This window comes from Tsukamurella ocularis, assembly GCF_024807615.1.
In the GTDB taxonomy this organism is placed as follows: domain Bacteria; phylum Actinomycetota; class Actinomycetes; order Mycobacteriales; family Mycobacteriaceae; genus Tsukamurella; species Tsukamurella ocularis.
Genome location: NZ_JANUCJ010000004.1, coordinates 1 through 57,394, shown reverse-complemented (window position 1 = coordinate 57,394; position 57,394 = coordinate 1). Strand labels below are relative to the sequence as shown.

Here is a 57,394-nt window from a genome sequence, read left to right as displayed (position 1 = left end):
GTCCTTGAGCTGCTGCGTCGCTCCGGTGGCGTAGTCGCGCACCTGCCGCAGCGCCGTGAAGAACCAGTTGACTGCGCCCGGGAGTCGCTCCGGCCCCAGGATCACCAGACCCACGACGACCAGCATGAGGATCTCCCCCATACCGAGATTCGAGAACACCCCGCCATGCTACGGGAAGCTCAGGAGCCGATGCACCTCGCGGCGGCCCGCTCAGCCGCTCAGCTCAGCGGCTCGGGCGTGACCTTGATCGGCACCTGCCGGCCATCGCGGACGACGGTCACCGTCGTCTCCTTGCCGACGCCGACCGCGCGGATGTAGACCACCAGCGACGCGTAGTCGACGATCTCCTTATCGCCGACCTTGGTGACCACGTCACCTTCGCGGATGCCGGCCTTCTCGGCTGCGCTTCCCCGCTTGACGTTCTCCACTCCGACTCCGGACGCCGAATCGTTGCTCACCTCGCGACCGTTGATCCCGAGATCCGCGTGCGTGATCTTCTCCCCACGGATGATGGCCTCAACGATCGGCCTGGCGACGTTGGAGGCGATCGCGAAATTCAGTCCGATGGAGCCGCCGCCGGGTGCGATCCCGAGTGTGTTGACACCGATCTGGCGTCCCTTGAGATCGATGAGGGGGCCGCCGGAATTGCCGTGATTGATCGCGGCGTCAGTCTGTACCGAGTCGAATGCCGACGGCGCAGTCGCCGCTTCGGACGGGCCCTGTACGGGCCGGTGAATGGCGGACACCACACCCGTGGTCACCGTCTGGCGGAGCCCCTCGGGCGACCCTATTGCGACGACCTGCTGCCCCGGAACCAACTGGTCCGAATCCCCGAGCGTGATCTGCTGAAGTCCGTCGACCGCGACCTGGACCACCGCGAGATCGGTACCGGGATCCGATCCAACGAGCTTCGCCGGGACCCTTTGACCACTCGAGAAGATCACCTCGACCTTTGCGTCCTTATTCTGCTTGGCGGTATCGATCACGTGATTGTTCGTCATGATGTAGCCGCCCTTGGCATCCACGACGGAACCCGACCCCAGAGAGCCCGACGTCTTGGTGGTCACCTCGATCGTGACGACGCTCGCCGCGACCTTGGCGGCGAGTTCGGCGTACGCGCCCTCGTCAGGCACCTTCGCGTCATCGACCTGCAGGCTGACCCTCGAGTCGGTGAGCTGCTGCACGGTGGTGCCGGTGATCCGCCCGATGGCGCCGCCGAGCAGGCCGATGACCAGGGCGAGCACCCCGAGGACCGCGAGTGCGCGGAAGGAGACGCGCCGCCCGAAGAGGACGTCGCGGACGCCGAGCCGCTCCGGATCGGGCTGTGCGACCGCCTGCGGCGGCGCCGGGACGCCGGGCTCACCGATCCCGGCGAGCGAGTCGGTATCACGCCACGGATCCTCGGGCTCGGGCTCCGGATCGGGCACAAGAGGGCCCGCATAGGGGTCACGCTGCAACGCTTCCGTGGCGCCCGGAGGCCGGGAGAAGGCCTCCGTGAGCACCGGATCGGGGGCGGCGGCCCGCGGCTGCGGCCCGCGAGCGCTGGTGGCGCTGCGGACGGACTCGGGCGCGAAGGCACCGTCGACCCCGTCCGGCCTGCCGAAGACGACCTGTTCTCCCTCGGACACCGAGGGACGGTACGTGGGGCGCGGCTCCAGGCGCGGACGCCGAGTGTCGGGTTCGGAGGTCACGGAGTCGAATCTACCGAGCGTTCCGCCGCCGGCCGCGCTTGTCGCGTTCGTCGCGTCGCGAGGTCTCGGGCGTGAACGTCGGGAAGCCGTCGAACGGCGGACGGCCCGTGTGGCAATCGGTGGGGATCTGGGACAGCTGGCCCAGGAGGCGGTGCGGCACGGTGATCTCCCCGGATTCGCGTAACGCGGTGCGGACCTGCCGCTGCGCGTCGACCTCCGCTGCGCACACGGCGCACCGGGAGATGTGGGTGCCGGCGCGCAGGTGCGCGTTCATTCGCAGCTCGCCGTCGACGAACGCGACGACCGCCTCGTAGGCGAGGTGCTCGGTGGACGAGAACTCACCCGGGCGGCGCGAGAAGGCGCGTTTGATACTGCCACTGAGGTGCTCCACGCGCTCCCCTCCTCTGCTCGGTCCGATGGCGTACTGCGGATCTACCGCCACAGTACCTGCACTCCTTCACACAACGAGCCGAGTCGCTCGGGAGTTCCCGACGGTGCCGGGCGGGCGCTCAGTAGGCGAGCGCAGCGCTGCTGGTCAGCCCCTGATTCGCCAGGGCCTCGCGGATCGACTTGCGACCGCGGTGGATGCGCGAACGGACGGTGCCGAGCTTCACGCCCAGAGTGGCCGCGACCTCCTCGTACGAGAGGCCTTCGATGTCGGCGAGGACGACGGCGGCGCGGAACTCCGGCGCCAGCGCGTCCAGCGCGTTCTGCAGCTGTGGACCGAGGTTGGCGTCGGCGTAGATCTGGCCGGGGTCCGGGTCGGACGACGGTACGCGCTCGTAGTCCTCCGGCAGCGCCTCCATGCGGATGCGGTTGCGGCGGCGGACCATGTCGAGGAACAGGTTCGTGGTGATGCGGTGCAGCCAGCCCTCGAAGGTGCCGGGCTCGTAACTCTGCAGGCTGCGGAAGACGCGGATGAAGGTCTCCTGCGTGAGGTCCTCGGCGTCCTGCGCATTGCCGGAGAGACGGTAGGCCAGGCGGTACACGCGGTCGGCGTGCTCACGGACGAGTTCGTCCCAGGTGGGCATGTCAGCACGGTCGCCCGACGCATCGAATGCGGCGGTCCCCGCGGGTTCGGCGGCGCGTCCGTCGTCGAACGTCGCGTACGCAGCCTGGGGCTGCGGATCCTGCCGGGGTCCGGCCTTGCGGGCCAGGGCCATGCGCTCCTCCTCGTGCCTCCGCCGGACGGCGGGGCGCTCCTACTACTGCAGAACTCCCGGGGTGACCGTTTTGTTCCCACGATCGGCAAGGCCAGCTCGGGCGTTCTTCACTGTCCGATACCTTTCCCTGCCGCGGTGTGGGAGCGCTGATTCCTCCCTGAGTGTTGCCTGTGCATACATCGCCTTTGCTAACGATCGCGTCACGGCGGGGTGACCGGTGGGCGACGGGCTACCATTGCGGCGTGTCCAACTCCGCCGCATCCGCCCTCGTCACGTACGCCGAGAACGCCATCGTCGAGGACGAGGCGATGTCGTCCGCCCGCGAGCGCGCCGCCGACCTGGGCGTCGACGCCGTCTCCCCGTCCGTGGGGGCCCTGCTCTCGGTGCTGGCCGCAGCGGGCGGCGCGAAGTCCGTGGTCGAGGTGGGGACAGGCGCCGGCATCAGCGGCCTGTGGCTGCTCTCGGGCATGCGTCCCGATTCGGTGCTGACCACGATCGACTCGGAGCAGGAGTTCCAGGCCGCCGCGAAGATCGGCTTCCAGCAGGCCGGCATCGCCGCGAACCGGACGCGACTCATCAACGGCCACGCCCTCGACGTGCTCCCTCGGCTCGCCGACGCGGCCTACGACCTCATCTTCCTCGACGGCGAGCCCGTCGACCATCCGCGCTACGTCGTCGACGCAGTGCGCCTGCTGCGTCCCGGCGGGGTCGTGGTGGTCAACCTCGGTGACGCCGGCTACCGCATCCCCGATCCGGAGGCCTACGACGATGAGGCCTTCGCCGCCCGCGAGGCCACCCGCATCATCGCCGCCGACGAGAACCTGCTCCCGGTCATTCTCCCTCTCGGCGGCGGCCTGGTCGCCGCCGCGAAGGCCTTCGTCCCCCCGGAGCAGTAGTCCGCTACCGCTGCACCGCCTTGGCGACGCTGACGCAGCGCGTGACCCGGTCCCGCTCGCGGGCGCCGAGCGCGCGGCCCGCCGGCCGCGCGTCCGCGACCACCCGGTGCGCGCGGAGGATCGCCCGTACGATCACCCAGTCGCGGGCGCGGTCCTCGTCGAACCCCGCCGTCTCGACCACGGTGTAGAACCGGCGCTGAATCGATTCGCGCAGATAGCCGGACATCTCGTCCCACCGGTGCCACAGCAGCGGCGCGACCTCGTAGTGCGGATCGCCCGACATCGGGCGCGGGGCGACGGCCAGCCAGGGCTCACGATCCGCGGCGAGCACCTTCCCGTAGTGCAGGTCGCCGTGGACGATCCGCCCCACCGATTCCGGATCGTCGACGAACGCCCGCCCGCGGGCCAGCGCCAGGTCGACCAGCCGCGGCGGGACCGGCACGTCCCGACGGTCCGCCTCGAGAGCGTCGAGCCCCGCGCGCACGTCGCCGGTGAGCGGGCGCAGCCGCCCCGGAGCCGGCCGGTGCAGCCGCCCGTACAGGCCCGCGACGATCTCGCACGCATGGAGGTCCCACTCCTCGGTGAGATCCCGCTCCGCGAGCCGCTCCAGCAGGAGCGCGCGCCGGGCGGGGTCCGCCCGGAACATGCGGACGGCACCGTCGCCGCCCCAGTACTGCAGGGCCAGGTGCTCGTGCGCGGTGTCCTCGGCACCGTCGAAGGAGACCTTGAGGACGGCCTCGCCGTCCGGCCCGCGGACCGGGACGATCAGCGAAGCACACCCGGCACGCACCTCGCCCGACGGTGCCAGCCGCCATTCTGCGAGCACACCGTCCGCGAGACGCGGCAACCGATCGAGCCATCCGGCCCAGTCCGGCCCGCGCCGCCGCTGCGCGTCGAGCTCGGCCGGGATGTCCACGCCGCCAGGCTAGCGGGCACCTCGACTAGGGCGCGGAACGCTCCTGTTCCACCCCGACCGGCCGTAGCAGCGTCGGGTACTTCGGCGGCAGGCCGTCGCCGGTGGAGATGCCGCGCACCCGGCGCGAGATCCACGGATACGCGAACTCGCGGCGCCAGCGCTTCTTGATCTCGCGGTCCTCGGCGGGGGTGATCACGGGCTCGGGCCCCAGGTCCGGAACCTCCAGCGCGTGCGGCACGCCCAGAACGTCGAGCACCTCGATCGCCATCCGCAGGTGGCCTGGCTGCGACATGTGGATGCGGTCGAACTCCCACATCCGCAGGTCGCGGTACTCCTTCATCCGCCAGTAGTCGAGCAGCAGCAGCCCCCGGTCGGCGGCGATCTCGCGGACCAGTTCGTTGTAGATGGCGAAGCGGCCGCGGAGCGCGCCGAAGATCCCGCTGCCGTGCGTGTCCGCGGCGGTCCACACCACCACCGTCGCGCCGGAGTCCACGAGCCGCGACAGCAGCGCATCGTAGGCGGCGACGACCGCGTCGACGTCCACCGACGGGCGGATCAGGTCGTTCGCCCCGGCGTACACGGTCACCAGATCCGGCGCCAACTCCAGGCACGGCTCCAGCTGTTCGGCGATGATCTGGTCCATCTTCTTGCCGCGGATCGCCAGATTCGCGTACCCGAAATCGGCGGAGCGCGAGGCCAGCACCTCGGCGACGCGGTCCGACCAGCCCCGGTACTCGTGGGTCCCCGTCGGATCGGGGTCGCCGACGCCCTCGGTGAACGAGTCCCCGATCGCCACGTACCGCAGGAAGTCAGCCACCTTCAAGCCCCTATACGTCCGTCGAGAACCGCACGCCACCGTCGGGCAGCTCGACACCCGGCCAGACGCGGGCGCCGTGCAGCAGCTCGCATCGGGCGCCGACGGAGGCACCGTCGCCGATCACGGCCTCGCGGATCCGGGCCCGCGGCCCGATGTGCGCGCCGAAGCCTATGATCGACCGCTCGACGATCGCACCGGCTTCGATCCGCACCCCATCGAAGACGACGGCACCGTCGAGCCGGGCGCCCGCGCCGATCTCCGCACCGCGCCCCACGACGGACCCGCCGATCACCAGCGCGCCGGGCGCCACGGAGGCGCCGGGGTGGATGAGGCACTCGCCGCGCCCGCCGTCGAGGGCGGCCGACGGGGCGATGCCGCGCACCAGGTCGGAGCTGCCGGCGACGAAGTCCTCGGGCGTGCCCATGTCGCGCCAGTAGCCGTAGTCGACGTGGCCGTAGAGGCGGCTGCCGCCGTTGAGTAGGGCCGGGAAGACCTCGCGCTCGACCGACACCGGCCGGCCCGCGGGGATCTCCTCGATCACGGAGCGCTTGAAGACGTAGCAGCCCGCGTTGATCTGGTCGGTCGGCGGATCCTGCGTCTTCTCCAGGAACGCGGTCACCCGGCCGGTGCCGTCGGTCGGCACGCAGCCGAAGGCGCGGGGGTCGGGCACGCGCACGAGGTGCATCGTGACGTCGGCGTCCTTCTCGCGGTGCGTCTGCACGACGGCGCGGATGTCGGAGCCGCCGAGCACGTCGCCGTTGAAGACCAGGACGGTGTCGGCCTTGAGGGCGGGCAGCACGTTGCGGATGCCGCCGCCGGTGCCCAGGGGCTCGGTCTCCACCACGTACGAGAGTTCGAGACCCAGCTCGGTGCCGTCGCCGAAGTATTCCTCGAAGACCTCCGCCTTGAACGAGGTGCCCAGCACCACGCGGCGGATGCCCGCGTCACGGATGCGGGAGAGGAGGTGGGTGAGGAAGGGCTTGCCCGCCGTGGGCAGCATCGGCTTCGGCGCCGACAGGGTGAGCGGGCGCAGGCGCGTGCCCTTACCGCCCACCAGGATCACGGCCTCCACGTCGCTGAGGTCCACACCGGCGTCCTGATCCACCGAGGTCATCATTCCCCTTTTCGTCTCCGCGTCGCCGCGAGAACACTGATCCGCGAGCGCGCGGCCAGCCCCACCTTCATCGCCGCGCGCAGGGGCGCGGCCGCCGGACCGGGGTGCCGGTCGGCGAAGAACCGGTACGCGGAGGCGTGGTGCGCGGGGAGCATGAGCTCGGGCACCTTCCCCGCCGCGTGGCCCTTGGCGTGCACGATCTCCGCCGTCGGGGCGTAGACGTTGGTCCAGCCGGCGCGGGCGAGCCGATCGCCGAAGTCCACGTCCTCCATGTACATGAAGTAGCGGTCGTCGAAGCCGCGGATCTCCGCGAAGGCCTCGGGCCGCACGAGCAGACAGGAGCCCGAGAGCCAGCCGACCTCCCGCTCGGCGACCTCGGCCTGCGACTGCTGGTAGGCCCGCGTCCACGGGTTCGACTTCCAGACGGCGCCGAGCAGCGCGTGCCCGATCCCGAACCGCATGCTGGGCACGTTCCGCGCCGAGGGGTAGACGGTGCCGTCGGGATCGCGAATCAGGGGGCCGAACGATCCGCCGCGGGGATGCCGGGCGGCCGCTGCGACGAGCTCGTCGATCGAGCCGGGACCGAAGACCACGTCCGGGTTGCTGATGAGCAGGAAGTCGATCGCGTCCAGGTCGAGTCGCGCCACGGCGTAGTTGATCGCGCCGCCGTAGCCCAGGTTCGCGCCGGTGCGCAGCAGCTCCGCCTCGGGATGGGCGGCTTCGGCGGCCTCGGGGGAACCGTCGACGGAGCCGTTGTCGGCCATCAGCACCCGCGGGGCGATGCCGGAGAAGGCGCCGTCGATGCTGGTCAGGAAGTTCTCGAGGTGTTCACCCGGCGAATAGGTGACGGTGACCACGGCGAGCGTGGGCAGCGCAATGTCGGTTCCGGGCACGCGGCCAGGTTACCGGGCGGGGTGTGCGAGTGCGGCCAGCGCCCGGTCCAGTGCGTCGCACCAGTCCGGCAGCGGTGTCAGCCCCCATGCGGCCCAGGAGGCGGGAGAGAGCACCGAGTACGCGGGGCGCGGAGCGGGGCGAGGGAACTCCGCCGTGCCGCACGGCGACACCCGCGAGGGATCGGCCCCGACCCGTTCGAAGACGCCGCGGGCCACGTCGAACCACGTGGCGGTCCCACCGCCGGCGGCGTGCAGCACGGCCCCGGGCCGCTCCGGCTCTCCGTCCAGCAGGACGGCGAGGTCGAGCAGCCCCGCGGCCAGGTCGGGGGCGTAGGTGGGCGAGCCCGTCTGGTCGTCGACGACCTTCGGGTCGACGCCGTCGTCGGCGAGCCGCCCCATCGTCCCGACGAAGTCCCGTGCCCAGTCAGCCCGACCCTGCTGGCCGGCACCGCGCCCCGTGTACACCCACGCGGTCCGCACCACGACGGTTCGCGGGTCGGCGGCGCGGGCGGCCACTTCGCCGGACAGCTTGGTGCGCCCGTAGACGCTCGCAGGCCCCGTCGGATCGCCCGGCTCCCACGGCCGCGGCGGCACGGGGGCGGGGCCGAAGACGTAGTCGGTCGAGACGTGCACGAGTCGCGCGCCGGTGGCGGCGCACCGCGCCGCGAGCAGCCCGGGGGCGGCGGCGTTGAGGGCCGCGGCGGCGTCCGGCTCGATCTCCGCGGCGTCCACTGCGGTGTGCGCCGCGCAGTTGATCAGCACCGTCGAGGGGCCCAGCTCGAGCTCGGCGACCGAGTGTGGCGAAGTCACATCGAGGTCATCGCGCCCCAGGGCGCGGGTCGCGATTCCCCGGGAGGCGGCACCCGCGACCAGCGCCGAACCCACCTGTCCGGCCGCGCCGGTGATCACCAGTTCCACACCGCGAACGGTACGGGACGGCCGCGTCTGCGGAGTCTTCACACGTCGAGTCGGTACCGTTATGTGGATGTGACCATGCGGGCCGACACAGCCGGCCCGCTTTCCGACGTTGAGGAGTGGTGGGTGTCCGACAGCCCCAGTCGACGCGGCGCGCGCCATTCCCGGAGCGCCGACGCCAAGCGCGCGCCCGCCGAGCGGGCGACCGCGCAGGGTGACGACGCGCGGGGACGCGGCCGGCGCAGGAGCGTCCGCGCCGAGAACGAGGGCGACGGTCCGCAGCCCCTGCGGGCCCGGCCGGTGCCCCGCGCCGGCGACCTCTCGGTCGACACCCGCGAGCGGCTGCAGCGCAGCGGCAAGGCCCTCATCGCGCTCATCACGGCCATCGTGCTCGTGGTGACGGGCGTCGCGTGGTTCTGGTGGTCCCAGTTCGCGGGCGACATCTCCCGGGGCCCCAGCATCGCGGCCAAGCCCGACGGCGCGACGGACATCCTGCTGGTCGGCACGGACTCGCGGACCGACGCCAAGGGGAACCCGCTCACCAAGCAGGAGCTGGCGCGGCTCAACGCGGGCGTCGACGACGGCACCCTGAACACCGACACGATCATCCTCATCCGCATCCCGAACGACGGGAAGTCGGCCACCGCGATCTCGATCCCCCGCGACGCCTACGTCGCGATCCCCGACCAGGGCAAGGGCAAGATCAACTCCGCCTTCGCGGGCGCGGCCAACGTGACCCGCGACAAGGCGATCGCCAACGGCGATGACGAGAAGACCGCCGTGCAGAAGGGCAACGAGGACGGTCGCAAGGCGCTCATCGAGACCGTCGCCAACCTCACCGGCGTCTCCGTCGACCGGTACGCGGAGATCGGCCTCGTCGGCTTCTCCCGCCTCACCAACGCGGTCGGCGGCGTCGACGTGTGCCTGAAGAAGCCGGTCAACGACCAGTACTCCGGCGCCCGCTTCAAGGCGGGCAAGCAGACTCTCAAGGGCCCGCAGGCGCTGAGCTTCGTGCGCCAGCGCCACGGCCTGCCCCGAGGCGATCTCGACCGGGTCACCCGCCAGCAGGTCTTCATGGCCTCGCTGGCCAGCAAGATCCTCTCGACGGGCACCCTGACCAGCCCGAGTAAGCTCAGCCAGCTGCAGGACGCGTTGACCACCTCGGTCACCCTCGACCAGGACTGGGACGTCATGGGCTTCGCGAAGGAGCTGGCGAACCTCTCCGCGGGCAACATCAAGTTCTCGACGGTGCCGGTGGTCCGCGACGACGGCTGGAGCGACGACGGCCAGCAGTCCGTCGTGGTCGTCGACCCCAAGCAGGTGCAGGCGTACGTAGCCGGCCTGCTCGGCGGCTCGAAGCCGGACAAGCCGAAGGCGACGACCGCGAGCTCCTCCCCAGCGGTGCCATCGGTGAACCGGTCCTCCTACACGGTGGACGTGGTGAACGCCGGGACGACGTCGGGACTCGCGAGCGGAGTCTCGTCCTTCCTCGGCGGCAAGGGCTTCGCGCAGGGCTCGACGGGCAACGCCTCGTCCACCGAATCCTCCTCGAGCTCGAAGAGCGCAGTGCTTGCGAGCTCGGCGAACGACCAGGGCGCGAAGGCCGTGGCCGCGCTGCTCGGCGGCCTGCCCGTGGTGGCGAGCACGTCGGTGCAGTCCGGGCACGTCAAGGTGCTGATCCAAGACGGCTACAGCGGCCCGGGCTCGTCGAGCGACTCCGGCTCGGACTCCGCGGCCACGACCACGTCGATCCCGCCGGGCATGACCGAGGCGCTCGACCCCAGCGAGGCGGCGCGGATCAGCTCGCTGCTCAATCGACCGGGCTTCACCGCCCAGCAGGACGGGGGCGTGCCGTGCGTGGACTGACCGTGACCGACCGGCTGCTCGTGCCGATCGTCCAGGCCGACGGGGCCGCGCCCCGGTTCACCTGGTACGACGATGCCGCCGGCGCCCGCATGGGCCTCTCGGCGATCACCCTGGGCAACTGGGCCGCCAAGTGCGGCAACCTGTTGCGCGACCAGTACGGCCTCGGCCCGGGCGACCCCGTCGGGGTGCTGATGCCGGCGCACTGGCAGACCGCGGGGATCCTGTTCGGCGCCTGGTGGGCCGGGTGCGAGGTCCGCTTCGGCGAGTCCGGCGACGTGACCTTCGCCGCTCCCGACCGCCTGGACGAGGCGGACGGCGACGAGATCCTCGCCGTGGGCCTAGATGCCTTCGGCCTGGCCGTGCCCGACCTGCCGCCGGGCATCGACGACTACACCACCGAGGTGCGCGTGCACCCCGATGCCTTCACGCCGGGCGGCGCCGGCACCGCCCTGGCCGGCGACGACGCGGAGATCGTGCTGGCCCGCTCGACGGCCCTCGCGGCCTCCGCCGGGTACGCCGCGGGCGACCGGGTGCTCTCCACGCGGGAGTGGCGCACCGTCGACGACCTCTACGACGGCCTGCTCGCACCCTTCGCGGCCCCGGCCTCCGTCATCCACGTCGCGCACCCGGACGCGGCGAAGCTCGCGGACAAGTTCGCGACCGAGAAGGCCACCGCCCGCGTCGCCTGACCCGAGCCACTGCTGCACGTCGACGACGATGCGCCCCGCCAGGGTGGAGTGCGCGTACTGCCGATATCAGCGCAGCAGCTGGCGCGACATGACCATGCGCTGCACCTGGTTGGTGCCCTCGTAGATCTGGGTGATCTTGGCGTCGCGCATCATGCGCTCGACCGGGAAGTCGCGGGTGTAGCCGGCGCCGCCGAGCAGCTGCACGGCATCGGTGGTGACGTCCATCGCGACGTCGGAGGCGAAGCACTTCGACGCGGAGCTGATGAAGCCGAGGTTCTTCTCGCCGCGCTCGGCGCGGGCGGCCGCGGTGTAGACCATGAGGCGGGCGGCCTCGAGGCGCATCGCCATGTCGGCGACCATGAACTGGACGCCCTGGAACTCGGAGACGGACTTGCCGAACTGCTTGCGGTCCTTGATGTATTCGATCGCGACATCGAGCGCGCCCTGGGCGATGCCGACGGCCTGCGCACCGATGGTCGGGCGGGTGTGGTCCAGGGTCTGCAGCGCGGTCTTGAAGCCGGTGCCCTCGTCGCCGATCATGCGCATCGCGGGGATGCGGCACTCCTCGAAGGCCAGCTCGGCGGTGGGGCTGCCCTTGATGCCCAGCTTGTGCTCGTAGCCGGTGACGGAGAAGCCGGGATCGTCCTTGTGGACGATGAAGGAGCTGATGCCGTTGGCGCCCTTCTCGGGGTCGGTGACGGCCATGACCGTGTACCAGGTGGACTTGCCGCCGTTGGTGATCCAGCACTTGGAGCCGTTGAGCACCCACTCGTCGCCGTCCTTGCGGGCGCGGGTGCGCATCGACGCGGCGTCGGAGCCGGCTTCGCGCTCGGAGAGGGCGTAGGAGGCCATGGCCTCACCGTTGGCGAGCGACGGGAGCACATGCTGCTTGAGCTCCTCGGAGCCGTTGAGGATCAGGCCCATGGTGCCGAGCTTGTTCACGGCGGGGATCAGCGAGGAGCTGCCGCAGACGCGGGCGACCTCCTCGATGACGATGCAGGTGGCGACGGAGTCCGCCCCCTGGCCCTCGTACTCCTCGGGCACGTGGATGGCGTTGAAACCGCTGGCGACCAGCGCGTCGAGCGCCTCCTGCGGGAACCGCTCCTTCTCGTCGACGTCCTTGGCGTGCGGCGCGATGTCGCGCTCGGCGAGCGCCCGGATGGCGGCGCGCAGTTCCTCGTGCTCCTCGGGGAGCTGGAACAGGTCGAAGTCGGGGTTGCCAGCCATGAGGCCTCCATCAGCGTCTACGTGTTAGGTCCGCCGTGATTGTATCCATGCCGGTCCCACGGTCAGTTAGTCGCACGTAACCAACATTCGATCGCCCGCTTGTTCCGGGAACAATCGCTCAGCGCGGCAGGCGGGTGAAAACGCGGTGTACGACGCCGGCGACGGGGCTCACCGTCGACTCGATCGCGAACCGTGACTGCACGCCCTCCAGCCCGTCTCACAGCCGCTCGCCCCGGCCGAGCACGATCGGCGTCTCCACCAGGTGCAGGTGATCGATCAGGTCGGCGGCGAGGAACTCGCGCACCGTCGCCACGCCGCCGCCGATGCGGATGTCCTTCTCGCCCGCGATCTCCCGGGCGGCCGCGACGGCCTCGGCGGGCGAGGCGTCGAGGAACCGGAACTCCACGCCGTCCTCCGTGGAGAACGTCGGCCGCGGGTTGCTCGTGAGCACGATGATCGGGGTGGTGAACGGCGTCTGCTCGCCCCACCAGCCGCGCCAGGACTCGTCGGCGAGCACCTCGGGCGTGGGCGCGAACTTGCCGCGCCCCATGATCTCCACGCCGATGCCCTCGTCCCAAGCCTCGGCGAAGGCGTCGTCGACGCCGCGGGCCGCGCTGCTCAGGCCGTGGATCGCGGCGCCCCGTCGAGTGCCGAAGAACCACTCCATGAGGGAGCCGCCGGCGTGCCCGAAGGGCGCGTCCACGCTCTGGTCCGCGCCCGTGCCGAAGCCGTCCAGCGAGATCGCGAAGTTGTGCACCCGCACCTGACCAGTCATGGGCCCAGGCTAGCCGCGATCAGCCCTCGAGGAGCTTCTTCCGCAGCGCCTCGTCCTTGCGCAGCACCATCTGCTCCAGATCCGCCTGGAACGCCGCCATCTTCGCGCGCAGCGCGGGATCGGCGGCGCCGAGGATGCGCACGGCCAGGAGCCCGGCGTTGCGGGCGCCGCCCACGGACACCGTCGCCACCGGGATGCCGGCGGGCATCTGCACGATCGACAGCAGCGAGTCCATGCCGTCGAGGTGCTTGAGCGGCACCGGCACGCCGATCACCGGCAGCGGCGTCGCGGAGGCGACCATGCCCGGCAGGTGCGCGGCGCCGCCGGCGCCCGCGATGATCACCTCGACGCCGCGGTCCGCGGCGCCCTGCGCGTAGTCGAGCATCCGCTGCGGCGTGCGGTGCGCCGAGACCACACCCACCTCGAACCGGATCCCGAACTCGGCGAGCGCCTCGGCGGCGGCCTCCATCGTCGGCCAGTCCGAGTCGCTGCCCATGATCAATCCGACCCGGGGGCCGGAGGCCCCCCGATCGACGCCCGGTCCGGTGCCGTTACCCATGCACGCTCCATCCATCGGTCCACTCCGCGGTCGCCATCCAGTGCGCCGCGCGTTCCGCCCGCTCCCGCAGCTCCGCCACGTAGTCGGGATCGTTCCGGTCGCCGTCGAGGCCGCCGACCAGGTTCACATGCCCCACCTTGCGGTCGGGCCGGCCCTCCTTGCCGTACATGTGCACGTGCGCCTCGGGCATCCGGGCCATGAGGTGGTGCAGCCGCTCGTCGACGCCCATCTCGGGCTCCGACGGTGCGCCGAGCACGTTCGCCATCACCGTGAGCGGCGCGGTCGCGGCGGTGTCGCCCAGCGGGTAGTCGAGCACGGCCCGGACGTGCTGCTCGAACTGGCTGGTCACGCAGCCGTTCATCGACCAGTGGCCGGAGTTGTGGGGGCGCATCGCGAGCTCGTTGACCAGCATCTCGCCCGACGGGGTCTGGAACAGCTCGACGGCCATCACGCCGACGACGCCCAGCTCGTTCGCGAGCCGCAGCGCGAGGGACTCGGCGAAAGAGGCCTCCTCGTCGGAGAGGTTCGGCGCGGGCGCCAGCACCACTGCGCACTGCCCGTTCCGCTGCACCGTCTCCACCACGGGCCAGGTCGCGCCCTGCCCGAAGGGCGACCGCGCGACCATCGCCGACAGCTCCCGGGCCAGCTCGACCCGCTGCTCGGCGAGCAGCTGCACCCCGGCCGCGAGCTGCTCCTCGGCCACTGCGAGCGCCTCGGCCGACGTGTCCGGCAGCCACACGCCGCGCCCGTCGTAGCCGCCCCGGACGGCCTTGAGCACGACGGCACCGTCGAACCGCTCCCAGAAGGCCTCGACGTCGGCGACGGCGGTGATCTCCGCGAAGCCGGGCACGGGGGCGCCGAGCTCGGCCAGACGGTGCCGCATCGCCAGCTTGTCCTGCGCGTACAGCAGGGCCTGCGGCGGCGGGTTGACCGTGACGCCCTCTGCCTGCAGCTGCAGCAGGTGCTCGGTCGGCACACCCTCATGGTCGAAGGTCAGCGCGTGCGCCCCGGTCGCGACGCGGCGCAGGTCCTCGATCCGGTCGTGGTCGCCGAGCACCACGTCGGCGCACACCTGGGGCGCGGGCTCGTCGGGGGCGGCGGCCAGGACGCGCAGGGACTGCCCCAGCGCGATCGCGGCCTGATGGGTCATGCGGGCCAGCTGACCTCCACCGACCATGGCCACCACGGGCCGCGACCGGCGCGGTTGAACATCACTCACCGCTCCATAATCGCAGGTCCACGACGCCGCGGGGGCGCCCGGCACGCCCCACGCCCCCGGTACCGACCGCGTCACACTCTCCGCGGTACTATTCACGGTTCCGTTAGAGTGGCGCACGTGGCTTTCATCGAGGCGATTCTGGATCGCACCCCGGCACCGCTCCGCGGGCTCGTCATGCAGCATCACGAGCTGATCAAGTTCGCGATCGTGGGCAGCACGACGGCGGTCTTCGACCTCGCCATCTTCTACGGCCTCGTACTCACGGTCCTCGACGACAAGCCGACCGTGGCCAAGATCTTCTCCGGCGTCTGCGCCGTGATCCTCTCCTACATCCTCAACAGCGAGTGGAGCTTCAAGCATCGCGGCGGCCGGGAGAAGCACCACGAGGCGCTGCTGTTCTTCGCCATCTCGGGCATCGGCGTGCTCATCATGGCCGCGCCCATCTTCGTCGCGAACAACTTCTTCGACCTGCGCAACGTCGATTCCAAGACCACGCTGATCATCGTCGACTTCGTGCTCAACTACATAGTCGGCAACCTGCTGCAGATGGCCTTCCGCTTCTGGGCCCTGCGCCGCTGGGCCTTCCCCGAGGACATGCGCGACGCCCCGGATCAGGAGTCGATCCCGGACGACGAGACCCGCAGCGCCTCCGCCGAGCACTGAGCCTCCCCGGCGTGCGGCACCGGATCCTCCGCTCGACCATCGCGGTCGTCGCGGTCACCGGCCTGTTCCTGGGCCTGCCGCTCATGTTCTACACATGGCGCTGGCTCGACGACACGGCCCGCACCGACCTCCAGCACCGCCTGCAGCGCGCCTCTTCCGCGATCCTGCTCCAGGAGCAGAGCACCGGCGTCACCGACGAGCCGCCGGTCGAGGCGCTCCGCCTCCTCGTCCCCCCCGACGGCCGCCTCGTCCTCAGCTACACCGACCGCACCGGCGCCCCGCGCGAGCTCGCCGTCGGCCGCGGCCCGCTCGAGCACTACATGGTCGAGGGCACCTCACTGGGTGACGCGGGGATGCTACGCATCGAGCAGGACTACGCCGGCGTGCGCGACGGCCAGTTCCGCGCGCTCAGCGTCGAGCTCATCGTCATGGTGCTGTCGCTGACCGCGGGCGTCGTGGTCGCGGCGGTCACCGCGAGCCGCGTCGCCGACCCCGTGCAGGAGGTCGCCGAGCGTGCGCAGCGCCTGGCGAACGGCGACTTCCGGCCCGACCCCCACCGGCACGGCATCGAGGAGCTGGACCGGGTACTCGACGTGCTCGACACCGCGACGGTGGAGATCGCCGACCGACTGCAACGCGAGCGGCAGATCGTCGGCGATGTCTCGCACCAGCTGCGCAGCCGGCTCACCGCCATCCACATCCGCCTCGACGAACTCACCCTGCACCCCGACCCGGAGGTGGTCACCGAGGCGCGGGCCGCCCTCGACCAGGTCGATCGGCTCACCTCGTCCGTCGGCGACATGGTGAGGATGTCGCGGGCCGAGCGATCGCCGCAGGGCACGATCGACGTGCGGGCCGAGCTCACACCCCTGCTGGCCGACCTCGCCCCGTCCTTCGACCGGGCCGGCCGTCGCCTCACGGTGCTCCCGCCCGACGGTCCGCCGCTTCCCGCCCGGGCCACCGCCACGCGGGTCCGGGAGGCGACGGCGGTGCTGGTCGACAACGCCCTGATGCACGGCCGCGGCGTGGTCGTCGTGCGACTCGGCTCGGTCGGCGCGCACACCGTGCTGATCACGGTCACCGACGAGGGCTCCGGCATCTCCGACGGTGACGCCCAGCGCATTTTCCGGCGGGGTTACTCCGCGGGCGACGGGACCGGGGTCGGTCTGGCGCTGGCCCGCGCCTTCGTCGAGGCCGACGGGGGCCGCCTCCAGCTGCAGAGCCGCAAGCCGACGGCCTTCGCGATCTTCCTGCCCGCGGCCGCACCCGACGTGCAGCCCGAACCGCCCGCCCGCGAGCCCGAGCCCCGCTGATCGAGCGCGACTACTCCGCGTCGAACCGGAAGCCGACGCCGCGGACGGTCACGATGCGCCGCTGGGCCGCACCGGTGTCGTCGCCGATCTTCCGGCGCAGCCAGGAGATGTGCATGTCGAGGGTCTTGGAGCCGCGCAGGTCGGAGTCGCCCCAGACGTCGGCGAGGATCTCCTCGCGGGTGAGCAGCCGCCCGGCGTGCTCCATGAGGAAGCGGAGCAGCTCGAACTCCTTGTTGGCGAGGGCCACGTCGGTGCCGTCGACGGTGACGCGGCGCGCGGTGGCGTCCAGCCGGATCCCGCCGGCCTCCACGACCTCGGGCGCGTCCTGTGCGGGCGCGCTGCGCCGGAGCAGGGCGCGGGTGCGGGCCATCAGCTCGAACATGCGGAAGGGCTTGCCCACGTAGTCGTCGGCACCCGCGTCCAGGCCCACGACGAAGTCCATCTCATCGGTGCGGGCGGTCAGCATGAGCACCGCCAGCTCGGGGCGGGCGGCGCGCACCTCGCGGCACACCTCGAGCCCATCCAGCTCGGGCAGCCCGAGATCGAGGATGAGGAGCGCGTAGTCCTCAGCGAGCGCCTGCCGGAGCGCGTCGGTGCCCGTGCCCGCCACGTCCACCTCGTACCCCTCGCGCGAGAGCGCCCGGGCCAGGGGTGAGGCGATCGCCTCGTCGTCCTCGGCCAGGAGCACCCGCGTCGTCATGAGCGCCGAGGGTACTCCGTGGAGCCGCCGTCGCGCCCCCGGTAGTCGTCCGCGTCGTCGAGCGCGTCGACGATGAGCGCGTGGGTCGCCGCGATCCTCGGCACGTCGGGGAAGTCGAGCGGGTCCTCACCCGCCGACTCGACGGTGAGCACGCCGCTGCGCAGCGCGCGGTCGACGAGCCGCTGGTGGTACTGCACCGAGTTGATGCGGCGCAGCGGGATGTCGATGCCGCGGCGGCGCACGATGCCCGAGCGGAACATGATCCGCACGTCGGTGACCACGAGGTGCGTCGCGCGCCAGACCGCCCACGGGCGCGCCGTGAACCAGCCGACGACCAGGACCCACACCACGACGATCGCGAGCAGCAGCCAGTCGGGCAGCGCACCGTCGAGCTTGGCACGGCTGAGCAGGCCCAGCGCGACGCCGGCGGCGGCGCACGCGGCGAACAGCACGAGCACCGGCACGATCATGCGCGTGCCGTGCGGCCGGGTGTGCAGCAGGACCCGCTCGTCGTCGACGAGCGCCTTCGCCGGGAAGCCCACCGCTCAGGCCGGCCGCAGGTGAGTGACGTCGCCGGCGGAGAGTACGTGCCTCTTCCCGGTCGCGTCCTGCACCACGATGCGGCCCTCGGCGTCGACGTCGACGGCGGTACCGCGGAGCACCTCATCGGCGGGGAGCGAGACCGTCACCTCCTGCCCGACGGTGACGCAGGCGGCGAGGTAATCGGCGCGCGCGGCGACGGGGTCGTCGGTCCAGGCGGTCAGCCCGGCGTCGAGGTGCCGCAGGTAGGCGATGGCGAGCGCAGTCCGGTCGGGGGCCTCGGCGCCGGCCAGCTGGAGCGACGTGGCCGTCTCGACCGGGAGATCGGCCTCGGCGAGCGTGGTGTTCAGTCCCGTGCCGATCACGGCGACCAGGTCCCCGCCGGGTGCGGTGGCCAGCTCGGAGAGGATGCCTGCGGTCTTGCCGCCACGCCCCCCGGGTTCAGCCTCGAGCAGCACGTCGTTCGGCCACTTGAGGCCGGCGCGCAGGCCGGTCACCTCGCGCACCGCGGCGACCGCGGCGACGCCGGTGACCAGCGACAGCCAGCCCGCGCGGGGCGCCGCGGCGGTGGGCACGCCCACGGTCACGGAGATCGGCAGGAAGCTTCCGGCGGGCGCCGACCACAGCCGCTGGTGCCGGCCGCGGCCGGCCGTCTGCACGTCGGCGATGAGCACGCGGCCGGACTCGTCGCCCGCGCGGACACCGTCCGCGAGATCGGCGTTGGTAGAGCCGGTGCTGGGCACCACCGACACCTGGTGCCAGCGCGTGCCGCGCACGGCTGCGGCGATCGCCGCCTGATCGGGGAGCACCACGACGTCCTCCTTCTATGGGCAGTGCGGTTCGGAACCGACTCTATTGGTTAGAGTCGGGTCTATGACGAGTGCCTCCACCACCGACGGCGCCTCTGGCGGCAACACCGCTGACGCCGAGCCCAGCATCCACACCACGGCCGGCAAGCTGGCCGCCTTCCGCAAGAAGGACGCCGAGGCGATGGCCCCGATGGGGCAGGGCGCCATCGACAAGGTGCACGAGAAGGGCCGTCTGACCGCCCGCGAGCGTGTGCTGGCGCTGCTGGACGAAGGCTCGTTCGTGGAGCTGGACAAGCTGGCCCAGCACCGGTCCACCAACTTCGGCATGGCCGCGCGCCGTCCGATCGGCGACGGCGTGGTGGCCGGCTACGGCACCATCGACGGTCGCGAGGTGTGCGTCTTCAGCCAGGACTCGACCGTCTTCGGCGGTTCGCTCGGCGAGGTCTACGGCGAGAAGATCGTCAAGGTCATGGACCTGGCGACCAAGACGGGTCGCCCGCTGGTCGGCATCATCGACGGTGCCGGCGCGCGCATCCAGGAGGGCGTCGTCTCGCTCGCCCTGTACTCGCAGATCTTCTTCCGCAACACGCAGGCGTCGGGCGTCATCCCGCAGATCTCCGTGGTGATGGGGGCGGCCGCCGGCGGCCACGTCTACTCCCCCGCGCTCACCGACTTCGTGGTGATGGTCGATCACGAGAGCCAGATGTTCATCACCGGCCCGGACGTCATCAAGTCCGTGACCGGCGAGGAGGTCACCAAGGAGGAGCTGGGCGGCGCCCAGACCCACATGACCAAGTCGGGCACCGCCCACTACGTGGCGTCGGGCGAGCAGGACGCACTGGACTACGTCCGCGAGCTGCTCACCTACCTCCCGTCGAACAACCGCGCCGAGGCGCCGCGCTTCGTCCCGACCGACCCCCTCAGGGGCTCGATCGAGGACTCGGTCACCGACGAGGACCGCGAACTGGACACGCTGATCCCGGATTCGCCGAACCAGCCCTACGACATGCACGAGGTCATCCGCCGCCTGCTCGACGACGACGAGTTCCTCGAGATCCAGCCGCAGCGCGCGATGAACATCATCGTGGGCTTCGGTCGCATCGACGGCCGGAGCGTCGGCATCGTCGCGAACCAGCCCACCCAGCTGGCCGGCTGCCTCGACATCGACGCCTCGGAGAAGGCCGCCCGCTTCGTCCGCTTCTGCGACGCCTTCAACATCCCGATCATCACGCTGGTCGACGTGCCGGGCTTCCTGCCCGGTACCGGCCAGGAGTACGACGGCATCATCCGCCGCGGCGCGAAGTTGCTGTACGCCTACGGCGAGGCCACCGTCCCGAAGATCACTGTGGTCACCCGCAAGGCGTACGGCGGCGCGTACTGCGTGATGGGCAGCAAGGATATGGGCGCCGACATCAATCTCGCGTGGCCCACCGCTCAGTTCGCGGTGATGGGCGCCGGTGGCGCCGTCGGATTCGTCTACCGCAAGGAGCTCGCCGAGGCGACCGCTCAGGGCGAGGATGTGGAGGCCCTGCGCCTGAAGCTGCAGGAGGAGTACGAGGACACCCTGGTCAACCCGTACGTGGCGGCTGAGCGCGGCTACGTCGACGCGGTGATCCCGCCCTCGCACACCCGCGGCCAGATCGTCACGGCGCTGAACATGCTGGAGCGCAAGGTGGTCGCCACCCTGCCCAAGAAGCACGGGAACATCCCGCTGTGAGCGCCGAGCAGAAGCCGGTCGAGGCCAGCGCCACCGACGTCGAGATACTCACGGCGGCCATCCGGTTCGAGAAGGGCAACCCGTCGGCCGCGGACGTCGCCGCCGTCGTCGCGGTGCTCGCCGCGGCCACCGGCTCGGCGCCGCAGTCCGGCCCGGAGGGCCCGAAGTCGCTGTGGGGCCAGCACCGTGACCGCATGCGGCCGCAGTACTTCAACGGCCCCAACGCGTTCACCAGCCAGACGCCGGTGTTCTGGACGAAGGGGTCCTGATCCCGGCTCCCGTGCGGCTCGTGCTCGCGTCGGCCTCGCCGGCGCGACTGTCGGTACTCCGTGCCGCGGGCACGTCGCCGCGGGTCTCCGTGTCGCAGGTCGACGAGGACGCGATCCTCGCCGCCCTGGGCCCGGACGTCGCCCACGAGGACGCGGTCGCCGCGCTAGCGCGGGCCAAGGCGCAGGACGTGGTCGGCCGGATCCTCGCCGAAGAGCCCTTGCCCGGCCGAGCCGTCGTGATCGGCTGTGATTCGATGCTCTCCATCGACGGGGAACTGGTCGGCAAGCCGCACACCCCCGAGGTCGCGGCGGCGCGCTGGCGCGCGATGCGCGGTCGCTCGGGCCGCCTCCTCACGGGGCACTGCGCGATCCTCCTCGACGACGGTGCCGTGGCCGGCGAAGCCGGCGGCACCCGCGCCACGACGCTGCGCTTCGGCGCGCCGTCGGATGCGGAGATCGAGGCGTACGTCGCGACGGGTGAGCCCCTGCAGGTGGCCGGAGCGTTCACGCTCGACGGCCTGGGTGGCTGGTTCGTCGAGTGCATCGACGGCGACCCCAGCTCCGTCATCGGCATCTCCCTGCCGCTGACCCGGCAGCTGCTGACCGAGGTGGGCGTGTCCCCGGTCGCGCTGTGGTCGGACCCCGCCTGATCTTCGCCATCACGGACGTGGTGGACCTCACAGGATTCTCGATCCGGATTTCGTAAGCATTGCGTTAACTCCCAGCAATCAGCGCGTTTCCGCAGCTGAGAAGCACTGTCGAAGCTTCCATCGCGTACACCGTTAGAGCTGCAAGAACACCGAAGCAATCGTCTACAACAATGTTCGCCAACCCTGGTCAAGGGTCCGGGAGCGTGACGAGCGACACCACTACTTCGTCTCGCGAAAGGAATAGACGTCGGCTTAGCGTCTTCCCATGACCACGACGCTCCGCCCCCTCGCCTCGTCCGAGATCGGCTTCGTGGGCCCGCACCCCACCACGTGCGCCTTCGAGCTGACAGTGCGCGGCCCGCTGGACTCCGACGCGCTCACCGACGCACTCGCCGCGCTGCGTGCCGAGTACCCCGCGCTCGACGCCGCGGTCGCGCCCGCGGGCGACGGCTACGCCTTCGTAGCCCCCGCCGGTGGCGCCACCCGCACCGACGGCCCCGAAGCGCCGCTCGTCGACCCTGCGACCGCCCTGGCCCGCCTGCACGTCACATCGTTCGACGACCGGCACCGGGTCGCGCTCGCCGTCAACCACGCGCTCGCCGACGGCACACACCTCTACGCGCTGCTGCGCCGGCTCTGGTCGCACTACACGGCGCTCGTCCGCACCGGAGCCACGGACATCGGAGCGCCGCAGCCGTTCCCCGGTTCGGCGCAGCGGGTCCTCGCCGACCTCGACGTCCCCAAGGTCAGCACCGGCCGCGCTCGACTCGACGGTGCGCGGTGGTATGGCAGCGCGCCCGTCCTCGGCCCGCGCGGCGACGACGCCGTCCTCCCCGAGACGATCTCGCTGCGCTTCTCCCCCGAGACCACCGCTGGGCTCCTCGCCGCCGCCGAGGGCATCGGCCTGAACGCCCTGATCTCCGGGATCCTGCTCACCGCCGAGCGGGCGGGCTTCCTCGGCGAGGATCCCGCCGCACCCATTCGGGTCGGCGCGATGACCCTCGTCGACCTCCGCCGCAGGGTCCGCCCGCTGCTCGACGCGACCGAGGTGACCAACTTCGTCGGCGCCTCGTACGCGGCGCCCGAGCTCACGTCCGCCTCCGACCCCGCCGCCGTGGGCGACGCGCTCGCCCGCACCGTCCGCCGGGACGTCCGGGGTGGCCGCGCGCTCACGGCGCTGGCGATCGCGGCCGCGTCGAGTGAGGCGCCCGAGCCGCCGGTCGTGCTCAGCAACCTGGGCCCGCTCGATGTGGATCTCCCCGACGGGCTGGTCGCGGAGGACCTGCGCCCGATCCTGTCGATGGACTCCGCTGCCCTGCACGTTCCCGACGGTGCGCGCCGCCCGTCCCCGTCGGCGACGATCCACCAGGTCTCGACCTTCCGTGGCCGCCTCGGGATCGAGGCGATCACCCTGGGTGGCACCGCCTCCGCCGACGCCCGCGCCGCCGTCGCCGACCGTATCGATGCCCTGGTCCACGCCGCCGCCCGCCGGGCACCTGCGGCCTGACCCCGCCCGACCGCCGAACCCGCAGTCCAGAACAGGAGCCGCACATGCAGAACCACCGCGCACTCACCTTCTCCGAGGCCTCCTTCGTCCGCCCCACCTCCCGCGAGGTGATCGGCACGTCGTTCGAGCTGCGCGGCACGGTCGACGGCACCGCGCTGCGCTCCGCATTCACGGCTCTGCTGGAGGAGTACCCCGTTCTCGCGGCCCGCATCGTGGACGTCAAGGGCCGCCCCCACTTCGCGCCGGGCGACGCCTCCGTCGCCGCCGCGATCGGCTTCCGCGACACCACGGCGCCGTGGACCGGCTACGAGCAGACGCCGCCGTGGTTCGTCGGCTCCGAGCAACTGGCCGCGCTGTCGCTCACGGGGATCGGCGATCGGTACCGGCTCACCCTCTGGGCCAGCCACGCCGCGACGGACGGCTCCGGCATCGTCGCGATCGCCGCCCGGCTATTCGAGCTGTACACCGCGCTGGCGAGCGGCGCGGCGCCCATCATCCGGCGGGCCACCGACTTCCCCGTCGAGCCGCACCTGGTCATGGCGGCGCGCGGTCACCTCCCCGAGGAACTGGACTACGAGGAGCGGCTGGCGGGCACCGTCTGGCACGGCGCAGTGCCGGCGGAGTTCCCCGACGAGACCGGGCCGGACGTCGACGACGTGCTGCGGGTCCGATTCACCGCCGGCGAGACCGCGGCCCTCGACGCCGCCGCCCACTCCCACGGGGTCTCCTCCCACGCGCTGGTCAGCGGCCTCATCGCCCGCGCCGAGCTCGCCGAATGCGCGGAGGACTCCACGGTCGCCCTCCTGACCCCCGTCGACTTCCGCAGCCGCATCACGCCGCCGATCCCGCTGCGCTCGGTCACCGCGCTGTGCGGCTTCTCGTACGTCGCCGTCGGCGACGGCCCGACCGCCGAGATCGCGCGCACCGTTGCCGACCGGATCCGCTCCGACGTGCGCGACGGGACCGTGCTGCGGACCGCGGTGAGCCCGATGCCCGACGCGCGGACCCGGCGCCACGGCCCGCCCGTGCTCATCAGCAACCTGGGCGAGGTCCCGGCGCCCGTCGTCCCCGGCGGGCTCGAGGTCCTCGACTTCCACGCGCAGATCGTCCGCAGCGCCGGCGGGATCCGCGAGTACGCCGCGGGCCACACCGGCACGGGCGTCCCGGCCTCGCCGATCGGCACCTCGTACCTGGTATCCGCCTTCGGCGGGCGGCTCTCGATCGAACTGCGCGTCCTGCCTGGCACGCTCGACGCGCAGACGCGCGTCCGACTCCTCGACCGCATCGCCGACGGCGCGCACGCCCTGTTCGAGATCGGTACCGCGGCATGACGGTCCCCCTCGCCGACACCGAGTCGCCGCCGGCCCCGCCGGTGGCGCTGCTCGTCGACGTCGGCCTGCAGCTGGGCGTGTACTTCGCGCTGCGCTACCTCGTCGGCGCGGGGCAGCTCGTCGCGCTCGTCACCGGCACCGCGCTGGTCGCGGTCCGCATCCTGGCCCGCTCGATCGTGCGCCGGGCGGCCGACCCACTGGAGCTGTTCACGCTCACGCTGCTCGCCTGCTCGATCACGGCGGCGGCGATCTCGGGCAGCCCGCGCGTGATCCTCCTCGTGGAGACGGCCATCGGCGGTCTCATGGCCGTCGCGATCGCCGCCGGCCTGGTGCTGCGGCGGCGCGCCGTCGCCACGCTGATGATGCGGCTCACGGTGCGCGGCGACGCCGTGCGCGCCCAGCAGTGGAATCGGCGTGTGCGTACCGAGCGGCCCTGTGTCCGGGCGATCGGCGCCGTCGACCCGCTGTGGCTCGTCGCAGTCGTCATCAGCACCACCGCCTCGATCACCGCGGCACTGGGCCTGCCCATCGACTACGCGGTGGTCGCCTGCCAGGTGATTCCCCTGCTGGTCGCCGTCCCCGTGCTCCCGCTCACGCTGCTCCTCCTGCGCCCCGTCCGGGCCGCGCTCGCCGGCACCGCCGACGAGGGCGTCGTCCGGGCTTCTCGAACCGAGCTCCACCCGACCGTCGAAAGGACGAACTGACATGAAGGTCTGCATCCTCGCTATGGGGAGCCGCGGCGACGTCCAGCCGACGATCGCGATCGGGCTCGCGCTCCGCGCCCGCGGGCACGAGGTGACCATCGCCGCGATGGGCGATCCGTTGGTGCGGCTCATCCGTTCCGCGGGCCTGGAAGCCCACCGGCTCAACGACTTCGTGCCGGACTACGACGACGACTACCGCGACGTGATCCACCGCCCCGTCGAGAGGATGCGTGCCTACGGCCGCTGGCTGGTGCGCAACATCGCCACCATCTCCCGCGAGACCGAGACCGTGTGCCGCGACGCCGACGTGGTGCTGACCCATTCGGACGCCGTGGATTTCGCACTGCCGATCACCCGGCGCAGCGGCGCGACGATCATCAGTTACCGGTTCTTCCCCGGCACCACCAACAGCGTCTACCCCATGACGCAGTACACGCCGGCGGGCCTGACCAGCGACGTGCTGTCCCGGTCGCCGCGCATGGTCAAGCGCGCGACCTGGGCGCTCGGCGACTCCTTCACCTGGACGCACGTGCGGGCCGCGGTGAACTTCCACCGGATGTCGGTGGGCGAGGCGCCGTATCGGTCGCGGCGCGCGAAGAACCGCGACGCGAACGAGATCGTCGACCTTCAGCTCTACGACCCCGCCCTCACGCCGGACCTGGTCCCCGAGTTCAGCCGGACGCGGCCGATGCTCGGCTTCCTCGAGGTCCCCGCCGACGCCTGGCTCCGCCAGGGCGAGCAGAAGCGCACCGATGCCGACCTCATGGCCTGGCTCGCGGACGGCGACGCCCCGATCTACTGGGGCTTCGGCAGCATGCGGATCGCGGACCCGGACGGTATGGCGCGCACCTTCGCCCGGGTCTGCGCTGAGCGCGGCCGTCGTGGCCTCATCGTCGCCGGCTGGAGCGATCTGGTCGGCGCCGATCTCGGCGACCACATCCGGGTCGTGGACGAGGTGGTGCACGCGGAGGTGTTGCCGTACTGCGCCGCCGCCGTCCACCACGGTGGGGCGGGCACGACGGCCGCGTCGCTGCGGGCCGGGCTGCCTACGCTGATCTGCCCGGTGCTCGCGGACCAGCCCTTCTGGGGCGCGCGGGTCGCCGACCTCGGCGTCGGTGCCTGCCTGCCGATGCGCAATCTCACTGCGGAGCGCCTGCACGCGGCGTTCGACCTGTTGCTCGCCCCGGCGACCCGCCGTCGGGCGCAGCGGATCTCTTCGCTCATCGACCTCGGCGACATCCCCGCGCGCCGCGCGGCGACGATCATCGAGTCGATCGCGGAGGACGACGGCGTGGACGTGCGCACCGTCGCCGCGGTGACGGCGCCCGACACCGTCGACTTCGATGCCGCCGACGTGGTCTCCCTCGCCGGGTTGGAGGTGTGAGATGTCCCGACGCGCTCTGACCCCGCTCGAGATCCCTTACGTGCTGACGGGGACCACCTCCAGCGGTAGCTTCACGGTCCGCGGCCCGATCGACGCGGGCCGCCTGGCCCGCGCCTACGCGGCGCTGCGCCGGGAGTACCCCGTGCTCGCGGGCCGGATCGAGCCCCATGCCTTCGGTTTCGACCTGGTCGCACCCGACGCCGCGCCGGATGAGGAGTCCGCGCCGATCCAGGTCGAGCTGCGCGCCTTCGCGCCCGGCGACGTGCGGCTCGGCGTCGATGCCGAGCGGGCCATTGCGGCCGTGCAGCTCGTCTCGGACGGCGATCTGCACCGCGTCACGCTCGGAGTGAGCCACGCCGTCGCGGACGGCGCACACGCCCTGTACCTGAATCTGCGCCTGTGGGAGCTGTACTCGGGCTCAGAGCCCGCAGAGCCCGCCGGGCTCCCCGCCGCCCCGACCGAACTGGCGGACCGCCTCGCGGCGGGCGAGCCGCCCGCGCCGTCGGTGGTCGACGTCCTCCCCACCGCGACGGTTCCGTCGCCGGCCGACGTCGACGCCGGCGACTTCGCCTTCGACCGGATCCGCCTCGACGCCATCGCGACCGAGGCGCTGCGCCGCCGCGCCAAGGAGGCGGGTCTGAGCGTCCACGGGCTGCTCGCCGGGATCATCGTCGCCGCCGAGCGGGCGGAGGTCGACCGCCCGGGCGACGAGGCGGTGCCCCTCGCGGTCTTCAGCCCCGTCGACCTCCGGGCCCGTGCCGAGCCTGCCGTCCCGGCGGCCGCGGTCACCAACTTCGCCGGCTCATCGACGGTGCCTGTGGCGGTACGCGGCGACACGACGCCCGAGGAGATCGGTCGCGTCGTGCTGGAGCGGTTGCGCGCCGATCTCGCCGACGGCACCGTCGCCGCAGCCCTCGCCGGTTCCGCACCGGTGACGGTGACCGGCGGAGTCCCGGTGCGGCTGAGCAACATCGGGGCGATCCCGGCACCGTCGACCCCGGAGGGCGTGACCGTACTGGATTTCCACACCAGTTCAGAGGTCGACATCGAGCGGGTCCGCGCCCTGGTGCGAGGCGCCCCACCCGAGGCGCTGGCGCCACTCGTCGGCCTGCACCACCACGCCCTCACCTTCGACGGGCGGCTGTCCATCGAGCTGCGGCACGCGCCGGGCACTCTCGCGCCCGACGCCGCCCGCCGCATCCGGGACCGGATCGAGTCCGGTCTCGTCGGTGCGGGAGCCGCCGCATGACGGCCGACCTGCTGGCGTTCGTCGACCAGGGCGCGGCCTCGGGTACCCGCGCGACCGGACGCAACTCGCTGATCCAGGTGACCTGGATCTACGACGACGGCGTCGACCTCACCGGGCTCGAACGCTTCCGCACCGCGCTCAGCGGTGGGCTGCTGGGCCGCCGGATCGCCCACTCGCCGCTACCCTTCGGCCGGGACCGCTGGGTGGCCACCACCGCAGCGCCGCGGATCGCCGTCGAGGCGACACCACGCCCTCGCGAGGCGATCGACAGCTGGGTCGACGAACGCTCCGCCGCCCCGATCGACCCGTGGTCGGGGCCGGGCTGGCACCTCGGCGTCCTCCCGCTGACGGACGGGGGATCCGCCGTGACCCTGGTGGTCTCGCACGTCCTCGCCGACGGAGTCGGAACCGCGACCGCGGTCGCGGAGGCCGCGCTCGGCGCCGTCCGCGACCTGCCCTACCCCCGCGAAGCGACGGCACCGCTGCGCGCCGCGGGGCGCGACGCCGCCCTGGCCGCGCGCGAGCTCCCCGCCGCCGCGCGCGCGGCGGCGACGGCCGCCCGCCTGGCGAAGGGACGCCTCGAGCACGACGGTCCCGCCGCGGCGCACCCCGTCGGGCCCGAACAGTGGGCCGTCGCGCACCTGGACCGCGCGGCCCTCGCGGCGCGGGCCACCGAATCCGGGGGCACCGAGTCGACGCTGCTCTTCCAGGCGACCGCGCGGATCGCGGCCGGCCTCGGCTGGGTCCGACCCGACGGGCGGGCCGTGCTCGGCCTATCCGTGAACCGGCGCGAGGACGGCGACCTCCGCGGCAACGCGATCGTCGACGCGGAGCTCCTCGTCGATCCGGCCACGGGCCCCGATGGCATCGTGGCCCTGCGAGCGGACGTCAAGGGCGTGCTCGGCGCGCTGCCCGACGCCGGCCGCTACGACGCCTTCGGCCCGCTGCTGACCCTGCTGCCCCGTCGCACCCTGGCCACACTCATCGACGCGCCCGCCGACCCGGCGCACCCGGTGACGACGTGCGCCGGCGTCGGCGCCCTCCCCGCGCCCGTCCGCGCGCCCGACGGCACCCCCTCGGACCGCACATGGTTCCGCCTCGCCTGGTCCGCGCTCCCCGGTCGGATCGCGCCGCCGCGACCGCCGTACCTCTACGTGGGATGGACCGGCACCGAGGCGGAGACCTCGTTGTTCGTCGCGAGCAATCTCGCGGCCGCCGCGGACCTGCAGGGCGTCGTCGAGCGGTCACTGCCCGAGTACGCGGATCACTGAGTACGGGAAAACGCCACCGCCCGGGGTCGCCGCGGGGCGCCCGGGCGGCGTGGGGGCTAGGCTGACGGACGTGGCTATCGAGACCGATCCGAGCGCGGAACTCCAGGACTACGCACACCCCGAGCGCCTCGTCACCGCGGACTGGCTGAGTGGACACCTGGGGGTCCCCGGCCTCAAGGTGATCGAGTCCGACGAGGACGTCCTCCTCTACGACATCGGGCACATCCCGACCGCGCAGAAGGTGGACTGGCACCTGCACCTGAACGATCCGGTGACGCGCGACTACATCTCCGGTGAGCAGTTCGCGGAACTCATGCGCGCCAAGGGCATCAGCCGCGACGACACCGTCGTGATCTACGGCGACAAGTCGAACTGGTGGGCCGCGTACGCGCTGTGGGTGTTCACCCTCTTCGGCCACCCGGACGTCCGTCTCCTCGACGGCGGCCGCGACAAGTGGATCAGCGACGCCCGCGACGTCTCGCTCGAGCAGCCGGAGTACCCGCGCACCGACTACCCCGTCGTCGAGCGCGACGACGCGGTGATCCGCGCCTTCGCCGACCAGGTCCGCGCCGACATCGGCGCGCGCGCCCTCGTCGATGTGCGCTCGCCGCAGGAGTACACCGGCGAGCGCACCCACATGCCCGACTACCCGGAGGAGGGTGCCCTGCGCGGCGGGCACATCCCCACCGCGGTGTCGATCCCGTGGGCCAGGGCCGCCCGACAGGACGGCCGGTTCCTCCCCCACGCCGACCTCCTCGAGGTCTACGGCGACCTCGATCCGACGTCGCCCGTGACGGCCTACTGCCGCATCGGCGAGCGCTCCAGCCACACCTGGTTCGTGCTGACCCACCTCCTCGGCTTCACGGACGTCAAGAACTACGACGGCTCGTGGACCGAGTGGGGCAACACCGTGCGGGCCCCCATCGTGCGCGGCGAGGAGCCCGGCGCCGCGCCCGGCGCATGAGCGCCCTGCCCGCACCCCTGGCGGAGATCGTCGACGACTTCGCCGGGGTCGGCGAACAGGACCGGCTCGAGCTGCTGCTGGAGTTCTCGCGCGAGCTGCCCGAACTTCCCGAGCACCTGACCGCCGCAGCGATGGAGCCGGTGCCGGAGTGCCAGTCGCCGCTGTTCCTCGACGTCGACGCCTCGGATCCCGAGGCCGTGCGGCTGTACTTCAGCGCGCCGCCTGAGGCCCCGACCACCCGCGGCTTCGCGTCGATCCTGGCGCAGGGCCTCGACGGGCAGCCCGCCGCGACGATCGTCGCCGTGCCCGACGACTTCCACCACGCCCTCGGTCTCGACTCGGTGGTGAGCCCCTTGCGCCTGCGCGGGATGTCGGCGATGCTGGCCCGCATCAAGCGCCGGCTCGCCGGGTAGCACTGTCACGAAGCGAGCCCGCCATGCAATTCACCGAGCTGGACGCGTACCCGCTGCGCCCGGGTGAACTGCGCAACTGGATCCCCACCACCGGCCCCGCCGCGCGCTGGCGCGACGACCCGCGCGCCACGTCGCACGTGCACGAGGCGCACCTGCGGGGAGCGCAAGCGGTGCTGCAGCGTCGCCACATCGACGGCGGCCGCGAGTCCTGGCTCGGCCTCGGCATCGAGTTCGACGAGCCACTGTCCATTCCAGGGATGCGCACCGCGCTGCGCTCGTGGATCGACCGGCACGAGGTGCTCCGCACCCACGTCTTCCTCGAGGACGACCGCCCGCGTCGCCGCAGCGCGCAGACCGCCACCGTCGACCTGCGGGTCAAGACGATCGGCACCTACCGGTCCACCGGTCCTCTGGCCGAGCAGTTGTTGGGCGAGTTCGACCGGTCGACGGCCCCGCTGACCTGGCCGGCGTACATGTTCTCGACGGTGGCTCGGGAGGACTCCTTCACCCTGTTCTTCGCGGCGGACCACTCGCTGCTCGACGGCTACTCGCTCATCCTCAGCCCCTACGAGCTGCGTGAGTTCTACCGCGAGGCCGTGCACGGCGACACGCCGCGACTGCTGCCCACCGGTAGCTACGTCAACTATTCGGACACCGACCGGCAGTCCGCGGACCGGGCCGGCGCGAGCCACCCGGCGGCGCGGATGTGGGACGAGTACCTCAGCGAGACCGGCTTCAAGCCGGATCCGTTCCCCATGCCGCTGCTCCCGCTCAGTGCGAAGGTCCTCGCCGACGAGACACGAGCCGCCCTGAGCCGCGACCCCGACGGGGTGCCCCGGCTGCCGCAGCGGGCCCTGAACTTCCACTTGCTCGATGACGACCGGTCCAACAACTTCACCCGCGTCTGCTCCGAATCGGGCGCGTCGCTGGTCACCGGCGTGCTCGCGTGCATGGCGAAGATCAACACCGACCTGGGCTTCGGCCCCGTCTTCCGATGCGCCGTCACCCGGCACACCCGCGACGCCGAGCAGTGGATCGCGGCGCTCGGCTGGTTCGTCGGCATCGCGCCCTTCCGGCTCGACACCACCGGCGCCCGGACCTTCGGCGAGCTGGCGCAGCGGGCGCAGGCGGCGTGGAAGCCGTCCAAGATCGGGAGCACCCTGCCCTACCTGCGCATCGGCGAGGTCCTGGCCGAGGAGCCGGGCCGCTCGCAGGCGCCGCCGCCGAGGTTCGTCGTCTCCTTCATGGACACCCGCTCGGCCCCCGGCTCGGACGTCAACGACGCGGGCGGGGCCGGGGCGCTCCGCTCGCACGACTACTCGATCGACGATGTCTACCTCTGGATGCTGCGCACACCGTCCGGTCTGCACGTGGCGGCGCGCTTCCCCGGCTTCGAAACGGCACGCCGGAGTGTCACTCTGTACCTCGGCGCGCTACGTTCGTTGTTGACCGAAATAGGCGATGCGACGGTTACTCGCGGGTAACCGAACCCGCGAGGGGACTGTCGGCTCCGCCACAAGTGAGTAGGCATACACTCGTCAGGAGTTGCGCCCGGACGGGACATGGAGAGGGCGGCGCGCCGCTGTGCGCCGCAACGGAACGAGGAGACTTGAGTGGCAGCCCACGCTGACAAGAAGATCGAGAAGGTACTCATCGCCAACCGCGGTGAGATCGCCGTCCGCGTCATCCGCGCCGCCCGGGACGCCGGCCTGACCAGCGTCGCCGTGTACGCCGAGCCCGATGCCGACGCCAAGTTCGTGCGCCTCGCCGACGAGGCCTTCGCCCTCGGCGGCCAGACCTCGGCGGAGTCCTACCTCGTCTTCGACAAGATCCTCGATGCCGCGAGCAAGTCCGGCGCCGACGCGATCCACCCCGGCTACGGCTTCCTGTCCGAGAACGCCGACTTCGCGCAGGCCGTCATCGATGCGGGCCTGACCTGGATCGGCCCGTCCCCGGCCTCGATCCGCGACCTGGGCGACAAGGTCACCGCGCGACACATCGCCGAGCGCGCCGAGGCACCGATGGCGCCCGGCACCAAGGACCCGGTCAAGAACGCCGACGAGGTCGTCGCCTTCGCCAAGGAGTACGGCGTGCCCGTCGCCATCAAGGCGGCGTTCGGCGGCGGCGGCCGCGGCATGAAGGTCGCCTACACCATCGAGGAGATCCCCGAGCTGTTCGAGTCGGCGACCCGCGAGGCCGTCGCCGCCTTCGGCCGCGGCGAGTGCTTCGTCGAGCGCTACCTCGACAAGGCCCGCCACGTCGAGGCCCAGGTCATCGCCGACCAGCACGGCAACGTCGTGGTCGCCGGCACGCGCGACTGCTCGCTGCAGCGCCGCTTCCAGAAGCTGGTCGAGGAGGCGCCCGCGCCCTTCCTCACCGAGGAGCAGCGCACCGCCATCCACGAGTCGGCCAAGCGCATCTGCCGCGAGGCGGGCTACTACGGTGCCGGCACCGTCGAGTTCCTCGTCGCCGCCGACGGTCTGGTCAGCTTCCTCGAGGTCAACACCCGCCTGCAGGTCGAGCACCCGGTCACCGAGGAGACGGCGGGTATCGACCTCGTCCGCCAGCAGTTCCGCATCGCCGAGGGCAAGGAGCTGACGATCACGGAGGATCCCACTCCGCGCGGTCACAGCTTCGAGTTCCGCATCAACGGCGAGGATGCCGGCCGCGGCTTCCTACCCGCACCCGGCCCGATCAGCGTGTACCGCGAGCCCACCGGCCCCGGCGTGCGCGTCGACTCCGGCGTGGACCAGGGCGATGTCATCGGCGGCCAGTTCGACTCGATGCTCGCCAAGCTCATCGTGACCGGCGCGACCCGCCAGGAGGCGCTGGAGCGCTCGCGGCGCGCGCTCGCCGAGTTCGAGGTCGAGGGCCTCGCGACGGTCATCCCGTTCCACCGCCACATCGTCTCCAACCCCGCCTTCATCGGCGACGGCGAGAAGTTCGACATCTACACCAAGTGGATCGAGACCGATTGGGAGAACCCGATCGAGCCGTACACCGGTGGCCAGGCCATCGAGGAGGACGACTCGCTGCCCCGCCAGAACGTGGTCGTGGTCGTCGACGGCCGCCGCGTCGAGGTCTCGCTGCCCGGCGAGCTCTCGCTCGGCGGTGGCGGCGCGGCCGGCGGTGCCGGCGTCATCCGCCGCAAGCCGAAGGCGCGCACCCGCGACCGCGGCGCCGGTGTGGCCGCCACGGGCGACTCCGTGACCGCGCCCATGCAGGGCACCGTCGTCAAGGTCGCCGTCGAGGACGGCCAGCAGGTCAGCGCCGGCGACCTCGTCGTGGTGCTCGAGGCCATGAAGATGGAGAACCCGGTCGCCGCGCACAAGGACGGCATCGTCACCGGCCTGTCGGTCGAGCCCGGCACCGCCGTCACGCAGGGCACCGTCCTGCTCGAGATCAAGTCCGACGAGGACTGATTCGTTGGATCCGATCGGCCTGAACGTCGGGGCGTGGTACCTCACGGAACTGCGCCCCGACGCCTGGCTGGCCGATGAGGCCTACACCTGGGCCGTCCGCGTGAACACCACCGGCGACTCGATCGGCGAGGTGACCCTCCTTCCCTCAGGGGAGGTCACCGTCGACGGCCCCGACAGCGAGGGCCTGCGCTCCGCCCGCGCGGCCGTGGAGCGGTTCGGCGCGTCGCTGTAGCCAAAATCCCCGTGCGCGGGCGCCCGACGGGCGATGATCGAGACATGGCGAGAAAGCCGGAGCCCCCGAAGGCCCCACCCAGCATCAGCGAGTCGGTCAACGATCTCGTCGACTCCGTGCGGTCCGCCGCCGGCAAGGCGATGGATAACACCGGCCGCACGGTGACCAGCGTCAGCAAGCTCAGCACCATCCCGCCCGACACCATCGAGCTGATCGCCGAGCTGCCGAAGGTGATGCTCGCGATGGCCGACATGATCGAGCGCGCGAACAACGTCATCGACCGAGTCGAGCGGCTGACCGCCGTCGCCGATCCTGCCCTCAACACGTTGGACGCCGTGCTCCCGCCGCTGGTCGAGGTGACCAACAAGCTCAGCGACGTGCAGCGCGGGGTCGAGCGGGGCGTCGGCAAGCTCCCCGGCGTCAATCAACTCAAGAAGGTCACCGGCCTCGGCGGCGACTGACCGAGAACGTGCGACAGCCGCTCCCGACCGCGAGTGACAAACGGAGCCGCCAAGGCCGGTACTGAACGACTCCTTGTGTCGACATAACGTCGATAATTTTCAACAGAGTGTCAATTCTGCTGCTATCGTCGAAACAATGAGCTCTCTGAACGACAGCGGTCTGCGTCTACCGCTCCGCCGCCGGACCTTCCTCACCGGATCATTGGCAGCCATGGGTGCCCTCCTCACCCCTGGTTGCACCTCGGCCCCGCGCGCCGGCGCCGAGCTTGCGGACCGCGCCGCCCTGTGGAGCTGGGTCGAGAAGATGACGGAGGGTGGCCCTCGCTTCACCGGCAGTCCCGCTCACCGTCGCTGGATCGATTACGTGCAGCGCGAACTCGAGTCGTTCGGGCTTTCCGTGGACCGATTCCCCACACCTCTGAGGTACTGGAATGCCACTTCCTGGGCACTCACAGCCACCGATTCTCAGGGCCGAACTCACGAGATCCCTGTCGCGTACTACTGGCCCTACTCCGGCAGCACTCCCATCGGTGGCATCGCGGGCACGCTCGCCGACGCTGCGGACAGTTCCGATCTCGCAGGCAAGGTCGCCCTGGTCGATCGGAAGCCCGCCGCGATCGCCGACGCAGTACTGCGGGTCGCCGTCGATACACGACCGGGGACGCTGGCCGCCGACCTCAAGAGCGAGGACGCGACCAGGCTGTGGACATCCGAATCTCTCACCCTCCGTAGCCTTCGCGAGCGCGGAGCGGTCGCGGCCATCGGAATCCTGCCGGCTGCCCCGGAAGCGGCGAAAGGTCAATTCTCACCGCATCAGCAACCGCACGACGGATTACCAGCGCTCCAGCTCGACCGCGAACAGGGCGCGCGGCTCCGGCAAATGCTCGCTCGCGGACCTGTCACGATGAACCTGACACTGATCGCCGAAACCGACGACGATGCTTCTATCGACTATCTTGCTGCAAAGCTTCCGGGCAACGGCAAGAAGTCCGGCGCGGTACTTCTCATGACACACACCGACGGACAGAACGCCATCGAAGAAAACGGGGCTGCGGCCGTGCTCGCGATCACGCAATACCTCGCAAGGCTGCCGCGCGATCAACGCGACCGTGATGTCCAGGTCGTCTTCTCACCAGCGCACATGACGGCCGACTCGAGCGCCGTCCATCCCGAAAAATGGCTCGAGCAGACCCCCGCGATCAAGAACCAGCTGATCGCTGCCGTTGTACCGGAACATCTCGGAGCGTTGCAATGGGACGCAGGCGGCGCCGACCGCCCCTGGAACGCTTCCGGAAAGCAGGAACTGCTCATCCTCGGCGTCGGGAACAGCGACAACCTCACCCAGCTGGTCACCACCGAGCTCGACAAGAGCGACCTCGATCGCACAGTCGTCGCCAAGCCGTACACCAACAACCTCTACGGCGAGGCGACCGGCCCCTACCGACTCGGGATCCCGACGGTCACCGCCATTGCCGGCCCGAACTACCTCGTTCAAGTCGACGAGAACCAACTCGACAAGTTGGACTCTGCACTAGCGCACCGCCAAACGCGTTATCTACTACGAGTTACCGAGAGACTGCTCACCGACACACCCTGACGAAGCTGAATTCATCAGTAACGTGTCAGTAGGCTCGACATGTGACGGAGACCGGGCAAGCGCGGAATCGACGGCGCCCAACGAAGGGAGACCAGCGCGAGGCCGCGATCCTCGCCACAGGGCGTCGACTTCTCGACGAGAAGCCTCTGTCCGCGATCACTATCGATGAGTTGGCGAGGGGCGCAGGCTTGTCCCGATCGGCGTTCTATCTCTACTTCGACTCGAAGGACACGGTCGTCTACACCCTGATCACCAACAGCCTGAATGATCTCGGTGCGATCCTGGACGAGTTCGCCGACATCAAGCCGCCGCGGACAGCCATCCGTCACGCCGTCGCGAAGTACCTAACACGGTGGGTCAATGATGGACCACTATTACGAGCCATGGTTCCCTCCGAGGGGTACTACGACCGCCTCGACGGTCCCTGGCGTGCGATGCGGGACCGCATCAGCGGAACTCTCGGCGCCCTCATCGACGCCGAACGGTCGGCTGGACGCGCCCCCGCGGGTCCAGCTGGAGGGGACATCGCCGCCGCCCTAATGGCGATGATGTGGCGGGCCGGATGGGAACTGTCGCTCGCCGATCCGGTCCCTGCAGATCTGGAACGCACGGCCGACACACTGACTGCCGTGTTCGTCCGCACCATCTGGTGCGCACCGCAGTAACCAATTCTCGTCTCGTCCTGGACGCGAACCGAACACCACCTACTCCGCGCGCCCCACATGGTGGGCGCGTTCGCCCTGCGGGCCGTAGATGCCGAGGTACTCGACGGGCTCGCCGTCGGCGCTGCCGAACCAGTGCGGCAACCGGGTGTCGAACTCGATCACCTCACCGGGCTTGACCACCATGTCCTTCTCCCCCAACAACAGCCGCAGGTTGCCGTCGAGCACGTACAGCCAGTGGTAGCCGGGGTGCGACACCTGCGTACGCGTCTGCGCCCCGGGCCGGGGCCGGATGACCTCCTTGAAGGTGCGCAGCCCGCCGGCGCGCCGGGTGAGCGGCACGATAACGTGGTCGCCGTGCCGCACCGGCTTGAGCCGCACACGCGGATCGCCGGTCTCGGGCGCGTCGACGAGCTCGTCGAGCGGCAGACCGTATGTGCGCGCGAGCGGCAGCAGCAGTTCCAGCGTGGGCTTGCGGGTGCCGCCCTCGAGCCGCGACAGCGTGCTCACCGAGATGCCCGTGGCCTCCGCGACGGCGGTCAGGGTGATGTCGCGCTCCTGCCGGATCGCGCGCAACCGCGGCCCGACCTGTTCGAGAACCGGATCGTCTGCCATGTGACCGATTGTGCCGAATCCACCTCCCCCCGCCTAGCGGACCGCGGTCCGCCCCGCTACGGTGGACATCACGCCCGAGCGGGCGAGCACACTGTCGAAAGGACTCCTATGAAGATCGGCATCATCCTCGGCTCCATCCGCGACGGCCGCAAGGCCGAGCAGGTCGGCGAGTGGGTCGCGGCGGCGGCCGCGGCGCGCGACGGCGTTGAGGCCACCGTGCTGGACCTCAAGGAGTTCGACGTCCCGCTGCTGACCTCCGCCACCGTGCCGGGCGCCGCGAACCGCCAGTACGACAGCGCTGCGGTCACCGCGTGGGGCCAGGCCGTCGACGCGCAGGACGGCTTCGTCTTCGTCACCCCGGAGTACAACCACTCCATCCCCGGCGCCTTCAAGAACGCCTTCGACTCGATCGGCCCTGAGTGGGCCGGCAAGACCGTGGGCTTCGTCGCCTACGGCGCCGACGGCGGCGTCCGCGCGGTGGAGCACTGGCGCCAGATCACCGCCAACTTCTCCATGGTCGACGCCCGCGCACAGGTCAGCCTGGGCCTGTTCACCGACTTCGACGGTGCCGGCGCCTTCTCCCCGATCGACCGCCGCCCGGCCGAGCTGGCCGCCCTGCTCGACGAACTGACCGCCGCCACCGAGCGCCACCTGGTCGCCGCCCGCTGACCCCGCGTGCCGGGTCCCGATCCCACAGTGGTCCGGCACGGACGGCCCAGGTCGATTACGCTCACCATCGTCACACGACGAGCGGGAGCCCAGATGCGCTACGACCTCATCATCCGCGACGGCCTCTGGTTCGACGGGACGGGCGCCGAGCCCCGGCGCGCGCACCTCGGCATCGCTGACGGCCGCGTCGTCACCACGTCGACCGAGCCGCTCCACGAGGCCGGGTGCCCCGAGGTGATCGACGCGAGCGGCAAGTGGGTGTTGCCCGGCTTCGTCGACATCCACACGCACTACGACGCCGAGGTCCTGCTCAACCCCGGGCTCGACGAATCCGTCCGGCACGGCGTCACGACCGCGATCCTGGGCTGCTGTTCGATGTCCACCGTCTACGCCCGCCCCGAGGACGCCGCCGATCTGTTCAGCCGCGTCGAGGCGGTGCCCCGCAAGCACGTCATCGCCGCGCTGGAGGACTTCCAGGACTGGACCGAGCCCGAGGGCTACGTCAAGCGCCTCGACTCCCTGCCGCTCGGCCCGAACGTCGCGTCCTTCCTCGGCCATTCGGATCTGCGTACCGCCGTGATGGGCCTGCGCCGTGCCACCGACACCTGGTCGCTCCCCTCCCGCGCGGAACTGCGCCGCATGGCGGAGATGCTCGACCGCGCGCTCGACGCCGGCATGGTGGGCATGTCCGGCATGGACGCCCCCATCGACAAGCTCGACGGTGACCGCTTCCGCTCCCGCGCGCTGCCCTCCACCTACGCGTGGTGGCACGAGCGCTGGCACCTCATCAATGTCCTGCGCAGGCGCGGCCGGATCCTGCAGAGCGCCCCGAACATCAACAACCCGCTCACGGTGGTGATGTTCTTCCTCGCCTCGAGCAGCCGGCTGTTCGCGCACGGCCGGAAGGTCCCGGTGAGCCTGCTGGTGGCTGCGGATTCGAAGTCCGCCCGCGGCGCACATCGCCTCTTCGGCTCCGCCGCCGCGATCGGCAATCGGGTCTTCGGCTCCCGGATTGCCTTCCAGCACTTGCCGTTGCCCTTCACTCTGTACTCCGACGGCATCGACCTCCCGGTCTTCGAGGAGTTCGGCGCGGGGACCGCCGCGCTGCACATCCGGGATCAGCTCGAGCGCAACGAGCTCATGGCCGACGCGGAGTACCGCCGCCGGTTCCGGCGCGAGTTCGCCCTCAAGAAGCACAAGCCGGGACTGTGGCACAAGGACTTCCACGACGCGGTCATCGTCGACTGCCCGGACACCTCGCTCGTCGGTCGCAGTTTCGGCGCGATCGCCGACGAGCGGGGTATCGCGCCGCTCGATGCCTTCCTGGACGTCCTTGTCGAGAACGGGGAGAAGAACGTCCGGTGGACCACGACGGTCGGCAACGACCGTCCCGCGGTACTCGACGAGATGGCCAAGGACCCGAACCTGCACCTGGGTTTCTCGGACGCCGGAGCGCACCTGCGGAACATGGCGTTCTACAACTTCCCGCTGCGCTTCCTCAAGCGGATGCGCGATGCCGAGGAGGCGGGTCGTACGGTGCTGCCACTGGGCCGGGCCGTGCACCGCCTCACCGGCGAGCTGGGGACCTGGTTCGGGCTCGATGCGGGCTTCCTGCGCGAGGGCGACCGCGCCGACTTCGTGATCGTCGATCCGGAGCGGTTGGACGAGACCGTCGACGCGTACTACGAGGCCGAAGCGCCCTTCTTCGACGGTCTCTCACGCATGGTCAACCGCAACGACGCGACCGTCGTAGCCACGGGCATCGGCGGCCGGGTCGTCTTCCGGCTCGGGGAGTTCGTCACCGGTTACGGCCGCGATCAGCAGACGGGCCATTACCTCCGCGCCGGCGCGCACTAGATCGCGGCAGCACCCGCCGGTCGGGTTCGCCCCGAGGATTTCCCCGCACGACTCGGCATGCTCGGAAGGGGCCCGACGACGCTCAGGGCCAGGTGATCACTCCGCGCTGGAAGGTCTGGGAGAAGCTGCTGCCGGTGCGGATCTCGGGACCGGTCGGGTAGCCGTACTTGCCGGATTCGCGCTTGTCGGCGCTCCACTTGACCAGGATCTCGCCCCACACGGGCCACGCGCCGGACGCGGGCGACCAATAGATCACACCGCCCTGGAAGGCGTTCATCGCGCCCGTGACGGCGTTGAACGGGCCGCGGGACTGCAGCTCGTCGGTCGTCGGGTAGCCCAGCGGGCCATTCTCCCAGCGGTTCTCGCCCCACTTGGCGCGGATCGCACCGCCGATCTGGTGGGCGTTGCCTCCGTCGGCGCCGGGGTGCCAGTAGAACGAGGCCTGATTCTTGAAGGTCTGGAACTTGCCGCCGCGGCCGGCGTTCGTCTCGGCGATGAGCGGCACTCCCCACGTCGCCGGCCCGCCGGTGGCGAAGTAGGAGACCTCGATCTGGCCCTTGACGAGGAAGTTGCCGACCTGCTGGTCGGCCCTGGCTACCGCAGCGAGGGTGCCGCTGATGCCCACGGCGACGGCCGCCGCAGCGACGGCACCCCGGACCCAGGCGCGACGGTGGCTGTTCGACGAGACGTGCGTGGTCATTCCTGCTCCTTAGGTCCGTACCTCTCGAACATCATGAATCACATGAGCCTCACAAACAACAACAATCACTGGTGTGTCGCCGGACGTGTGCCCGTCGACCCACCCGTCGTCCGTACTGCCAGGCAACCAACGCGTCGGGGTTCCACGGGCCGGCGGACCGAACGTTCCGGTCGCGGCCACATGTCGGAGGGCTGCGCCATGATGTACCCATGCCGGACGCCCTCCGGGCGTTCACGCCCGCCACCGCCGAATGGTTCGCCGAATCCTTCGCCGCCCCCACCGCGGCGCAGGCCGGCGCCTGGCGCTCGATCGCACAGGGAAACAACACACTGGTCGTGGCCCCCACGGGCTCCGGCAAGACCCTCTCGGCGTTCCTCTGGGCCCTCGACCGGCTCGCGGATCGCCCCGCCCCGTCGGAGTCCGCCGGTACCCGCGGAACCTCCGTCCTCTACGTCTCCCCGCTCAAGGCCCTCGCGGTCGACGTGGAGCGCAACCTGCGCGCGCCGCTCGCCGGGATCGCCCGGGTCCGGGAGCGCCGCGGTGAGCCGGCGCCCGCGGTCACCGTCGGCGTGCGCTCGGGCGACACGCCCGCGCAGCAGCGGCGGCAGCTCGTGCGCAGGCCGCCCGACATCCTCATCACCACGCCCGAATCGCTGTTCCTGATGCTCACCTCCCAGGCGCGCGAGACCCTTGCGCAGGTGGGTACGGTCATCGTCGACGAGGTGCATGCCGTCGCCGGAACCAAGCGCGGCACGCACCTCGCGCTCTCGCTCGAGCGCCTCGACGAGCTGCTCGATGTCCCTGCCCAGCGGATCGGCCTGTCCGCCACCGTCGAGCCGGCGCAGGAGGTGGCGGCCTTCCTCGGCGGGCCACGGCCCGCGACGGTCGTGCGCCCGCCCTCGCAGAAGGAGTTCGAGCTCACCGTCACCGTGCCCGTCCCGGACATGACGGAACTCGACGTGGTCTCGGACGATCCGGACGAGCCGGTGCAGCAGGGTTCGCTGTGGCCACACGTGGAATCGTCCATCGTGGAGCTCATCGAGCGGCACCGCTCCACGATCGTCTTCGCCAACTCCCGTCGGCTCGCGGAGCGGCTCACCGCCCGGATCAACGAGCTGGCCGCAGGCGTGCACGCCGGCCCACCGAACCCGGCAGTCGCGGGCGGCTCCCCCGCGCAGGTGCTCGGTAGCGGCCAGACGCACGGCGCGGAGGCGGTGCTCGCGCGCGCGCATCACGGCTCGGTGAGCAAGGAGCAGCGCGCGATCATCGAGGACGACCTGAAGTCCGGCCGGCTCCGCTGCGTCGTCGCCACCTCCAGCCTGGAACTCGGGATCGACATGGGCGCGGTCGATCTGGTGATCCAAGTGGAGGCGCCGCCGTCGGTGGCCGCGGGCCTGCAACGCGTGGGCCGGGCCGGGCACCAGGTGGGCGAGCCGAGCCGCGGCGTCTTCTTTCCGAAGCACCGCACGGACCTGCTGCACAGCACCGTCACCGTGCAGCGGATGCGCGAGGGCGCGATCGAGAAGCTGGTCGTGCCGCGCAACCCGCTCGACGTGCTGGCGCAGCAGACCATCGCCGCCGCGGCCATGGATCAACTGGATGTGCACGATTGGCTGGCCCTGGTGCGACGAGCGCATCCGTATGCCGCGCTGCCGGATTCGGCGTACGAGGCGGTGCTCGACCTGATCTCTGGCCGGTACCCGGCCGAGGATTTCGGCGAGCTGCGCCCGCGGGTGGTCTGGGACCGGGACGCCGGCACGCTCACCGGCCGCCCCGGGGCCGGGCGGCTCGCCGTGACTTCCGGCGGCGCGATCCCCGACCGCGGACTGTTCGGCGTCTTCATGGTGGGCGAGAAGGCCTCCCGCGTAGGCGAACTCGACGAGGAGATGGTGTACGAGTCGCGCGTCGGCGATGTCTTCGCGCTCGGCGCCACCAGCTGGAGGATCGAGGAGATCACGCACGACCGGGTGCTGGTCTCCCCCGCCTTCGGCCAGCCCGGCCGGCTGCCCTTCTGGATCGGCGACACCGTCGGCCGCCCCGCCGAACTGGGTCGCGCCATCGGCCGGTTCACCCGCGAGTTCACCGCGCTCAGTGGTCCCGAGCAGCGCGCTCGGGCCCAGGACGTGGGCCTCGGCGAGTGGGCCACCGACAATCTCGTCGCGCTACTCGACGAACAGCAGCGAGCCACGGGCGCGCTCCCCACCGATCGCACGCTGGTGGTGGAGCGGTTCCGGGACGAGCTGGGCGACTGGCGCGTGGCGCTGCACTCATCGCTCGGGATGAAGGTGCACGCCCCATGGGCGCTGGCCATCGGCGCGCGCCTGAACGCCACCCTGGGGCTCTCCGGCGCGGTCACCGCGACGGACGACGGCATCCTCGTCCGCCTGCCCGATACCGACGACACGCCGCCCGGCGCGGAACTCTTCCGCTTCGAGCCGGACGAGATCGACGCCCTGGTCACCGAGGCCGTGGGCTCCAGCGCCCTGTTCGCCTCGCGGTTCCGCGAGTGCGCCGCCCGGGCACTGTTGCTGCCCCGCCGCGACCCCGGCAAGCGGGCGCCGCTCTGGCAGCAGCGCCAGCGCGCGAGCCAGCTGCTCGAGGTGGCGCGCGGCTACCCCCAGTTCCCCATCGTCCTCGAGGCCGTCCGCGAGTGCCTGCAGGACGTCTACGACGTGCCGGAGCTGATAGCGGTGCACCGCTCGCTCGAGTCCCGCACCGTCCGGCTGGCGGAGGTGGAGACGGTCGCGCCGTCTCCCTTCGCGGCCTCGCTGCTGTTCAGCTACGTCGGCGCCTTCATGTACGAGGGCGATGCGCCGCTGGCCGAGCGCCGCGCTGCCGTGCTCAGTCTGGACCCGGCCGTGCTCTCCCAACTGCTCGGCCGGGTCGAGCTGACCGAGCTCCTCGACGCCGAGATCCTCGCCGAGATCGCGGCGCAACTGCAGCGCACAGCGCCCGGCTACCGGGCGCGCACGGTCGAGCAGGTCGCGGACCTGATCCGCGAGCTGGGGCCGCTGTCCCGCGCCGAGATCGGCGAGCGCGCCGAGGGCGCGCCCTCCTCGGTCGACGAGTTGCTCGGCGCGGGAAGGGTCTTCGAATACGGTGACGGCTGGATCGCCGCCGTCGAGGACGCGGCGCGGCTGCGTGACGGTCTCGGCGTCCCCCTGCAGCCGGGCATCGCGTCCGCGTTCACGGATGCCGTACCGGACCCCGTCGGAGACCTGGTCGCGCGGTACGCCCGCCGGCACGGCCCGTTCACCGCCGCCGAGGTCGCCGCGCGCTACGGCCTGGGCGTGGCTGTGGTGCAGCGTCCGCTGACGGAGCTGGTCGCGGCGCGACGGGTGATCGAGGGTCGCTTCGTACCGGACGGCGAGGCCGCGGGCGTCGACGGGGTCCCGCAGTTCTGCGATGCCGAGGTGCTGCGGCGCATCCGGCAGCGCAGCCTCGCCCGGCTCCGCCAGGACGTGGAGCCGGTGCCCGAGCGCGCCTACGCCGAGTTCCTCGCGGGCTGGCACCATCTCAAAGCCCCGCTGCGCGGGATCGACGGCGTCGCCGCCGTGATCGACCAGCTGGCCGGGGTCCCGATCCCCGCCTCCGCGTGGGAGTCGGTCGTACTGCCGCAACGCGTCACCGACTACTCGCCCGCCATGCTCGACGAGCTGACCGGTACGGGCGAGGTGGTGTGGACAGGGCACGGCGCGATCGGCGCGCAGGACGGCTGGATCGCTCTCCACCCAGCTGATCTCGCGCCGCTCACCTTGCCGCCGCCGGGCGCACTCGACGCCACCCCGGCGCACGAAACGATCGAGGACGCGATCCGCGGCGGCGGCGCGTACTTCTACCGCCAGCTCACCGGCGCCACCCCGGAGGCGCTGTGGGACCTGGTGTGGGCGGGTCGGCTCACGGGCGACACCTTCGCCCCGGTGCGAGCCAGACTCGCGGGTGGCCGACGCGCCACCGCCCACCGCGCTCAGCGGCGCGCTCCCCGAGCGCGGTTCCGCGTCGCGGTGGACCAGTCGCCACCCATGGTCGCCGGCCGCTGGTCGCTGCCTCCCGCACCGGCGGAGGCGAGCGCCACGGAACAGTCCGCCGCCCTGGCGGAGCAGTTACTGGAACGGTACGGCGTGGTGACACGCGGCGCAGTGATGGCCGAGCACGTCGAGGGCGGCTTCGCCCGGATCTACCGCACCCTGGCCGCTTTCGAGGAATCCGGCAAGGCGCGCCGCGGCTACTTCATCGAGCGCCTGGGCGCGGCGCAGTTCGCGCGGGGCGGCACCGTCGACGCACTGCGCGACGCGGCGTCCGCGCTGGAGCGGGCCCAGGAGCGGGGGGAGTCGTCCGCGCTGGTCCTGGCCGCCACCGACCCCGCCAACCCGTACGGGGCCGCGCTCCCCTGGCCGGAGACGCCCGACGGTGCGCGGCCCGGCCGCAAGGCGGGCGCCCTCGTCGTGCTGGTCGATGGTGCGCTCGCGCTGTTCGTCGAGCGCGGCGGCCGCACCCTGCTGACCTTCACCGACGCGCCGGAGGCGGCGCTCACCGCGCTCGCGGAGGCGGCGCCGCGGCTCGGCGGCCTCACCGTCGAGAAGGTCGACGGCGCCCCGGCCCTCACCTCGCCTCTCGCGGGAGCGCTCGCGGCGGCCGGCTTCGCGCGCACCCCGAAGGGGCTGCGCGTGCGCTGACCCGCGGGAGTCACTGCAGGAGAAGGCCGATCCGCGCGGCAGCGCCAGCGACCTGCGGCCCGAGCTCGTCGACGCGATGTCCCGTGGCACAAGCGTCTGCGCGCGATCCGGTTCGTGGACGCGCTGCCCCGCAACGCGATGGGCAAGGTGCAGAGGGCCGCCCTGATCCGAGGCGCGAGACGCAGCGGCGGCGGCCGATGCGCGATCGGAGAGGATGGACCGATGAGCAGTCCGCAGCAGCCCGTCGACCGGTACGCCCAGTTCCTCGGGATCGAGGTGACGGGGCACGGCGGAGGCCACGCCGTGTCGACGGTGACCGTCACCGAGGACCACCTCAATCCGCACGAGACCACGCATGGCGCCTTCGTCTTCGCCCTCGTGGGCACGGCCGTCGCCGCGGCGGCGAACGACGACGAGCACACCGGCGTCGCCAGCGCGATCCACATCGACTACCTGCGCCCCACCCGCCTCGGCGACACCCTGCGCGCCGAGGCGAACGTCGGCGAGCGACTCCCCAAGGAGGACATCTTCATCATCCGAGTCACCGACCCCGCCGACCAGGTGATCGCGCGCGCCACCGCCCGGTTCACCCGGCGCGTTCGAACCCGGTAGCGACCTCGCCGTTCCGCCTCCCCGGCCGCCCCGGAGGCGGAGTATGGGCAGGTATGACGAACAACGTGTACCGAGTCATCGAAGTCGTCGGCACCTCCACCGAGGGGTACGACGCGGCAGTGGCGAACGCGGTCGGCCCCGCCTCGCAGACGATGCGGAACCTGGAGTGGTTCGAGGTGGTGTCCACCCGTGGACACATCGAGAACGGCGCCGTCGCGCACACCCAGGTGACGCTGAAGATCGGCTTCCGGATGGACGACACCGACTGACCCGTCCGGACCGGGTTCAGCGCGCCAGCTTCTCCGCCTGTCGCACCAGCCCGTCGACGTTGCCGTCGAAGCCGCGTCGCAGGTGCGCGCCGAGGAGGGCGCCGACGACGGGCGAGAGCGGACCGTCGAGCTGGAAGTGCGAGGTGTAGCGCGACCGGCCGTCGCCGAGGTCGACGATGTCCTGTTCGCGGATGCTGCGCAGCAGCCCGGCGGGCGCGGGCTTCATGGCGTATGCGAAGCCTCGGCCCTCGTCGACGGAGACGACGAACTCCTTCTGCGTCATCACCTTCGGGGGCCGGAGCGCCACCCGCATGACGATGGCGCCTCCGGGCCGGAGGTCGCAGGTCGCCTCGACGGCGAACGGGTTCCATTCCGAGTAGGCGTCGAAGTCGGTGAGCGCCTGCCAGACGAGGGCGGGCGGGGCCGCGATCTCGCGGCTGTGATCGATGGCGAAGGGCATGCCACCAACCTAGAACATGTTCCACTGATTGGGAGCCGCGTCACACGGTAATGAGGTGGCGGAATATCTTCGACGAAGTTACAGTTGCACCCTGCACGTTATTGCTTAGAGCTTTGAAGGAAGGTCCCGATGTCCGAGATCACGGCGGAAGCCGAACCACAGGCCTCGGCCCCCATGACGCACCGGGAGATCCTCGAGGTCATGGCGGGCCTGCTCGCCGCACTGTTCACGGCGCTGTTGAGCACCACCGTCGTCTCCACGGCGCTACCGCGGATCATCTCCGATCTGGGCGCCTCCACGACGGCGTTCTCCTGGGTCATCACCACCGCACTCCTGGCGAACGCCGCCTCCACGCCGATCTGGGGCAAGCTGGCCGATCTGTTCAACAAGAAGACTCTCGTCCAGTCGGCGATCGTCATCTTCGTGGCCGGATCGGTCCTCGCCGGCGCCACCCCGAACATCGAGGTGCTCCTGGTCGCCCGCGTGATCCAGGGCATCGGCATGGGCGGCCTCACGGCGCTCGTCGTCGCCATCATGGGCAGCATCATCCCGCCGCGTGAGCGCGGCCGGTACTCCGGCTACATGGGTGCCGTCATGGCGGTCTCGATGGCCGGTGGCCCCATCCTGGGCGGCGTCATCACCGATCACATCGGCTGGCGCTGGTGCTTCTACATCAGCATCCCGGTGGCGGTGGCCGCACTGGCCCTCATTCAGCGCACCCTGCACCTGCCCACGACCCGCAACAACCAGGCGTCCATCGACTGGTTGGGTGCCACCCTGCTCACCGCCGGCGTCTCCGTACTGCTCATCTGGGTCTCGTTCGCAGGCAAGAACTACGACTGGCTGTCGACGTCGACCGCGGTGTACCTGGTGAGCGGCCTCGCTCTCCTCGTGGCCACCGTGTACGTCGAATCGCGGGCCAAGGAGCCGGTCATCCCACTGAAGATCATCACCGAGAAGACCACGGGCCTCGCGATCATCGCCTCGATCGCCGTGGGCGTGGGCATGTTCGGCGCGATGTCCTTCCTGGGTCTGTACTTCCAGAACTCGCGCGGCTACAGCCCGACGATGGCCGGTGTGCTCACCATCCCGATGGTGCTCGGCATGCTGATCTCGTCCGTCGCCTCCGGCCAGCTGATCACCCGCACCGGCCAGTGGAAGCGGTACGTCGTGGGCGGCGCCGTCATCCTGGTCATCGGCTTCGCACTGCTCAGCACCATCGATCACCTCACTCCCATCTGGCAGGTGCAGGCGTACATCGCGGTCATGGGCTTCGGCATCGGCGCACTGATGCAGAACCTCGTGCTCGCCGTGCAGAACACCGTGAGCGTGCAGAACATCGGCGCCGCGTCCAGTTCGGTCGCCTTCTTCCGCACCTTCGGCGGTGCGATCGGCGTCTCCGCGCTCGGCGCGGTCCTCACCGCCCGCGTCACGGACCTGGTCAAGGAGGGCGTGGTCGCGAACCACGTCCGCGACCCGCACAGCCCGCTCATCCGGGAGATCACCAACGCTGCGTTCGGCGACGCGACCGGGCGCATCTTCCTGGTCTCGACGGCGTGCGCGATCGTCACGTTGATCGCGGTGGCACTGCTGCCCAACAAGCCACTGCGCACCACGATCGACCTGGAGTCCGGTGCCGATGCCACGCCGGCCGGCGATGCCGACTCGGACGCCCCGACCAGCACGGACGCCGTCACCAGCGCCGCGACGGCGGCCGACGACAGGCCTCGGGCAGGGCTCTCCAAGACCAACTGAGGTGTAACTGAAGGTGCGCAAGGGGCGAGTGAGACGGCATAATCGCAGACATGATGCGTAAGTCCGCCTCCCTCGCCCTTCCGCTGCTCGCGGGCGCCGCGGTCCTCACGGCCGGCTGCGCCGCGTCCGCCGGCGCCGATCCCGCCGCCTCGGCATCGGCCGCGCCGTCCGCCGCCCCGGCCCCGTCGAAGCCCGCGCTCGTGGGCTCGCAATGGCGCCTGAAGTCCGATCCGACGGCCTGGTTCTGGGTGCGGGGCTCCAACATCTCCGGCAACGACTCCTGCAACACGCTGACCGGCACGGCCACATCCCTGGCTACCGTCGATCGGGTGGACTTCGGCGCCGGCCTCGCGGCCACGCAGCGCTACTGCCCGGACCCCAAGGGCACGCAGACGGCGATCAGCGAGGCTCTCAAGGGTGAGCGGATCTGGTCGCGCAACGGCACCGAGTTGGTGCTCACCGACCCCGACAACAACCGGGCGTGGACCTTTGTCCTCACCCCCGCGGGTGCGTCATCGAGCGCAGCGGCGGCGCCGTCGACCTCCGCCCCGTCAAACCCCGCCGCGGCCGTGTCGACCGCCGCGACCCCGGCACCGTCGGCCCCGGTCACTGCTCGCTGATCAGCGCTTGAGGGCGCGCGCCTGGGCGGAAGGCACCGGCACCGGCTCGAGGATCTCGCCCCGCGCCTCGGGCGCGGCGGCCCGCAGGGCGTCGGCGGTCTCATCGTCGGGCATGTTCTGCGATTCGAGCTCGGCGGCCACGCGCGCGCCGTAGTTCTCGAGTTCGCGCTCGACGTCCACAGCCGACCAGCCCAGGACGGGCCCGATGAGCTCGGCGACCTCGGCTGCCGCCTCGAGCCCGCGGTCGGGGTACTCGATCGAGATGCGGGTGCGTCGGGCCAGCACGTCCTCGAGGTGCAGCGCACCTTCGGCCTTCGCCGCGTACAGCGCCTCCACCCGCAGGTACTGCGGAGCGCCGGCCAGAGGCTCCAACAGGCCTCGGTCACTCTCGGCGAGTGCGAGCACGTCGCCGATGAGCGAGCCGTACCGGTTCAGCAGGTGCGTGACGCGGTGCGGGTGCACGTCGTGCTCGCGCGCGATCGACGTGGTCTGGTTGGTGAGCGCGTAGTAGCCGTCGGCGCCGAGCAGCGGCACCTTCTCCGTGCAAGAAGCGGGGATCTTGTGCGGCAGGTAGGCCTCCGCGGCGTCGACCGCGTCGGATCCCATGACCCGGTAGGTGGTGTACTTGCCGCCCGCGATGGTCACGAGGCCGGGCGCGATGGCCGCGACAGCGTGCTCGCGCGACAGCTTCGACGTCTCGTCCGACTCCCCGGCCAGCAGCGGGCGCAGGCCGGCGTAGACGCCGGTGATGTCCTCGCGCGTCAGCTCGGTGATGAGGACCTTGTTGACGTGGTCGAGGATGTAGTCGATGTCCGTCGCCGTGGCCGCGGGGTGCGCCAGGTCGAGGTTCCAGTCGGTGTCGGTGGTGCCGATGATCCAGTGGATGCCCCACGGGATCACGAACAGGACGCTCTTCTCGGTCCGCAGGATCAGGGCCACGTCGCTGACGATGCGGTCGCGCGGCACCAGGATGTGCACGCCTTTGCTCGCGCGGACGCGAAAGCGGCCCTTCTGGTGCGAGAGAGCCTGCAGCTCGTCGGTCCACACGCCGGTGGCGTTGATGACGACGGTCGAGCGGACCTCGGTGGTGGCGCCGGTCTCGCTGTCGCGGACCACCACGCCGGAGACCCGGTCGGCCTCGCGGAGGAAGTCGACGACCTGCGTCGACGTGCGGACGACCGCGCCGTAGTGCGCGGCGGTCCGGGCGACGGTCATGGTGTGCCGGGCGTCATCGACGACGGTGTCGTAGTAGCGGATGCCGCCGACCAGCGCGCCGCGCTTGAGGCCGGGCGCGAGCCGCAGGGCACCGGCGCGGGTGAGATGCTTCTGCGCGGGCACCGACTTGGCGCCGCCCATGGTGTCGTAGAGGAACATGCCGGCGGCCATGTAGGGCCGCTCGATGACGCGCTTGGTGAGCGGCGCCAGGAAGGGCAGCGGCTTGACCAGGTGCGGCGCCAGCGTCGAGAGCGAGAGCTCGCGCTCGTGCAGGGCCTCGCGGACCAGGCCGAACTCCAGCTGCTCCAGGTACCGGAGCCCGCCGTGGAACATCTTCGAACTGCGCGAACTGGTGCCGGACGCGAAGTCACGTGCCTCCACGAGCGCCACCTTGAGACCGCGCGTGGCCGCGTCGAGGGCCGAGCCCACGCCGACGATGCCGCCGCCGATCACGACGACGTCGAATTCCTCGGAACCGAGCCGGTCCCAGGCCTGTGACCGGTACTCCGGCGACAGCAGCGGCGCGGCGGTCGCGACACCCGCGGACGCCGCTCCGGAAGTGCCCGGAGTCGTGGCGGTTTCAGGGTTGGCAGCGTTCATCAGTGATCACCATGTCAGTATTCGGTCGTGGCTCTTTCCTCGCGCGACCCGCAGTTCGTCGCCGCAATCGATCAGGGCACCAGCTCGACGCGGTGCATCATCTTCGATCGGCACGGGACCATCGTGGCCTCCGAACAACGGGAACACGACCAGATCTTCCCACGCGGCGGCTGGGTCGAGCACGACGCCACGCAGATATGGGTGAACACGCGCCTGGTGTGCGCGGAGGCCCTCGCGGCCTCCGACCTCACCGCCACCGACATCGCGGCCGTCGGCATCACCAACCAGCGCGAGACCGTCGTGGTCTGGGACCGTGCCACCGGCGAGCCGATCCACAACGCCATCGTCTGGCAGGACACTCGTACGGACGAGCTGTGCGAGGAGCTGGCCTCGGTCGGCCTCGACGAGCCCGACCGCGACCGGTTCAAGGCCTCGTGCGGCCTGCCGCTGTCGACGTACTTCTCGGGGCCGAAGATCGCTTGGATCCTCGACCACGTCGACGGTGCGCGCGAGCGCGCCGAGCGCGGCGAGCTGTGCGCCGGGACCATCGACTCGTGGCTGGTGTGGAACCTGACCACCGACGACGACTTCGACACCGGGACGGATCGCAGCGACACCGCCCGCCCGCTCCACGTCACCGACATCACCAACGCCTCGCGGACCATGCTGATGAACCTGGCGGACGGCGCCTGGGACCCGGCGACCTGCGCGGCGATGGGGATCCCCATGGCAATGCTGCCCGAGATCCGTTCCAGCGCCGAGGTCTACGGCACCGTCCGCGAGCGCGGCGTCTTCGGTGGTGTGCCCATCGCCGGGATCCTGGGCGACCAGCAGGCCGCGATGTTCGGCCAGGCAGCCCTCGACGAGGGGTCCGCCAAGAACACGTACGGCACCGGCAACTTCCTGCTCCTCAACACGGGCGAGCGACCGATCTTCAGCGAGCACGGCCTCCTGACGACGGTCTGCTACAAGCTCGGCGACGAGGCCACCGTGTACGCCCTGGAAGGCTCGGTCGCGGTGAGCGGCTCACTCGTACAGTGGCTGCGCGACAACCTCGGCATCATCTCCGCGGCGCCCGAGATCGAGGAGCTCGCCAACGGCGTCCCCGACAACGGCGGGGTGTACGTGGTACCCGCCTTCTCGGGCCTGTTCGCGCCGCGCTGGCGACCGGACGCCCGTGGGGTGATCGTGGGCCTGACGCGGTTCTCCGACAAGCGGCACATCGCGCGGGCCGCCTTGGAGGCGACCGCGTATCAGTCGCGCGAGGTGATCGAGGCGATGAACGGCGATAGTGGCATCCCGCTCACTGAGCTCCGCGTCGACGGCGGCATGGTCGTCAACGACACCCTGATGCAGTTCCAAGCCGATGTGCTGAACGTTCCGGTGATCCGGCCGCGGATCATCGAGACCACCGCGCTCGGCGCCGCCTACGCGGCGGGCTATGCGACCGGCGTGTGGACGCTCGACGAGATCCGCACCAACTGGGCGGAGGACGCGCGCTGGTTGCCGACGATGCCGGCCGATGAGCGCGAGCACCTGTTCAGCGAGTGGAACCGGGCGGTGGAGCGCACACTGAACTGGGCCTGACCTGCGGCTGTCCATATATTGAGATAACTATCTCGACAACTGGGAGTGATTGTTGAGAGAGTGCTCGCATGTCCGAGGAAACCGGTTCCCAGTCCGTCCGGGCCGTGCGCGGCTCGGCGATCCGCGATCTGCTCGCCGTGACCGAGCGTCCCGGGGTCATCTCGCTCGCCGGCGGCCTCCCAGCGGCGGACCTGCTCCCCACGGAGCGGGTGGCGCGCGCGGCGTCGGCCGCGCTGCGCTCGCCGTCGGCGCTGCAGTACGGGCTCACCACCGGCGCCCCCGCGCTGCGGGACGTGGTGCACGCCCGCGAATCGGCCGCGCTCGGACGCGACGCGGGCGCGGTGGTCGTCACGCACGGCTCCCAACAGGCGCTCTCACTCCTGGCCCAGGCACTGCTCAACCCCGGCGACGTGGTGATCGTCGAGGACCCCGGGTACATCGGCGCCCTGCAGGCCTTCGACACCACTCGCGCGCGCGTCATCGGCCTGCCGATGGACGCCGACGGGATGCGCGTCGACGAGCTCCGCCCGATCCTCGAGCGCGAACGAGTCCGCGTCGTGCACACCGTCTCGAACTTTCATAACCCCGGCGGCGCCACGCTCCCCGAGGACCGACGGCGCGAACTCGCCCGCCTGGCCGACGAATTCGGCTTCTGGATCATCGAAGACGATCCGTACGGCGAACTGCGCTTCGCGGGAACGACGGTGCCGCCCGTCGCCGCATGCTCGGACCGGGTTCTGCGTCTGTCGAGTGCCTCGAAGATCGTTGCGCCATCGCTGCGCGTGGGTTGGATGCACGGCGACGCTTCCGTTCTCGCCCTCGTGGAGCGGCTCAAGCAGGGCGCCGACCTATGCGGCTCGAGCCTCACCCAGGCGATCGCGGCGGAGCTGCTCGCGGACGCCGCGTGGCTCGACGCGCACATCGACGGAATCCGCGCACTCTACGCCGAGCGAGCGCTGGCCTTGCACGCCGCGCTCGTCGATGCCTTCGGCGACCGGCTGCGCCTGACCACGCCCGAGGGCGGAATGTTCCTCTGGGGCGAGTTCACCGACGGCACAACGACATCCCAGAGCCTCAGTGCGGCCGTGGACGCCGGCGTCGCCTACGTCCCCGGCTCCGCCTTCGCGGTGCGGCGCGACCTCGATCACGCCCTGCGCCTGTGCTTCACGACCGGAACGCCGGACGACCTGCGCGAGGCCGTCCGGCGACTGTCGACGGTGCTGTGATCAGCCCGGCCCGTCAGGCGCTGTAGCGGGGGAAGGTGGTGTCGCCCGCGTAGCGTGCGGCGTCGCCCAGCTCCTCCTCGATGCGCAGCAACTGGTTGTACTTGGCGACACGCTCGGAGCGGGCCGGGGCACCGGTCTTGATCTGACCCGAACCCACCGCCACCGCCAGATCAGCGATCGTGGTGTCCTCCGTCTCACCCGAACGGTGGCTCATCATCGACTTGTAACCGTTGTTGTGCGCCAACGCCACCGCATCCAACGTCTCCGTCAGCGTGCCGATCTGGTTAACCTTCACCAACAGAGCATTCGCCGCACCGCGGGCGATGCCGTCCTCGAGCCGCTCCGGGTTGGTGACAAACAGATCATCACCGACGAGCTGAATCCTGTCGCCGATCGCATCCGTCAGATCGACCCAACCCTCCCAATCGTCCTCCGACAGCGGATCCTCAATCGACACCAACGGGAACTCACCGATCAGCGTCGCGTAGAACTCACCCATCTCGGCGGCGCTGAGCACCTTCCCCTCGAACCTGTACCCCTCCGGCGTGTAGAACTCCGTCGCCGCCACATCCAACGCGAGCGCCACATCCGAACCCAACTTCAGCCCGGTCTTACCGATCGCCTCCGAGATCAACTCCAACGCCTCCCGCGTACCCGCGACCGACGGCGCGAAACCACCCTCATCACCCAGGCCCGTGTTCAGCCCCCGGCTCTTGAGCACCGACTTCAACGAGTGATACACCTCGGTGCCCCAACGCAACGACTCCTTAAAAGTCTCCGCCCCGATCGGCGCCACCATGAACTCCTGCACATCCACACCACTATCGGCATGCGCGCCACCATTGAGGATGTTCATCATCGGCACCGGCAGAATATGCGCATTCGGCCCACCCAAATAACGGAACAACGGCAACGCGGCCGACTCCGCCGCGGCCTTCGACGCCGCCAGCGACACACCCAACAGGGCGTTCGCACCCAGGCGGCTCTTGTCCGGGGTGCCGTCCAGATCCAGCAGGGTCTGGTCGATGATGCGCTGCTCGTCCGCCGGGATACCGATCACCTCCGGCGCGATGACATCCAGCACGCCCTCAACGGCCTTCGTCACACCCTTACCGCCGTACCGCTCGCCACCATCGCGCAACTCCACGGCCTCATGCTCACCGGTCGACGCACCCGACGGCACCGCCGCACGAGCGAAGCTGCCATCGGCCAGGACGACCTCGACCTCCACCGTGGGGTTACCACGGGAGTCGAGGATCTCGCGGGCACCTACCTGGACGATCTCGCCGGCGGTCATCACAGCGACTTCCCTACGAGGCCGGTGAGATCCACGAGGCGGTTGCTGTAGCCCCACTCGTTGTCGTACCAGGAGACGACCTTGGCCTGGTTGTCGATCACCTTGGTGAGGCCGGCGTCGAAGAGCGAGCTGTGCGGATCGGTGACGATGTCGGAGGAGACGATCGGGGCGTCGTAGTACTTGAGGATGCCCTTGAGCTTCCCCTCGGCCGCGGCTTTGAGGGCCGCGTTGATCTCCTCGGCGGTGGCGCGCTTGCCCAGCTCGACGGTGAGGTCGGTGACCGAGCCGGTGGGGATCGGCACGCGCAGCGCGTAGCCGTCGAGTTTGCCCTTGAGTTCGGGCAGGACAAGGCCGATGGCCTTGGCCGCGCCGGTGGAGGTGGGCACGATGTTGATCGCGGCGGCGCGGGCGCGGCGGGGGTCCTTGTGGGGGCCGTCCTGCAGGTTCTGGTCCTGGGTGTAGGCGTGGACTGTGGTCATGAGGCCGCTGACGATGCCGAACTCGTCGTTGACGACCTTCGCGAGCGGGCCGAGGCAGTTGGTGGTGCATGAGGCGTTGGAGATGATGTTCTGGCTGCCGTCGTACTTGTCGTCGTTGACGCCCATGACGATGGTGATGTCCTCGCCCGAGGCGGGAGCGGAGATGACGACCTTCTTGGCGCCGGAGTCGAGGTGGCCCTGGGCCTTGTCGCGGGCGGTGAAGATGCCCGTCGACTCGACGACGACGTCGACGCCGAGGTCGCCCCAGGGCAGTGCCGACGGTCCCTCGCGGACCTCGAGGGCCTTGATGACCTGATCGCCCACGCGGATGGAGTCGCCGTCGGCGACGACGTCCGCGTCCAGGCGGCCGAGGATGGAGTCGAACTTGAGCAGGTGCGCCAGCATGGCGTTGTCGGTCAGGTCGTTGACCGCGACGATCTCGATGTCGGTGGCGCCGCCGAGCGCCTTCTGGGCGGCGACGGCCCGGAAGAAGTTGCGGCCGATCCGGCCGAATCCGTTGATGCCTACGCGAATCGTCATGGTTGTTCCTTTCAGATGTGTCCGTTTCGCGGTGTCTCCGCGGCGTCGGACGGGATAAGTCTGGTATGCAGCCTGTTTCGGCTATGTGGTGCTGATGGACTTGCCTGCGGAATGCAGGTCGTTACACGCCTCGACGACACGCTCGGCCATCGACGTCTCCGCCTTCTTCAAATAGGACCGCGGGTCGTAAACCTTCTTGTTACCGACCTCACCGTCGATCTTGAGCACCCCGTCGTAATTCGACAGCATGTGCCCCGCCACCGGACGGGTGAACGCGTACTGGGTATCGGTGTCGACGTTCATCTTCACCACCCCGTAGGACAGCGAGTCCTCGATCTCCGACTTCAGCGAGCCGGAGCCGCCGTGGAAAACGAAGTCGAAGGGCTTGCTGCCCGCGGGCAGGCCCAGCTTCGCCGACGCCACCGCCTGACCATCACGCAGCACCTCCGGACGCAGCTTCACGTTCCCCGGCTTATACACACCGTGGACGTTGCCGAACGTCGCCGCCAGCAGATACCCCTCCGCACCCAGCGCATCGACAGTCCTCGCGAAATCCTCATCCGAGGTGAACAGCTTGTCGTTGATCTCGTTCTCGACGCCGTCCTCCTCACCACCGACCACACCGATCTCGATCTCCAAGATGATCTTCGCCGCCTTCGCCTTCGCGAGCAGCTCCTGCGCGATCTGCAGGTTCTCCTCCAACGGCACCGCCGACCCGTCCCACATATGCGACTGGAACAACGGGTTGCGCCCGGCATCGACGCGCTCCTGCGAGATCGCCAGCAACGGCCGCACATACGTGTCGAGCTTGTCCTTCGGGCAATGATCGGTATGCAGGGCGACCGTCACCTCATACTGCGCCGCCACCACATGCGCGAACTCCGCCAACGCGACCGCACCGACCACCATGTCCTTGACACCCAAACCGGAACCGAACTCCGCCCCGCCGGTCGAGAACTGGATGATCCCGTCACTGCCCGCATCGGCGAAACCCTTGATCGCCGCATTGATCGACTCACTCGACGTGCAATTGATCGCCGGATAGGCGTAACCGCCCTCACGGGCGCGGTCCAACATCTCCCGGTAGGCCTCGGGGGTGGCGATAGGCATGGTCGTGTCCTTCTGTAGCTGAATGGAATTCGTGGGAGTGGTGGAGAGTAGGGCGCTCAGTGGTCGTCTTCGCCGATGCGGTGCACCTGGATCAGGTTGGTCGAGCCGATGGTCCCGGGAGGCGCACCAGCGACGATAACGACCTGATCACCCTTCGAATACCGGCCGATCCCCTCCAACGAGTGATCGACCTGCTTGATCATCGCGTCAGTGCTATCCGCACCGTCGACCAAGAACGTCTCCGTCCCCCACGACAACGCGAGCTGGCTGCGCACCTCCGGCAACGGCGTGAACGCCAACAACGGCAGGCGGGTATGCAGCCGAGCCAGGCGCCGCACAGTGTCACCGGACTGCGTGAACGCCACCAACGCCTTCGCGTTGAGCCGCTCCCCGATATCACGCGCCGCATAGGAGATGATGCCGCGCTTCGTCCGAGGCACATGATTGAGCGGCGGCACCGACGGTCCACCATCCTCCACAGCCTGCACGATCTTCGCCATCGTCCGCAC

Annotated in this window: 55 protein-coding genes (1 of these 55 cut by a window edge); 31 read left to right on the top strand and 24 right to left on the bottom strand. The window is 70.7% G+C overall.

Annotation, left to right across the window (positions count from 1 at the left end):
* The 4 genes from tatB to sigE form a co-directional block, all read right to left on the bottom strand.
* A protein-coding gene (gene tatB, locus HNP44_RS16680) for a Sec-independent protein translocase protein TatB (RefSeq protein WP_259142321.1) crosses the window boundary here: on the bottom strand, nt 1-159 show its beginning. It extends 342 nt beyond the left edge of the window; only the first 159 of its 501 coding nucleotides appear in the window; its start codon is at nt 157-159; its stop codon lies beyond the left edge, outside the window.
* A gap of 59 nt (nt 160-218) precedes the next feature.
* Nucleotides 219-1,628: a S1C family serine protease gene (locus HNP44_RS16675; RefSeq protein ID WP_259142320.1), complete on the bottom strand. Its 1,410-nt coding sequence runs from the start codon at nt 1,626-1,628 to the stop codon at nt 219-221.
* 73 nt (nt 1,629-1,701) lie between these two features.
* A complete protein-coding gene (locus tag HNP44_RS16670; RefSeq protein WP_259142319.1) occupies nt 1,702-2,082 on the bottom strand; it encodes an RNA polymerase subunit sigma-70 in 381 nt (126 codons plus the stop codon).
* Between the two features lie 118 nt (nt 2,083-2,200).
* Entirely contained in the window at nt 2,201-2,854 is a 654-nt protein-coding gene (gene sigE / locus HNP44_RS16665) for an RNA polymerase sigma factor SigE (protein WP_259142318.1), read from the bottom strand.
* A 242-nt stretch (nt 2,855-3,096) separates the two neighbouring features.
* Between sigE and HNP44_RS16660 the strand changes: the two genes are divergently transcribed.
* On the top strand, nt 3,097-3,750 hold the full coding sequence (locus HNP44_RS16660) for an O-methyltransferase (protein ID WP_259142317.1): 654 nt from the start codon (nt 3,097-3,099) through the stop codon (nt 3,748-3,750).
* 4 nt (nt 3,751-3,754) lie between these two features.
* Here the strand turns inward: HNP44_RS16660 and HNP44_RS16655 are convergent, their stop codons facing one another.
* The 5 genes from HNP44_RS16655 to rfbD are packed head-to-tail and all read right to left on the bottom strand — an operon-like array spanning nt 3,755 to nt 8,408.
* Nucleotides 3,755-4,666, bottom strand: a complete 912-nt coding sequence (locus tag HNP44_RS16655) for an aminoglycoside phosphotransferase family protein (protein WP_259142316.1) — start codon at nt 4,664-4,666, stop codon at nt 3,755-3,757.
* 25 nt (nt 4,667-4,691) lie between these two features.
* A complete protein-coding gene (locus HNP44_RS16650; RefSeq protein ID WP_259142315.1) occupies nt 4,692-5,483 on the bottom strand; it encodes an SGNH/GDSL hydrolase family protein in 792 nt (263 codons plus the stop codon).
* Nucleotides 5,484-5,493: 10 nt separating this feature from the next.
* Nucleotides 5,494-6,588, bottom strand: coding sequence for a sugar phosphate nucleotidyltransferase (locus HNP44_RS16645; protein WP_374758796.1), 1,095 nt, complete (start codon nt 6,586-6,588; stop codon nt 5,494-5,496).
* A gap of 8 nt (nt 6,589-6,596) precedes the next feature.
* Nucleotides 6,597-7,490 carry a glycosyltransferase family 2 protein gene (locus HNP44_RS16640; RefSeq protein ID WP_259142313.1) on the bottom strand — a complete coding sequence of 298 codons (894 nt, stop codon included), beginning with the start codon at nt 7,488-7,490 and terminating at the stop codon, nt 6,597-6,599.
* Between the two features lie 9 nt (nt 7,491-7,499).
* Nucleotides 7,500-8,408, bottom strand: coding sequence for a dTDP-4-dehydrorhamnose reductase (gene rfbD, locus HNP44_RS16635; RefSeq protein WP_374758795.1), 909 nt, complete (start codon nt 8,406-8,408; stop codon nt 7,500-7,502).
* Between the two features lie 75 nt (nt 8,409-8,483).
* On the opposite strand from rfbD, the gene HNP44_RS16630 reads away from it, so the two are divergent.
* Nucleotides 8,484-10,271, top strand: coding sequence for an LCP family protein (locus HNP44_RS16630; protein WP_259142312.1), 1,788 nt, complete (start codon nt 8,484-8,486; stop codon nt 10,269-10,271).
* A complete protein-coding gene (locus HNP44_RS16625) occupies nt 10,259-10,960 on the top strand; it encodes a TIGR03089 family protein (protein ID WP_259142311.1) in 702 nt (233 codons plus the stop codon). Before HNP44_RS16630 ends, HNP44_RS16625 begins: the two co-directional genes overlap by 13 nt.
* Before the next feature lie 66 nt (nt 10,961-11,026).
* On the opposite strand, the gene HNP44_RS16620 is transcribed toward HNP44_RS16625, so the two are convergent.
* The 4 genes from HNP44_RS16620 to HNP44_RS16605 all read right to left on the bottom strand — a co-directional run bounded on the left by HNP44_RS16620 (nt 11,027) and on the right by HNP44_RS16605 (nt 14,740).
* Nucleotides 11,027-12,187 carry an acyl-CoA dehydrogenase gene (locus HNP44_RS16620; RefSeq protein ID WP_259142310.1) on the bottom strand — a complete coding sequence of 387 codons (1,161 nt, stop codon included), beginning with the start codon at nt 12,185-12,187 and terminating at the stop codon, nt 11,027-11,029.
* Nucleotides 12,188-12,404: 217 nt separating this feature from the next.
* Complete coding sequence (locus HNP44_RS16615) at nt 12,405-12,962, bottom strand: dihydrofolate reductase family protein (RefSeq protein ID WP_259142309.1); 558 nt, start codon at nt 12,960-12,962, stop codon at nt 12,405-12,407.
* A 19-nt stretch (nt 12,963-12,981) separates the two neighbouring features.
* A complete protein-coding gene (purE, locus tag HNP44_RS16610) occupies nt 12,982-13,521 on the bottom strand; it encodes a 5-(carboxyamino)imidazole ribonucleotide mutase (RefSeq protein ID WP_259142308.1) in 540 nt (179 codons plus the stop codon).
* Nucleotides 13,514-14,740, bottom strand: coding sequence for a 5-(carboxyamino)imidazole ribonucleotide synthase (locus HNP44_RS16605; protein ID WP_259142307.1), 1,227 nt, complete (start codon nt 14,738-14,740; stop codon nt 13,514-13,516). The genes purE and HNP44_RS16605 overlap by 8 nt, the downstream gene beginning before the upstream one ends.
* Before the next feature lie 117 nt (nt 14,741-14,857).
* Between HNP44_RS16605 and HNP44_RS16600 the strand changes: the two genes are divergently transcribed.
* Together HNP44_RS16600 and HNP44_RS16595 are read left to right on the top strand one after the other, a co-directional pair.
* A complete protein-coding gene (locus HNP44_RS16600) occupies nt 14,858-15,403 on the top strand; it encodes a GtrA family protein (RefSeq protein ID WP_259142306.1) in 546 nt (181 codons plus the stop codon).
* 11 nt (nt 15,404-15,414) lie between these two features.
* Complete coding sequence (locus tag HNP44_RS16595) at nt 15,415-16,716, top strand: sensor histidine kinase (protein WP_259142305.1); 1,302 nt, start codon at nt 15,415-15,417, stop codon at nt 16,714-16,716.
* A gap of 10 nt (nt 16,717-16,726) precedes the next feature.
* On the opposite strand, the gene HNP44_RS16590 is transcribed toward HNP44_RS16595, so the two are convergent.
* The 3 genes from HNP44_RS16590 to HNP44_RS16580 are packed head-to-tail and all read right to left on the bottom strand — an operon-like array spanning nt 16,727 to nt 18,768.
* Nucleotides 16,727-17,416, bottom strand: coding sequence for a response regulator transcription factor (locus HNP44_RS16590; protein ID WP_259142304.1), 690 nt, complete (start codon nt 17,414-17,416; stop codon nt 16,727-16,729).
* Nucleotides 17,413-17,958, bottom strand: coding sequence for a PH domain-containing protein (locus HNP44_RS16585; RefSeq protein ID WP_259142303.1), 546 nt, complete (start codon nt 17,956-17,958; stop codon nt 17,413-17,415). Before HNP44_RS16585 ends, HNP44_RS16590 begins: the two co-directional genes overlap by 4 nt.
* 3 nt (nt 17,959-17,961) lie before the next feature.
* A complete protein-coding gene (locus HNP44_RS16580) occupies nt 17,962-18,768 on the bottom strand; it encodes a biotin--[acetyl-CoA-carboxylase] ligase (protein WP_259142301.1) in 807 nt (268 codons plus the stop codon).
* A gap of 61 nt (nt 18,769-18,829) precedes the next feature.
* On the opposite strand from HNP44_RS16580, the gene HNP44_RS16575 reads away from it, so the two are divergent.
* The 17 genes from HNP44_RS16575 to HNP44_RS16495 all read left to right on the top strand — a co-directional run bounded on the left by HNP44_RS16575 (nt 18,830) and on the right by HNP44_RS16495 (nt 36,601).
* Nucleotides 18,830-20,482, top strand: a complete 1,653-nt coding sequence (locus HNP44_RS16575) for an acyl-CoA carboxylase subunit beta (protein ID WP_259142299.1) — start codon at nt 18,830-18,832, stop codon at nt 20,480-20,482.
* Nucleotides 20,479-20,751 (top strand): acyl-CoA carboxylase epsilon subunit, encoded by a 273-nt coding sequence (locus HNP44_RS16570; RefSeq protein ID WP_259142297.1) that lies wholly within the window; start codon nt 20,479-20,481, stop codon nt 20,749-20,751. Before HNP44_RS16575 ends, HNP44_RS16570 begins: the two co-directional genes overlap by 4 nt.
* Nucleotides 20,752-20,771: 20 nt before the next feature.
* Nucleotides 20,772-21,401, top strand: coding sequence for a Maf family protein (locus tag HNP44_RS16565; protein WP_259142925.1), 630 nt, complete (start codon nt 20,772-20,774; stop codon nt 21,399-21,401).
* Between the two features lie 265 nt (nt 21,402-21,666).
* Nucleotides 21,667-22,908, top strand: coding sequence for a phthiocerol/phthiodiolone dimycocerosyl transferase family protein (locus HNP44_RS16560; RefSeq protein WP_259142295.1), 1,242 nt, complete (start codon nt 21,667-21,669; stop codon nt 22,906-22,908).
* Between the two features lie 44 nt (nt 22,909-22,952).
* Entirely contained in the window at nt 22,953-24,239 is a 1,287-nt protein-coding gene (locus HNP44_RS16555) for a phthiocerol/phthiodiolone dimycocerosyl transferase family protein (RefSeq protein WP_259172181.1), read from the top strand.
* Nucleotides 24,236-24,943 (top strand): VC0807 family protein, encoded by a 708-nt coding sequence (locus HNP44_RS16550; RefSeq protein WP_259142292.1) that lies wholly within the window; start codon nt 24,236-24,238, stop codon nt 24,941-24,943. Before HNP44_RS16555 ends, HNP44_RS16550 begins: the two co-directional genes overlap by 4 nt.
* A 1-nt stretch (nt 24,944) precedes the next feature.
* Nucleotides 24,945-26,327, top strand: coding sequence for a glycosyltransferase (locus tag HNP44_RS16545; RefSeq protein WP_259142291.1), 1,383 nt, complete (start codon nt 24,945-24,947; stop codon nt 26,325-26,327).
* Between the two features lies 1 nt (nt 26,328).
* The gene (locus HNP44_RS16540; protein ID WP_259142290.1) at nt 26,329-27,576 is read left to right on the top strand and encodes a phthiocerol/phthiodiolone dimycocerosyl transferase family protein; all 1,248 of its coding nucleotides are present in this window, start codon (nt 26,329-26,331) and stop codon (nt 27,574-27,576) included.
* Complete coding sequence (locus HNP44_RS16535) at nt 27,573-28,847, top strand: hypothetical protein (RefSeq protein WP_259142289.1); 1,275 nt, start codon at nt 27,573-27,575, stop codon at nt 28,845-28,847. The genes HNP44_RS16540 and HNP44_RS16535 overlap by 4 nt, the downstream gene beginning before the upstream one ends.
* Nucleotides 28,848-28,917: 70 nt before the next feature.
* Nucleotides 28,918-29,811, top strand: a complete 894-nt coding sequence (locus HNP44_RS16530; protein WP_259142288.1) for a sulfurtransferase — start codon at nt 28,918-28,920, stop codon at nt 29,809-29,811.
* Nucleotides 29,808-30,224, top strand: coding sequence for a SufE family protein (locus HNP44_RS16525; RefSeq protein ID WP_259142287.1), 417 nt, complete (start codon nt 29,808-29,810; stop codon nt 30,222-30,224). Before HNP44_RS16530 ends, HNP44_RS16525 begins: the two co-directional genes overlap by 4 nt.
* Before the next feature lie 23 nt (nt 30,225-30,247).
* Nucleotides 30,248-31,708 (top strand): condensation domain-containing protein, encoded by a 1,461-nt coding sequence (locus HNP44_RS16520; RefSeq protein WP_259142286.1) that lies wholly within the window; start codon nt 30,248-30,250, stop codon nt 31,706-31,708.
* A gap of 129 nt (nt 31,709-31,837) precedes the next feature.
* Nucleotides 31,838-33,646: an acetyl/propionyl/methylcrotonyl-CoA carboxylase subunit alpha gene (locus tag HNP44_RS16515; RefSeq protein WP_259142285.1), complete on the top strand. Its 1,809-nt coding sequence runs from the start codon at nt 31,838-31,840 to the stop codon at nt 33,644-33,646.
* A gap of 4 nt (nt 33,647-33,650) precedes the next feature.
* On the top strand, nt 33,651-33,878 hold the full coding sequence (locus tag HNP44_RS16510; RefSeq protein ID WP_259142284.1) for a hypothetical protein: 228 nt from the start codon (nt 33,651-33,653) through the stop codon (nt 33,876-33,878).
* Nucleotides 33,879-33,922: 44 nt separating this feature from the next.
* Nucleotides 33,923-34,339, top strand: coding sequence for a hypothetical protein (locus HNP44_RS16505; RefSeq protein WP_259142283.1), 417 nt, complete (start codon nt 33,923-33,925; stop codon nt 34,337-34,339).
* Between the two features lie 136 nt (nt 34,340-34,475).
* Complete coding sequence (locus tag HNP44_RS16500; protein WP_259142282.1) at nt 34,476-35,936, top strand: hypothetical protein; 1,461 nt, start codon at nt 34,476-34,478, stop codon at nt 35,934-35,936.
* Nucleotides 35,937-35,977: 41 nt separating this feature from the next.
* Nucleotides 35,978-36,601, top strand: coding sequence for a TetR/AcrR family transcriptional regulator (locus HNP44_RS16495; RefSeq protein WP_259256914.1), 624 nt, complete (start codon nt 35,978-35,980; stop codon nt 36,599-36,601).
* Between the two features lie 39 nt (nt 36,602-36,640).
* Here HNP44_RS16495 and HNP44_RS16490 read toward each other — a convergent pair whose 3' ends face one another.
* Nucleotides 36,641-37,213 carry a helix-turn-helix domain-containing protein gene (locus HNP44_RS16490; protein ID WP_259142279.1) on the bottom strand — a complete coding sequence of 191 codons (573 nt, stop codon included), beginning with the start codon at nt 37,211-37,213 and terminating at the stop codon, nt 36,641-36,643.
* A 108-nt stretch (nt 37,214-37,321) separates the two neighbouring features.
* Here HNP44_RS16490 and HNP44_RS16485 point away from each other — a divergent pair, with 108 nt between their 5' ends.
* Both HNP44_RS16485 and HNP44_RS16480 read left to right on the top strand, forming a co-directional pair.
* A complete protein-coding gene (locus HNP44_RS16485) occupies nt 37,322-37,882 on the top strand; it encodes an NADPH-dependent FMN reductase (RefSeq protein ID WP_259142278.1) in 561 nt (186 codons plus the stop codon).
* 93 nt (nt 37,883-37,975) lie between these two features.
* Nucleotides 37,976-39,739 carry an N-acyl-D-amino-acid deacylase family protein gene (locus HNP44_RS16480; protein WP_259142277.1) on the top strand — a complete coding sequence of 588 codons (1,764 nt, stop codon included), beginning with the start codon at nt 37,976-37,978 and terminating at the stop codon, nt 39,737-39,739.
* Nucleotides 39,740-39,821: 82 nt separating this feature from the next.
* Here HNP44_RS16480 and HNP44_RS16475 read toward each other — a convergent pair whose 3' ends face one another.
* The gene (locus HNP44_RS16475) at nt 39,822-40,439 is read right to left on the bottom strand and encodes an LGFP repeat-containing protein (protein ID WP_259142276.1); all 618 of its coding nucleotides are present in this window, start codon (nt 40,437-40,439) and stop codon (nt 39,822-39,824) included.
* Nucleotides 40,440-40,648: 209 nt separating this feature from the next.
* Here HNP44_RS16475 and HNP44_RS16470 point away from each other — a divergent pair, with 209 nt between their 5' ends.
* The 3 genes from HNP44_RS16470 to HNP44_RS16460 all read left to right on the top strand — a co-directional run bounded on the left by HNP44_RS16470 (nt 40,649) and on the right by HNP44_RS16460 (nt 45,996).
* Nucleotides 40,649-45,115, top strand: a complete 4,467-nt coding sequence (locus HNP44_RS16470) for an ATP-dependent helicase (protein WP_259142275.1) — start codon at nt 40,649-40,651, stop codon at nt 45,113-45,115.
* A gap of 222 nt (nt 45,116-45,337) precedes the next feature.
* Nucleotides 45,338-45,727: a PaaI family thioesterase gene (locus HNP44_RS16465; RefSeq protein WP_259142274.1), complete on the top strand. Its 390-nt coding sequence runs from the start codon at nt 45,338-45,340 to the stop codon at nt 45,725-45,727.
* Between the two features lie 53 nt (nt 45,728-45,780).
* Nucleotides 45,781-45,996 carry a dodecin gene (locus tag HNP44_RS16460; RefSeq protein WP_259142272.1) on the top strand — a complete coding sequence of 72 codons (216 nt, stop codon included), beginning with the start codon at nt 45,781-45,783 and terminating at the stop codon, nt 45,994-45,996.
* A 16-nt stretch (nt 45,997-46,012) separates the two neighbouring features.
* Here HNP44_RS16460 and HNP44_RS16455 read toward each other — a convergent pair whose 3' ends face one another.
* The gene (locus tag HNP44_RS16455; protein WP_259142270.1) at nt 46,013-46,456 is read right to left on the bottom strand and encodes an SRPBCC domain-containing protein; all 444 of its coding nucleotides are present in this window, start codon (nt 46,454-46,456) and stop codon (nt 46,013-46,015) included.
* Nucleotides 46,457-46,585: 129 nt separating this feature from the next.
* Between HNP44_RS16455 and HNP44_RS16450 the strand changes: the two genes are divergently transcribed.
* Complete coding sequence (locus tag HNP44_RS16450; protein WP_259142269.1) at nt 46,586-48,211, top strand: MDR family MFS transporter; 1,626 nt, start codon at nt 46,586-46,588, stop codon at nt 48,209-48,211.
* Nucleotides 48,212-48,261: 50 nt separating this feature from the next.
* The gene (locus HNP44_RS16445) at nt 48,262-48,831 is read left to right on the top strand and encodes an META domain-containing protein (RefSeq protein WP_259142268.1); all 570 of its coding nucleotides are present in this window, start codon (nt 48,262-48,264) and stop codon (nt 48,829-48,831) included.
* Here the strand turns inward: HNP44_RS16445 and HNP44_RS16440 are convergent, their stop codons facing one another.
* Nucleotides 48,832-50,646 carry a glycerol-3-phosphate dehydrogenase/oxidase gene (locus HNP44_RS16440; protein WP_259142267.1) on the bottom strand — a complete coding sequence of 605 codons (1,815 nt, stop codon included), beginning with the start codon at nt 50,644-50,646 and terminating at the stop codon, nt 48,832-48,834. It abuts the gene before it with no gap.
* Nucleotides 50,647-50,673: 27 nt separating this feature from the next.
* Between HNP44_RS16440 and glpK the strand changes: the two genes are divergently transcribed.
* Both glpK and HNP44_RS16430 read left to right on the top strand, forming a co-directional pair.
* Nucleotides 50,674-52,233: a glycerol kinase GlpK gene (glpK, locus tag HNP44_RS16435; protein WP_259142266.1), complete on the top strand. Its 1,560-nt coding sequence runs from the start codon at nt 50,674-50,676 to the stop codon at nt 52,231-52,233.
* Nucleotides 52,234-52,301: 68 nt separating this feature from the next.
* Nucleotides 52,302-53,459 (top strand): aminotransferase-like domain-containing protein, encoded by a 1,158-nt coding sequence (locus HNP44_RS16430; protein WP_259142265.1) that lies wholly within the window; start codon nt 52,302-52,304, stop codon nt 53,457-53,459.
* A gap of 13 nt (nt 53,460-53,472) precedes the next feature.
* On the opposite strand, the gene eno is transcribed toward HNP44_RS16430, so the two are convergent.
* From eno to HNP44_RS16410, 4 genes are all read right to left on the bottom strand, one after another.
* On the bottom strand, nt 53,473-54,756 hold the full coding sequence (gene eno, locus HNP44_RS16425; protein ID WP_259142264.1) for a phosphopyruvate hydratase: 1,284 nt from the start codon (nt 54,754-54,756) through the stop codon (nt 53,473-53,475).
* Complete coding sequence (gene gap / locus HNP44_RS16420) at nt 54,756-55,775, bottom strand: type I glyceraldehyde-3-phosphate dehydrogenase (RefSeq protein ID WP_259142263.1); 1,020 nt, start codon at nt 55,773-55,775, stop codon at nt 54,756-54,758. The genes eno and gap overlap by 1 nt, the downstream gene beginning before the upstream one ends.
* 81 nt (nt 55,776-55,856) lie before the next feature.
* Nucleotides 55,857-56,885 carry a class II fructose-bisphosphate aldolase gene (gene fbaA, locus HNP44_RS16415; RefSeq protein WP_259142261.1) on the bottom strand — a complete coding sequence of 343 codons (1,029 nt, stop codon included), beginning with the start codon at nt 56,883-56,885 and terminating at the stop codon, nt 55,857-55,859.
* A gap of 56 nt (nt 56,886-56,941) precedes the next feature.
* A partial coding sequence (locus HNP44_RS16410) for a pyruvate kinase alpha/beta domain-containing protein (RefSeq protein ID WP_310437694.1) occupies nt 56,942-57,394 on the bottom strand: 453 nt, incomplete at its 5' end.

Bases quoted from the DNA above. Each gene is read 5' to 3' on its own strand.
- HNP44_RS16525 (WP_259142287.1), top strand. From the start codon at position 29,808: ATGAGCGCCCTGCCCGCACCCCTGGCGGAGATCGTCGACGACTTCGCC.
- HNP44_RS16450 (WP_259142269.1), top strand. From the start codon at position 46,586: ATGTCCGAGATCACGGCGGAAGCCGAACCACAGGCCTCGGCCCCCATG.
- purE (WP_259142308.1), bottom strand. From the start codon at position 13,521: ATGGGTAACGGCACCGGACCGGGCGTCGATCGGGGGGCCTCCGGCCCC.
- HNP44_RS16470 (WP_259142275.1), top strand. From the start codon at position 40,649: ATGCCGGACGCCCTCCGGGCGTTCACGCCCGCCACCGCCGAATGGTTC.
- HNP44_RS16485 (WP_259142278.1), top strand. From the start codon at position 37,322: ATGAAGATCGGCATCATCCTCGGCTCCATCCGCGACGGCCGCAAGGCC.
- HNP44_RS16505 (WP_259142283.1), top strand. From the start codon at position 33,923: ATGGCGAGAAAGCCGGAGCCCCCGAAGGCCCCACCCAGCATCAGCGAG.
- HNP44_RS16440 (WP_259142267.1), bottom strand. From the start codon at position 50,646: ATGAACGCTGCCAACCCTGAAACCGCCACGACTCCGGGCACTTCCGGA.
- HNP44_RS16615 (WP_259142309.1), bottom strand. From the start codon at position 12,962: ATGACTGGTCAGGTGCGGGTGCACAACTTCGCGATCTCGCTGGACGGC.
- HNP44_RS16560 (WP_259142295.1), top strand. From the start codon at position 21,667: ATGACCACGACGCTCCGCCCCCTCGCCTCGTCCGAGATCGGCTTCGTG.
- HNP44_RS16520 (WP_259142286.1), top strand. From the start codon at position 30,248: ATGCAATTCACCGAGCTGGACGCGTACCCGCTGCGCCCGGGTGAACTG.
- HNP44_RS16490 (WP_259142279.1), bottom strand. From the start codon at position 37,213: ATGGCAGACGATCCGGTTCTCGAACAGGTCGGGCCGCGGTTGCGCGCG.
- HNP44_RS16630 (WP_259142312.1), top strand. From the start codon at position 8,484: ATGCGGGCCGACACAGCCGGCCCGCTTTCCGACGTTGAGGAGTGGTGG.
- HNP44_RS16550 (WP_259142292.1), top strand. From the start codon at position 24,236: ATGACGGTCCCCCTCGCCGACACCGAGTCGCCGCCGGCCCCGCCGGTG.
- eno (WP_259142264.1), bottom strand. From the start codon at position 54,756: ATGACCGCCGGCGAGATCGTCCAGGTAGGTGCCCGCGAGATCCTCGAC.
- HNP44_RS16465 (WP_259142274.1), top strand. From the start codon at position 45,338: ATGAGCAGTCCGCAGCAGCCCGTCGACCGGTACGCCCAGTTCCTCGGG.
- HNP44_RS16535 (WP_259142289.1), top strand. From the start codon at position 27,573: ATGACGGCCGACCTGCTGGCGTTCGTCGACCAGGGCGCGGCCTCGGGT.
- HNP44_RS16460 (WP_259142272.1), top strand. From the start codon at position 45,781: ATGACGAACAACGTGTACCGAGTCATCGAAGTCGTCGGCACCTCCACC.
- HNP44_RS16620 (WP_259142310.1), bottom strand. From the start codon at position 12,187: ATGGCTGGCAACCCCGACTTCGACCTGTTCCAGCTCCCCGAGGAGCAC.
- HNP44_RS16445 (WP_259142268.1), top strand. From the start codon at position 48,262: ATGATGCGTAAGTCCGCCTCCCTCGCCCTTCCGCTGCTCGCGGGCGCC.
- HNP44_RS16545 (WP_259142291.1), top strand. From the start codon at position 24,945: ATGAAGGTCTGCATCCTCGCTATGGGGAGCCGCGGCGACGTCCAGCCG.
- HNP44_RS16480 (WP_259142277.1), top strand. From the start codon at position 37,976: ATGCGCTACGACCTCATCATCCGCGACGGCCTCTGGTTCGACGGGACG.
- HNP44_RS16475 (WP_259142276.1), bottom strand. From the start codon at position 40,439: ATGACCACGCACGTCTCGTCGAACAGCCACCGTCGCGCCTGGGTCCGG.
- HNP44_RS16540 (WP_259142290.1), top strand. From the start codon at position 26,329: ATGTCCCGACGCGCTCTGACCCCGCTCGAGATCCCTTACGTGCTGACG.
- HNP44_RS16555 (WP_259172181.1), top strand. From the start codon at position 22,953: ATGCAGAACCACCGCGCACTCACCTTCTCCGAGGCCTCCTTCGTCCGC.
- sigE (WP_259142318.1), bottom strand. From the start codon at position 2,854: ATGGCCCTGGCCCGCAAGGCCGGACCCCGGCAGGATCCGCAGCCCCAG.
- HNP44_RS16455 (WP_259142270.1), bottom strand. From the start codon at position 46,456: ATGCCCTTCGCCATCGATCACAGCCGCGAGATCGCGGCCCCGCCCGCC.
- HNP44_RS16430 (WP_259142265.1), top strand. From the start codon at position 52,302: ATGTCCGAGGAAACCGGTTCCCAGTCCGTCCGGGCCGTGCGCGGCTCG.
- gap (WP_259142263.1), bottom strand. From the start codon at position 55,775: ATGACGATTCGCGTAGGCATCAACGGATTCGGCCGGATCGGCCGCAAC.
- HNP44_RS16500 (WP_259142282.1), top strand. From the start codon at position 34,476: ATGAGCTCTCTGAACGACAGCGGTCTGCGTCTACCGCTCCGCCGCCGG.
- HNP44_RS16575 (WP_259142299.1), top strand. From the start codon at position 18,830: ATGACGAGTGCCTCCACCACCGACGGCGCCTCTGGCGGCAACACCGCT.
- HNP44_RS16590 (WP_259142304.1), bottom strand. From the start codon at position 17,416: ATGACGACGCGGGTGCTCCTGGCCGAGGACGACGAGGCGATCGCCTCA.
- fbaA (WP_259142261.1), bottom strand. From the start codon at position 56,885: ATGCCTATCGCCACCCCCGAGGCCTACCGGGAGATGTTGGACCGCGCC.